The 57,671-nt window shown below is 42.2% G+C and carries 55 protein-coding genes and 1 riboswitch (2 of these 56 cut by a window edge); of the genes, 25 read left to right on the top strand and 30 right to left on the bottom strand.

The window, feature by feature from the left end:
- On the bottom strand, nt 1-25 hold the 5' portion of the coding sequence (folE, locus tag Xsto_RS07665; RefSeq protein WP_099109162.1) for a GTP cyclohydrolase I FolE. The gene continues 644 nt to the left of window position 1, outside the view; 25 of the gene's 669 nt are visible here — the first part of the coding sequence; the start codon lies at nt 23-25; the stop codon falls past the left edge of the window.
- Nucleotides 26-232: 207 nt separating this feature from the next.
- Nucleotides 233-1,372, bottom strand: coding sequence for a YbfB/YjiJ family MFS transporter (locus tag Xsto_RS07660; RefSeq protein WP_193756890.1), 1,140 nt, complete (start codon nt 1,370-1,372; stop codon nt 233-235).
- A gap of 252 nt (nt 1,373-1,624) precedes the next feature.
- Here Xsto_RS07660 and moeA point away from each other — a divergent pair, with 252 nt between their 5' ends.
- On the top strand, nt 1,625-2,866 hold the full coding sequence (gene moeA, locus Xsto_RS07655; protein ID WP_099124674.1) for a molybdopterin molybdotransferase MoeA: 1,242 nt from the start codon (nt 1,625-1,627) through the stop codon (nt 2,864-2,866).
- Between the two features lie 12 nt (nt 2,867-2,878).
- Nucleotides 2,879-3,634, top strand: coding sequence for a molybdopterin-synthase adenylyltransferase MoeB (gene moeB, locus Xsto_RS07650; protein WP_099109193.1), 756 nt, complete (start codon nt 2,879-2,881; stop codon nt 3,632-3,634).
- A 39-nt stretch (nt 3,635-3,673) separates the two neighbouring features.
- On the opposite strand, the gene Xsto_RS07645 is transcribed toward moeB, so the two are convergent.
- Nucleotides 3,674-5,269, bottom strand: coding sequence for an ABC-F family ATPase (locus Xsto_RS07645; protein WP_099124673.1), 1,596 nt, complete (start codon nt 5,267-5,269; stop codon nt 3,674-3,676).
- Between the two features lie 277 nt (nt 5,270-5,546).
- Between Xsto_RS07645 and Xsto_RS07640 the strand changes: the two genes are divergently transcribed.
- Entirely contained in the window at nt 5,547-6,551 is a 1,005-nt protein-coding gene (locus Xsto_RS07640) for a Gfo/Idh/MocA family protein (protein ID WP_099124672.1), read from the top strand.
- A gap of 46 nt (nt 6,552-6,597) precedes the next feature.
- Nucleotides 6,598-7,215, top strand: coding sequence for a short chain dehydrogenase (locus Xsto_RS07635; RefSeq protein ID WP_099124671.1), 618 nt, complete (start codon nt 6,598-6,600; stop codon nt 7,213-7,215).
- Between the two features lie 77 nt (nt 7,216-7,292).
- On the opposite strand, the gene Xsto_RS07630 is transcribed toward Xsto_RS07635, so the two are convergent.
- The 4 genes from Xsto_RS07630 to Xsto_RS07620 form a co-directional block, all read right to left on the bottom strand.
- A complete protein-coding gene (locus tag Xsto_RS07630) occupies nt 7,293-8,510 on the bottom strand; it encodes an MFS transporter (protein WP_099124670.1) in 1,218 nt (405 codons plus the stop codon).
- Between the two features lie 330 nt (nt 8,511-8,840).
- Nucleotides 8,841-9,125 carry a GNAT family N-acetyltransferase gene (locus Xsto_RS22140; RefSeq protein ID WP_241537906.1) on the bottom strand — a complete coding sequence of 95 codons (285 nt, stop codon included), beginning with the start codon at nt 9,123-9,125 and terminating at the stop codon, nt 8,841-8,843.
- A complete protein-coding gene (locus tag Xsto_RS22135; RefSeq protein WP_241537905.1) occupies nt 9,118-9,309 on the bottom strand; it encodes a hypothetical protein in 192 nt (63 codons plus the stop codon). Before Xsto_RS22135 ends, Xsto_RS22140 begins: the two co-directional genes overlap by 8 nt.
- 14 nt (nt 9,310-9,323) lie before the next feature.
- Nucleotides 9,324-9,788 carry a GNAT family N-acetyltransferase gene (locus Xsto_RS07620; RefSeq protein ID WP_099124669.1) on the bottom strand — a complete coding sequence of 155 codons (465 nt, stop codon included), beginning with the start codon at nt 9,786-9,788 and terminating at the stop codon, nt 9,324-9,326.
- A gap of 274 nt (nt 9,789-10,062) precedes the next feature.
- Between Xsto_RS07620 and rhtA the strand changes: the two genes are divergently transcribed.
- The 3 genes from rhtA to Xsto_RS07605 all read left to right on the top strand — a co-directional run bounded on the left by rhtA (nt 10,063) and on the right by Xsto_RS07605 (nt 12,179).
- On the top strand, nt 10,063-10,953 hold the full coding sequence (rhtA, locus tag Xsto_RS07615) for a threonine/homoserine exporter RhtA (RefSeq protein WP_099124668.1): 891 nt from the start codon (nt 10,063-10,065) through the stop codon (nt 10,951-10,953).
- 197 nt (nt 10,954-11,150) lie between these two features.
- Entirely contained in the window at nt 11,151-11,657 is a 507-nt protein-coding gene (gene dps, locus Xsto_RS07610) for a DNA starvation/stationary phase protection protein Dps (protein WP_099109154.1), read from the top strand.
- Between the two features lie 300 nt (nt 11,658-11,957).
- Complete coding sequence (locus Xsto_RS07605) at nt 11,958-12,179, top strand: alkylphosphonate utilization protein (protein WP_045969765.1); 222 nt, start codon at nt 11,958-11,960, stop codon at nt 12,177-12,179.
- 58 nt (nt 12,180-12,237) lie between these two features.
- On the opposite strand, the gene dinG is transcribed toward Xsto_RS07605, so the two are convergent.
- The gene (dinG, locus tag Xsto_RS07600) at nt 12,238-14,370 is read right to left on the bottom strand and encodes an ATP-dependent DNA helicase DinG (RefSeq protein ID WP_099124692.1); all 2,133 of its coding nucleotides are present in this window, start codon (nt 14,368-14,370) and stop codon (nt 12,238-12,240) included.
- Between the two features lie 264 nt (nt 14,371-14,634).
- Here dinG and Xsto_RS21380 point away from each other — a divergent pair, with 264 nt between their 5' ends.
- Both Xsto_RS21380 and sseA read left to right on the top strand, forming a co-directional pair.
- The gene (locus Xsto_RS21380) at nt 14,635-14,805 is read left to right on the top strand and encodes a hypothetical protein (RefSeq protein WP_169926606.1); all 171 of its coding nucleotides are present in this window, start codon (nt 14,635-14,637) and stop codon (nt 14,803-14,805) included.
- A gap of 79 nt (nt 14,806-14,884) precedes the next feature.
- Nucleotides 14,885-15,727 carry a 3-mercaptopyruvate sulfurtransferase gene (gene sseA, locus Xsto_RS07595; protein WP_099124667.1) on the top strand — a complete coding sequence of 281 codons (843 nt, stop codon included), beginning with the start codon at nt 14,885-14,887 and terminating at the stop codon, nt 15,725-15,727.
- 281 nt (nt 15,728-16,008) lie between these two features.
- On the opposite strand, the gene Xsto_RS07590 is transcribed toward sseA, so the two are convergent.
- From Xsto_RS07590 to rhlE, 4 genes are all read right to left on the bottom strand, one after another.
- A complete protein-coding gene (locus Xsto_RS07590; protein ID WP_099109153.1) occupies nt 16,009-16,257 on the bottom strand; it encodes a GlsB/YeaQ/YmgE family stress response membrane protein in 249 nt (82 codons plus the stop codon).
- A 648-nt stretch (nt 16,258-16,905) separates the two neighbouring features.
- Nucleotides 16,906-18,180: a bifunctional O-acetylhomoserine aminocarboxypropyltransferase/cysteine synthase gene (locus tag Xsto_RS07585; RefSeq protein WP_099109152.1), complete on the bottom strand. Its 1,275-nt coding sequence runs from the start codon at nt 18,178-18,180 to the stop codon at nt 16,906-16,908.
- A gap of 420 nt (nt 18,181-18,600) precedes the next feature.
- Nucleotides 18,601-19,572 (bottom strand): tRNA dihydrouridine(16) synthase DusC, encoded by a 972-nt coding sequence (gene dusC, locus Xsto_RS07580; protein WP_099124666.1) that lies wholly within the window; start codon nt 19,570-19,572, stop codon nt 18,601-18,603.
- A 4-nt stretch (nt 19,573-19,576) separates the two neighbouring features.
- A complete protein-coding gene (gene rhlE, locus Xsto_RS07575; RefSeq protein WP_099109150.1) occupies nt 19,577-20,911 on the bottom strand; it encodes an ATP-dependent RNA helicase RhlE in 1,335 nt (444 codons plus the stop codon).
- 271 nt (nt 20,912-21,182) lie between these two features.
- Here rhlE and Xsto_RS07570 point away from each other — a divergent pair, with 271 nt between their 5' ends.
- From Xsto_RS07570 to Xsto_RS07545, 6 genes are all read left to right on the top strand, one after another.
- Nucleotides 21,183-21,860 carry a transcriptional regulator gene (locus Xsto_RS07570; protein WP_099124665.1) on the top strand — a complete coding sequence of 226 codons (678 nt, stop codon included), beginning with the start codon at nt 21,183-21,185 and terminating at the stop codon, nt 21,858-21,860.
- Nucleotides 21,861-21,909: 49 nt separating this feature from the next.
- Nucleotides 21,910-22,899, top strand: coding sequence for a secretion protein HlyD (gene hlyD, locus Xsto_RS07565; RefSeq protein WP_099124664.1), 990 nt, complete (start codon nt 21,910-21,912; stop codon nt 22,897-22,899).
- Nucleotides 22,900-22,908: 9 nt separating this feature from the next.
- Nucleotides 22,909-24,645: an ATP-binding cassette domain-containing protein gene (locus tag Xsto_RS07560; protein WP_099124663.1), complete on the top strand. Its 1,737-nt coding sequence runs from the start codon at nt 22,909-22,911 to the stop codon at nt 24,643-24,645.
- Nucleotides 24,642-25,820, top strand: coding sequence for an ABC transporter permease (locus tag Xsto_RS07555; protein WP_099124662.1), 1,179 nt, complete (start codon nt 24,642-24,644; stop codon nt 25,818-25,820). The genes Xsto_RS07560 and Xsto_RS07555 overlap by 4 nt, the downstream gene beginning before the upstream one ends.
- Nucleotides 25,821-25,832: 12 nt before the next feature.
- Nucleotides 25,833-26,939, top strand: coding sequence for an ABC transporter permease (locus tag Xsto_RS07550; protein ID WP_099124661.1), 1,107 nt, complete (start codon nt 25,833-25,835; stop codon nt 26,937-26,939).
- Nucleotides 26,940-27,215: 276 nt separating this feature from the next.
- Entirely contained in the window at nt 27,216-28,226 is a 1,011-nt protein-coding gene (locus Xsto_RS07545; RefSeq protein WP_099124660.1) for a hypothetical protein, read from the top strand.
- Between the two features lie 331 nt (nt 28,227-28,557).
- Here the strand turns inward: Xsto_RS07545 and Xsto_RS07540 are convergent, their stop codons facing one another.
- From Xsto_RS07540 to moaA, 6 genes are all read right to left on the bottom strand, one after another.
- Entirely contained in the window at nt 28,558-29,043 is a 486-nt protein-coding gene (locus Xsto_RS07540; protein ID WP_099124659.1) for an NUDIX domain-containing protein, read from the bottom strand.
- 92 nt (nt 29,044-29,135) lie between these two features.
- Entirely contained in the window at nt 29,136-29,846 is a 711-nt protein-coding gene (locus Xsto_RS07535; protein ID WP_099109142.1) for a Bax inhibitor-1/YccA family protein, read from the bottom strand.
- 203 nt (nt 29,847-30,049) lie between these two features.
- Nucleotides 30,050-30,508: a molybdopterin synthase catalytic subunit MoaE gene (gene moaE, locus Xsto_RS07530; RefSeq protein WP_099124658.1), complete on the bottom strand. Its 459-nt coding sequence runs from the start codon at nt 30,506-30,508 to the stop codon at nt 30,050-30,052.
- Between the two features lie 2 nt (nt 30,509-30,510).
- On the bottom strand, nt 30,511-30,756 hold the full coding sequence (moaD, locus tag Xsto_RS07525; protein WP_099109140.1) for a molybdopterin synthase sulfur carrier subunit: 246 nt from the start codon (nt 30,754-30,756) through the stop codon (nt 30,511-30,513).
- Entirely contained in the window at nt 30,753-31,232 is a 480-nt protein-coding gene (gene moaC / locus Xsto_RS07520) for a cyclic pyranopterin monophosphate synthase MoaC (RefSeq protein WP_099124657.1), read from the bottom strand. The genes moaD and moaC overlap by 4 nt, the downstream gene beginning before the upstream one ends.
- 33 nt (nt 31,233-31,265) lie before the next feature.
- Entirely contained in the window at nt 31,266-32,258 is a 993-nt protein-coding gene (moaA, locus tag Xsto_RS07515; RefSeq protein WP_193756889.1) for a GTP 3',8-cyclase MoaA, read from the bottom strand.
- A riboswitch (molybdenum cofactor riboswitch) is annotated at nt 32,245-32,440 on the bottom strand. It overlaps the preceding gene by 14 nt.
- A 281-nt stretch (nt 32,441-32,721) precedes the next feature.
- Here moaA and yvcK point away from each other — a divergent pair.
- Nucleotides 32,722-33,630 (top strand): uridine diphosphate-N-acetylglucosamine-binding protein YvcK, encoded by a 909-nt coding sequence (gene yvcK / locus Xsto_RS07510; RefSeq protein ID WP_099109137.1) that lies wholly within the window; start codon nt 32,722-32,724, stop codon nt 33,628-33,630.
- Nucleotides 33,631-33,725: 95 nt separating this feature from the next.
- Here yvcK and uvrB read toward each other — a convergent pair whose 3' ends face one another.
- From uvrB to bioB, 5 genes are all read right to left on the bottom strand, one after another.
- Nucleotides 33,726-35,759, bottom strand: a complete 2,034-nt coding sequence (uvrB, locus tag Xsto_RS07505) for an excinuclease ABC subunit UvrB (protein WP_099109136.1) — start codon at nt 35,757-35,759, stop codon at nt 33,726-33,728.
- A gap of 691 nt (nt 35,760-36,450) precedes the next feature.
- On the bottom strand, nt 36,451-37,137 hold the full coding sequence (gene bioD / locus Xsto_RS07500; RefSeq protein ID WP_099124656.1) for a dethiobiotin synthase: 687 nt from the start codon (nt 37,135-37,137) through the stop codon (nt 36,451-36,453).
- Complete coding sequence (bioC, locus tag Xsto_RS07495; RefSeq protein WP_099109134.1) at nt 37,127-37,951, bottom strand: malonyl-ACP O-methyltransferase BioC; 825 nt, start codon at nt 37,949-37,951, stop codon at nt 37,127-37,129. The genes bioD and bioC overlap by 11 nt, the downstream gene beginning before the upstream one ends.
- The gene (gene bioF, locus Xsto_RS07490; RefSeq protein WP_099124655.1) at nt 37,914-39,068 is read right to left on the bottom strand and encodes an 8-amino-7-oxononanoate synthase; all 1,155 of its coding nucleotides are present in this window, start codon (nt 39,066-39,068) and stop codon (nt 37,914-37,916) included. Before bioF ends, bioC begins: the two co-directional genes overlap by 38 nt.
- Nucleotides 39,068-40,108, bottom strand: a complete 1,041-nt coding sequence (gene bioB / locus Xsto_RS07485) for a biotin synthase BioB (protein ID WP_099124654.1) — start codon at nt 40,106-40,108, stop codon at nt 39,068-39,070. The genes bioF and bioB overlap by 1 nt, the downstream gene beginning before the upstream one ends.
- Nucleotides 40,109-40,217: 109 nt before the next feature.
- Here bioB and bioA point away from each other — a divergent pair, with 109 nt between their 5' ends.
- Complete coding sequence (bioA, locus tag Xsto_RS07480) at nt 40,218-41,495, top strand: adenosylmethionine--8-amino-7-oxononanoate transaminase (RefSeq protein ID WP_099124653.1); 1,278 nt, start codon at nt 40,218-40,220, stop codon at nt 41,493-41,495.
- Nucleotides 41,496-41,684: 189 nt separating this feature from the next.
- Nucleotides 41,685-42,263, top strand: a complete 579-nt coding sequence (locus tag Xsto_RS07475; RefSeq protein ID WP_099124652.1) for a hypothetical protein — start codon at nt 41,685-41,687, stop codon at nt 42,261-42,263.
- Nucleotides 42,264-42,347: 84 nt separating this feature from the next.
- On the opposite strand, the gene pgl is transcribed toward Xsto_RS07475, so the two are convergent.
- Entirely contained in the window at nt 42,348-43,334 is a 987-nt protein-coding gene (gene pgl, locus Xsto_RS07470; protein ID WP_099124651.1) for a 6-phosphogluconolactonase, read from the bottom strand.
- 273 nt (nt 43,335-43,607) lie between these two features.
- Between pgl and Xsto_RS07465 the strand changes: the two genes are divergently transcribed.
- Nucleotides 43,608-44,423, top strand: a complete 816-nt coding sequence (locus tag Xsto_RS07465) for a pyridoxal phosphatase (protein WP_099124650.1) — start codon at nt 43,608-43,610, stop codon at nt 44,421-44,423.
- Nucleotides 44,424-44,484: 61 nt separating this feature from the next.
- On the opposite strand, the gene modC is transcribed toward Xsto_RS07465, so the two are convergent.
- From modC to modA, 3 genes are read right to left on the bottom strand one after another with little or no spacing between them, the layout of a single operon-like run.
- Nucleotides 44,485-45,549 carry a molybdenum ABC transporter ATP-binding protein ModC gene (modC, locus tag Xsto_RS07460; RefSeq protein ID WP_169926605.1) on the bottom strand — a complete coding sequence of 355 codons (1,065 nt, stop codon included), beginning with the start codon at nt 45,547-45,549 and terminating at the stop codon, nt 44,485-44,487.
- Nucleotides 45,543-46,235 carry a molybdate ABC transporter permease subunit gene (gene modB / locus Xsto_RS07455; protein WP_099109127.1) on the bottom strand — a complete coding sequence of 231 codons (693 nt, stop codon included), beginning with the start codon at nt 46,233-46,235 and terminating at the stop codon, nt 45,543-45,545. Before modB ends, modC begins: the two co-directional genes overlap by 7 nt.
- Before the next feature lie 17 nt (nt 46,236-46,252).
- Complete coding sequence (gene modA / locus Xsto_RS07450) at nt 46,253-47,035, bottom strand: molybdate ABC transporter substrate-binding protein (protein ID WP_099124648.1); 783 nt, start codon at nt 47,033-47,035, stop codon at nt 46,253-46,255.
- A gap of 368 nt (nt 47,036-47,403) precedes the next feature.
- Between modA and Xsto_RS07445 the strand changes: the two genes are divergently transcribed.
- A complete protein-coding gene (locus tag Xsto_RS07445; protein ID WP_280176241.1) occupies nt 47,404-48,627 on the top strand; it encodes an MFS transporter in 1,224 nt (407 codons plus the stop codon).
- 112 nt (nt 48,628-48,739) lie between these two features.
- On the opposite strand, the gene Xsto_RS07440 is transcribed toward Xsto_RS07445, so the two are convergent.
- Nucleotides 48,740-48,880 carry an AcrZ family multidrug efflux pump-associated protein gene (locus tag Xsto_RS07440; protein ID WP_099109125.1) on the bottom strand — a complete coding sequence of 47 codons (141 nt, stop codon included), beginning with the start codon at nt 48,878-48,880 and terminating at the stop codon, nt 48,740-48,742.
- Between the two features lie 229 nt (nt 48,881-49,109).
- Between Xsto_RS07440 and modE the strand changes: the two genes are divergently transcribed.
- From modE to gpmA, 4 genes are all read left to right on the top strand, one after another.
- The gene (modE, locus tag Xsto_RS07435) at nt 49,110-49,946 is read left to right on the top strand and encodes a molybdenum-dependent transcriptional regulator (protein WP_099124647.1); all 837 of its coding nucleotides are present in this window, start codon (nt 49,110-49,112) and stop codon (nt 49,944-49,946) included.
- A gap of 297 nt (nt 49,947-50,243) precedes the next feature.
- Complete coding sequence (gene modF, locus Xsto_RS07430; protein WP_099124646.1) at nt 50,244-51,728, top strand: molybdate ABC transporter ATP-binding protein ModF; 1,485 nt, start codon at nt 50,244-50,246, stop codon at nt 51,726-51,728.
- Between the two features lie 234 nt (nt 51,729-51,962).
- Entirely contained in the window at nt 51,963-52,793 is an 831-nt protein-coding gene (locus Xsto_RS07425; protein ID WP_099124645.1) for a CPBP family intramembrane glutamic endopeptidase, read from the top strand.
- Between the two features lie 185 nt (nt 52,794-52,978).
- Nucleotides 52,979-53,731, top strand: a complete 753-nt coding sequence (gpmA, locus tag Xsto_RS07420; RefSeq protein ID WP_099109121.1) for a 2,3-diphosphoglycerate-dependent phosphoglycerate mutase — start codon at nt 52,979-52,981, stop codon at nt 53,729-53,731.
- A 52-nt stretch (nt 53,732-53,783) separates the two neighbouring features.
- Here gpmA and aroG read toward each other — a convergent pair whose 3' ends face one another.
- Together aroG and pnuC are read right to left on the bottom strand one after the other, a co-directional pair.
- Nucleotides 53,784-54,836 (bottom strand): 3-deoxy-7-phosphoheptulonate synthase AroG, encoded by a 1,053-nt coding sequence (gene aroG, locus Xsto_RS07415; protein WP_099109120.1) that lies wholly within the window; start codon nt 54,834-54,836, stop codon nt 53,784-53,786.
- A 390-nt stretch (nt 54,837-55,226) separates the two neighbouring features.
- Nucleotides 55,227-55,973, bottom strand: coding sequence for a nicotinamide riboside transporter PnuC (gene pnuC, locus Xsto_RS07410; RefSeq protein ID WP_099124644.1), 747 nt, complete (start codon nt 55,971-55,973; stop codon nt 55,227-55,229).
- Nucleotides 55,974-56,811: 838 nt separating this feature from the next.
- Here pnuC and Xsto_RS07405 point away from each other — a divergent pair.
- Nucleotides 56,812-57,671 carry the 5' portion of a beta-galactosidase gene (locus tag Xsto_RS07405; RefSeq protein WP_099124643.1) on the top strand. 1,075 nt of this gene lie beyond the right edge of the window, so 860 of the gene's 1,935 nt are visible here — the first part of the coding sequence; it begins with the start codon at nt 56,812-56,814; its stop codon lies beyond the right edge, outside the window.

Below are 57,671 nucleotides of genomic sequence, written 5' to 3'. Positions count from 1 at the left end.
CGGCTTCTGTACTTAAGGATGACATCGAATTCTCCAAAGATAATACTTCCATTACATGATATCCATTGATGGGACATTTGCTCATATTGTTACCACGAACAACTATATCAACATTGAATATTGAATAGCTATACCTGCCAACATTCAAATTGTAGCCTGACAGGCTATATACTGACCCCCATCAGGGCAGGCGCACAATATACCTGCACAGTACCAATGCGCCAAATCAGGATTATTTATAAGAGGTTTTATTGCGATTAAATACCAGCAATCCCGCAATAACCAAGCCAATAAATGCAATATAGAGCGCCGGTTCCAATTTACCGGTCAGCCAAGTCGAAATAGCTGATAGCATCGGCCCGACCAATTGCCCCAGCGCATAACCGGTGGTTAATAGCCCGGCCATATAATGAGTATGGCTGGGAGCCAGTTCGCGCCCATACAGCAATGCCAGCTGCACCACACACATAAAACCACCTCCCACCAGAAATGCGCCGATAACAAGGCCACTGATTCCGGGTACAACTTCTGCTACCAATATACCCAGTGCCTGAAGCCAGAGTGTGATAGCCAGACGAATTTGTGCTGTTGAAATATGACGCAACAGAATTCCCATCGCAATACCGATGACAGATGCTCCTCCGAATATCGGCCAGACAAACTGTGCAAACAAGCTACCGGGAAAACGTTCTGAAGCCATTTGAGAAAGAAATGTGGCGGGTAGAATATAGCCAAATCCGGCAAGGGTGTAACTCCATACCAACCGCTTAATTTCAGGAGTTAAAGCAAGTTTTTGCATTGCAGTTTGTGGTCGATGTAATTCTCCCCGGCGTGGTAAATAGCGACTGGCATAAACACTACACAATAGCGCCAGAATGCCATAAATAACCCATGCCTGAGCCGCATTCATATCCCACGATTGAATCCCAACCGCCAGCACTCCGCTGACCAGAATACCAATCCCGGTTCCGGCAAAGACCGCGGCACTTAACCCCGGGCGATTCAGCTTTGCCAGTTCATCGTTTGACCATGCAGCAACCAATACCAATGTCCAGCCACTCGCCCAGCCAATAAAAAAGCGGGCAATGCTGTGTAATAGCGGGCCGTCGAGCAGGGCTGACAGAAGTGTAATAATGACTGCCCCCCATAAACCTGCCCACAAACGATATTCCACAAACCGTTTCGCCCGCATCGCATCGTAAGAACCGGCAAAATAGCCAAGGTAATTAAATGCCGCCACAATCCCGGCTTCCGTCAGCGTGAATTGTGATTCAGCAATCATCAGTGGAACTTGTGGCGTGAAGGTAAAGCGCCCTATTCCCATCGCAACAACTAAAGCAAGAAAGCTGCTCAATGCGATTTGAATAGCCAGATAGTTACTATTATCAGATGTTGTAATTTGGTTACTCATAGTGATTAAATTTTCATGTAATCGTTTGTTTTAATTGTCGTAATTTAGTTATAGCAAATCATGGATATGATATACATCTTTTATTAGTCAATCCGCACCGCTTTCTTTTATCCTTCAAGCAGTAATCTGGAATCTATTCGGTATAACAATTTCCCATTAAAAGGATCTTTGCCATAATGCCACCATGCTATTTGCCGCACATTGGGAGTTATCATGGATCATTGTTATACCTCAGGCTTAATTTCACTCGAACAGGCGTTAGAAAAACTACTGTCCCAGACCGCCCCTCTCTCCGAAACCGAAACAATCAGCCTGATGCACTCAGCAGGCCGCATTACTGCCACAGCTATTATTTCCCCAATTAATGTTCCACCGTTTGATAACTCAGCGATGGATGGCTATGCCATTCGCCTTGCCGATTTGAACGAAACACAGACGTTACCGCAAGCCGGGAAAGCGCTGGCTGGTGTTCCATTTCAGGGGGAATGGCCCGCAGGTACCTGCATCCGCATTATGACTGGCGCCCCCATCCCCACAGGTACAGATGCCGTTGTTATGCAAGAGCACACAGAAACAACGGAAACAGGCATCCGGTTTACACATCCAGTTCGTCAGGGGCAGAACATCCGCACTATTGGCGAAGATATTGCCCAAAATACAGCAGTCCTGCCACAAGGCATTAAATTATCTACAGCACAATTGCCTCTGCTTGCCTCGCTGGGGATTGCAAAGGTTGAAGTGTTCCGCAAATTAAAAGTTGCTGTTTTTTCTACCGGCGATGAACTACAAGCCATTGGTGAGCCACTACAAACCGGGCAAATTTATGACACAAACCGTTTTGCCGTTCGCCTGATGCTGGAAAAACTGGATTGTGAAGTTATCGACCTCGGTGTCATTCCGGATGATCCTGATGCACTGCGCCACGCTTTTATTCAGGCTAACGACCTTGCTGATCTGGTTATCAGCAGTGGTGGGGTTTCCGTTGGTGAAGCCGATTACACTAAACAGATTCTGGATGAGATGGGCCAGATTAGCTTCTGGAAATTAGCCATTAAACCCGGTAAACCTTTTGCTTTCGGCAAGCTGGAAAAAGCGTGGTTTTGTGGCCTGCCGGGCAACCCGGTATCCGCGGTTCTGACCTTCTATCAGTTAGTACAGCCTCTGATTGCACACTTGTCCGGCTTCAGTTCATGGCTGCCCCCTCTTCGGCTTAATGCCAAAGCGGTTACACCGCTGAAAAAATCGCCCGGCAGATTGGATTTCCAACGCGGGATAGCGGTATTAAATGAACAGGGTGAATTAGAAGTAAAAACAACCGGTCATCAGGGTTCCCATATTTTCAGTTCATATAGTCTCGGCAATTGTTTTATTGTACTTGAACGGGAACGCGGCTCTGTTGCAGCGGGGGAAACAGTACAGATAGAATTTTTCAACCAGCTGCTGAAAAATCAATAAATGATTAAAGAAATGATTAGTGAACTCACAGATAAAGAAATGCTTCGTTACAATCGGCAGATTGTCCTGCGGGGTTTCGATTTTGACGGTCAGGAAAAATTAAAATCATCCAACGTGCTGATAGTCGGCTTGGGGGGGCTCGGCTGTGCCGCTTCCCAATATCTGGCCGCAGCGGGGATTGGAACAATCACATTATTGGATTTTGATACCGTTTCCCTGTCTAATTTACAGCGCCAGATCCTGCATCGTGATGAGCGTATTGGTATGGCTAAGGTTCATTCCGCTGCGCTGACGCTGCGGGAGATAAACCCGCATATTACTGTCCGTCCCGTTGAAGGATTATTAGATGATCCAGCTCTAAGCGAACTGATTATCCAGCATGATATTGTGCTGGATTGTACCGACAATGTTGCCATTCGCGAACAGCTTAATCGTTTATGTTATCGGCATAAAACGGCTTTAGTTTCCGGGGCTGCCATACGGATGGAAGGACAATTGTCAGTCTTTACCTATCATGAGAAAGAACCCTGTTACCGTTGTCTGAGCCGATTATTCGGTGAAAATAGCCTGACTTGTGTCGAAGCGGGTGTAATGGCACCACTTGTGGGTACAATTGGCTCATTACAGGCTATGGAGGCAATTAAGCTGCTGACTCAATACGGGAAAGTTGCTCGAAGCAGAGTTATACTGTTTGATGCGATGACAATGCAGTTTCGCGAAATAAAACTGCCTAAAGATACGCAATGTGAAGTGTGCGGCAGTAAATAAGGATTGACCCCGTTAAACGGGGTCATCTGATAAGCAGGATTATTGCGCAATTCCCTGACTTCTCAGATACTCATCATAAGTACCTTTAAAATCAACGACCTTATCAGATTTTATTTCCAGAATACGGCTGGCTAATGAGCTGACAAAAGCACGGTCATGAGAAACAAAAATCAGCGTACCTTCATAAAGTTCCAGTGACAGGTTCAGTGATTCGATAGATTCCATGTCCAAGTGGTTGGTCGGTTCATCCATAACCAGAATATTTGGCTTTTGCATCATCAGCTTGCCAAACAACATCCGGCCTTTTTCACCACCGGATAAAACTCCGACTTTCTTCCTGATATCATCCTGATTGAACAATAAGCGCCCCAGTACACTGCGTACTGCCTGCTCATCATCACCTTCACGTCTCCACTGGCTCATCCATTCAAACACAGTCAGGTTACCATCAAAATCACTGGCATGATCCTGTGCATAATAGCCAATAGTACTATTTTCAGACCATTTAACCGTACCGCTAGATGGTTCAGTTTCGCCGATCAGTGTTTTCAGCAGTGTCGTCTTACCGATACCGTTTTCACCAATCACCGCCATTTTTTCGCCAACTTCCATCAGCAGGTTCAAATTTTTAAACAGCGGGCCATTGTCATAACCTTTCGTCAGACCTTCTAGCTCCAGTGCATTACGGAACAGTTTTTTCTCTTGATCAAAGCGAATATAAGGGTTCTGACGGCTGGAAGCCTTCACTTCTTCTAACTGAATTTTGTCAATCTGACGGGCACGTGAAGTTGCCTGTTTGGATTTAGACGCATTAGCGCTGAAGCGGCTGACAAACGACTGCAATTCTACAATCTGCGCTTTCTTCTTAGCATTATCTGCCAACAGACGTTCGCGTGCCTGAGTTGCCGCCACCATATACTCATCATAATTACCCGGGAACTGGCGCAGTTCACCGTAATCCAAATCAGCCATATGCGTACATACAGTGTTCAGAAAGTGACGGTCATGGGAAATAATAATCATGGTACTATTGCGATCATTCAGTACTTGTTCCAGCCAGCGGATAGTATCAATATCCAGGTTGTTGGTTGGCTCATCAAGTAACAGAACATCAGGATCAGAAAACAGCGCCTGAGCCAGCAGGACACGCAATTTCCAGCCCGGAGCAACTGAACTCATCAAACCATAGTGCTGCTCTACCGGAATACCCACACCAAGTAATAATTCACCGGCACGGGCTTCTGCGCTGTAGCCATCCATTTCACCATAAGCAACTTCCAAATCAGCAACACGATAGCCGTCTTCTTCGCTCATTTCTGCCATGGCATAAATACGGTCACGTTCCTGTTTCACTTCCCACAACTCTGTGTGGCCCATGATAACTGTATCCAGTACCGTATATTCTTCAAAGGCAAACTGATCCTGACGTAATTTACCCAAACGCTCATTCGGATCGAGGCTGACATTACCGGAGGTCGGAGCTAAGTCTCCTCCCAAAATTTTCATAAAGGTTGACTTACCCGCACCATTGGCACCAATCAGGCCATAGCGGTTGCCGTTACCGAATTTAACAGAAATGTTTTCAAACAGAGGCTTACTGCCAAACTGCATAGTGATGTTGTTTGTACTTAACACAACTTTTGCTCTTAAAGTGAATAAAAAGGGAATTTGGAAAAATCGATAGTTGCCTATTATGCCACAATAAGAAAAAAGTATCGCCAGAATGCTTCTACAGCGCGCGTCAAAATCCATAATCTGAGCATTTCTATATCCAGCATAGGATATCAGGCAATAAATTTTCCTAATGTAACAATATAAATTATCGTCCATAAAGACATAGAATAAGCAAAAAGGCTATTATAAAATCGAACGGATATTGGCTATTCATAGATAAATATACCGGAAAAATAAAATGCAGAAAATCAGATGGGGTATTATTGGTTGTGGTAATGTAACAGAAGTAAAAAGTGGCCCCGCTTTTTATAAACTGGAAAATTCAGAATTAATTGCTGTCATGCGCCGGAATGAAGAATTAGCAAAAGATTTTGCTCATAGGCACAATGTCCCCAAATGGTATTCTGATGCTGAATCTCTGATTAACGATCCGGAAATTGATGCCGTTTATATTGCAACACCGCCCTCTAGTCATAAGAAATATACTTTATTAGCTGCCGCAGCCGGTAAAGCTGTTTATGTAGAAAAACCGATGGCTCTGACATTTTCAGAATGTAATGAAATGATTACTGCCTGCCAACGCTATAATGTGCCATTATTTGTCGCTTATTACCGTAGAGCATTACCAAGATTTTTAAAAATAAAAGAACTCATTGATTCAGGTGCGATTGGTACTCCACGTATTGTCAGTTGCCAATTATGCCGGGAAATGGAATCTCGCTATCTTGATCCCGAAAACCTTCCCTGGTTTGTACAGCCAGAAATATCCGGTGGGGGGTTATTTGTTGATTTAGCCTGCCATACACTGGATATGCTGGACTTTCTGCTGGGAAAAATTGTTTCCGTCAAAGGGCATGCGAACTCTCAGGCAAAAGCGTATCCGGCAGAAGATTGTGTTTCAATGTCATTCGTGTTTGAAAATCAAGTACAGGGCGTCGGAATCTGGAATTTTGTTGCCAGCTCTCGTGAAGATAGGGTGGAAATAATGGGGACAAAAGGCAAAATAATTTTTTCCACATTCGGGGATTCTCCAATTTCATATTACGATGACAAAAATACATTACATCAGTTTAATTTTGAAAATCCCAAAAATATTCAAATGCCATTTATACAGACAATTATTCAGCAATTAAGAGGAAAAGATATCAGCCCTTCTACTGGCATATCTGCCTCACGTACCAGTTGGGTTATTGATGAAGTGCTGAAAGAATATAGAGCTGAGCTACACTCAAAATTTAAATAAACATTATTTATCTGGCGTATTGTCATTCAATTACGGAGTCATAAATATGAAAATATTAGTGATAGGAGCAACAGGAAATATAGGAAAACACATTATCAGCAACATTAAAAAATACCATCCTTTGTTGGCTGATAACCCTACAGAGCTTGAGATTATTCAAGCCAGCCGTAACTCACCTGAATATTCGCTTGATGTGTTTGATAATCAACAATTAGATAATTTTTTATCTAAAAATAAAATGTTTGAAGCTATTATATGTGCATTTGGTAAAACCAACTGGACGAAGCCAGAAAGCCTGCGTGATTATGAGGAAAGCATCAAAAATAAAGCATTCGGTCAGATTAATGTTGCACTCCAAGCCTTAAAATACATTAAACCCGGTGGTTCAATTACTTTAACATCAGGTATTGTCGGCAAAATAATGTCACCTAATGGTTCTCAAACTGCCGTAACCAATGGGGCTATTGAAGCTTTTGTCCGCTCAGCAGCTACTGAAATCACAGATGCCCGAATTAACGTAGTCAGCCCCAAATTATTGGATGAATCATTTACTAATTACGCCAAATTTTTCCCCGGACAGGAGACCTGTACAGGTGAACAAATAGCGAAAGGCTATATACGCAGTATTTATGGCAAAGAAACAGGTGTGGTAATTGAAATATAGGTGTGAAATATAAATTCCGGGTGATTAGCGATTATAAAAATCGCTAATCACATTTTCTTTTTAAACACTTTTCAACATTAAGCCGCATCAAGTTTTTCATTTTTACCGATTATTATTCCCAAAATCCCTTGGATTGCCAGAACAAGGAAAAGCAACCACAGAACAAGAGTCCAGGAAGAGGTAAAATCATGAATATAACCAGAAATAAGTGGCCCACAAAATGCTATCAAATAACCAATTGATTGCATCATTGAGTTTGCTTTCGTAATATTAGTCGTATGATTAAAACGCAGCAGTGGTAACAAGAATGCAACTCCGGTACAAATACCTGCCCCAATCCCCATGATCATGACAGCAACAGGAATTAAATGTTTTTGACCATAAATAAATAAAATAATCCCCAGCATGCCAATAATAGGGTTAATAACAAACATGAATTCTTGTCTTTTTATTTTATAGATATAAAAGGCAGTCAATGTCGCAAAAGGTATTGCTACTAATGAGAATAGCGCAGCATAAGATGCTGCCTCAGTCTGGCCCATTCCATAAGAACTGATAATTTCGGGGAACCAGGCAGTAATAATATAAAAGTTAAACGATAACACAGAGAAATAGACAGCCATCATCCAGCATGAAATGCTTGACCACGGGTTAATCACCTTCACAGGTTTATCGTCATAATCATTACGGGCATTTGGGTTACTAACTGAATTTTTTTGTTTTCTATCGGAAAAGAACAGAATAAGGAGCACTGAAAATATGGGAATTAGTACCCAAATCCAGGAAACTTCATTCCAGGAAAAACCCAGCATATGCTTAATCGGTAACGTCAGACCGGTCGCCATTGCCGGCCCCAGATATAAAGATGCCGTATAGGATGACGACAGAAGAGCAACCCTGTTACTACCCAGACTTTTAAAGAATGAAGGTAATGCAATATTTCCCAGTGCAATAGCAAACCCAAACATAACTGTAGAAGCCAACAACAATATCAGAGAACTATTTAACCTTAGAATGTAAGCAACAATAGCAACCACAAATGTCATTAATAAGGTTTTATACAACCCTATTCTTCTTTCAAAATAAGGTGTTAAAGGAGAAAAAAAGAAAAAACACAGCGGTGACAGCGATGTTATTAAACCAAAGGTAGAATAGTTTATGTTTAAATCGTCAATAATTTCCTGAGACATTGGCGGGATATAAGATATTGGTACTCTCAACCCCAATCCCGCAATCATGATAAAGAGCAATAATTTGAAGATAAAGCTATTATTAAAGTGTTTCCCTATATTCATTATTTCACCACAGAAGTTTGAAGGCTTATCGTATTTTTAATTAAAAAGTTTCAGGATATACGAAATAAACTTACTGCATAACTAATTTTAAATTCTGGCAGACAAACCTTCATTTAGCAAGCTTCCAGAGAATTATCTATACTCAATGGATTTCAATATGCATCGTGGCGGCAAAGGAACTCATTCTCGGGAGCATAGACAACTATGTGACCAAGAATGAATGAGTGCGGCCAACAAAGAGGCAACTTGAAAGACGAAGGGTATATAACTTCCACTACAAATTTTCATTATAAGATAACTCTCTGTTCATTTTTAAAGAGAAGTTCACAGTTAACAAATTTTATTTTCTATAATAATTTCTGCCAACATCTCCTCATACTCTTCACAATAACCTACTTCGGTAAAACCAAAACGCTGATAAAACTGGCTATGACGTTGACTTGTTTCATCATAACAGACAGATATTTTGTAGCAATCAGCATATTGCTTCATTTCATCCAGTAATAATTTCATCGCAAGACTGCCAATTCCTTTATTCTGATGAGATTTGTCAATCATCATCCGATAAAGATTATACTCATTTGGCTTTCCTTCATTAACACAACGTTCATACATACATAGCAAAACCGATAATTTCTTCACCAAGACAAATTGCTCTTGGCCTACAGTATTGATTAAACTTTGATTCTGCAATTGACTCTGAATTTGGTGCAACAAACTGCTCCTGTCCAGATTCAACTTCGAGAGACATCACTTCTCGATAATTATTTTTATCTATATCTACTAAAGAAATCTTCACATTTAACTCCATAATCACAATGTAATAGCCATTAATTTATTGATTTCTTTATAACCTTCTCTTTCATAAAATTTTGTTGCCGAAATATTTTCAGATAAAACAGTCAGCTCCAAATGAGTAAAATTATTTTCCTTCGCCCACTTTTTCATTTCCGCTAATAATTCCTGACCAATACCCTGACCTCTCACATCTGGGCTGACAAATAAATCAATAACATAACCATATTCCCTTTGAACAAGGCAATTAAATGGTGGTGTCTGCTTTTTTTGTGCGATGCAAAAACCTTTTATATTTCCACTATTATCGTCTGCTACTAATAAATTAAAGTTATCATCACTAAGAGTGGAAATAATAAATGCCCTGTCCTGTTCAACCTTTTTCAGCCTTTCAGGCTGCAACTCAGCCATTTCTCTGAATAATGTTGTATAAAGTAATAAAATAGCATCAAGATCCTGCCCAGAAGCTGCCCTGATTAACATATCATTTCTCCTGAAAATCATGGTCTATTTATATTTAAGGAATAGCATAATAATCAAAGACGATAAAACCATCAACGAATTCTACCACCCTGCTTTTATACGAGGATATCGCTTTCATAATATGTGGATTAAGAGGAATTAATAACTATACTTCATGCTTATTCTCTTACACGTCAGCCTAGCGCTCATAAGACATAATCATGTTGTATTCTGTCTATTTCACTGCGAAGATGGCACTTCTAAAATAACATGTTGTAATTGAGGTTTTCTGTAAATGTCCTTTTCTAAACATCGGGCTGCATCTTTTTCTCTGCTTCCGATATTTTTATTATTAATTTCAATGACATCAATTCAGGCTGGTGCATCATTAGCTAAAACAGTATTTCATGTCATTGGGGCGCCTGGTGTGACTGCTCTGAGACTTGCGCTGGGAACCATCATTTTATTCCTGATTTTTAAACCCTGGCGTCTGAAATTTACGCGTTCATCTCTCACTCCTCTTCTTGCTTACGGCATTTCACTCGGTGGAATGAATTATCTGTTTTACATGGCATTATCCAAAATTCCCCTTGGTATTGCCGTTGCACTTGAATTTACCGGCCCACTGGCTGTCGCTATGTTTTCCTCACGCCGTCCCGTGGATTTTCTTTGGATCGTATTGGTTATTGCCGGATTAGGTTTTCTGTTACCTATCGGTGATGACGTCAGTACTCTTGATCCTGTCGGCATTTTATATGCACTGGGAGCGGGCGTTTTCTGGGCACTTTATATTATCTTTGGCCAACGGGCTGGGGCAGGTTATGGTGCAGCTACAGTTTCTATCGGCTCATTAATTGCTGCTGTTATTTTTTTTCCGGTGGGATTAATCCAAACCGGCCCGGCACTTCTGTTTGATGCCTCATTACTGCCTATTGCTCTGGGCATCGCTATCTTATCGACCGCACTTCCCTATACATTGGAAATGATCGCCCTTACACGTTTGCCAGCCAAAACATTCGGTACGTTAATGAGTCTGGAACCAGCATTAGGTGCCTTATCCGGTATCATTTTCCTGAATGAGCATTTAACCACAACACAGTGGCTCGCCCTTCTATGCATCATTTGTGCTTCAATTGGCTCTACTACAACCATGAAACAGAAAACTAAACTAGAAAAAGTTGAATAAAAACGGAAGATTATAGGAAACCACCTATGAAAACCGAAAGGTACTGACACCTTTCGGTTTTTACTATTACCGAGATTAATTACCGATGTTTTTATTAGCTATCAATTCGATAGCATAAAACGATATGACGTCTGCTCAATGTTCAGCTACTTTTAATGTATCCCATGTCATTAGTTTAAATTAAGGGAGCATTACAAATGAGTACTGCAAAATTTGTCAGAAAAAGTTCCTCCAAACTGATTTATACCCGTAATAATATCAGCGAGGGAGTAAAACAAAGTTCAATTTATGCACTAAATCATATGGTCATCCAGTTTACTGACCTGTCTCTGATGACTAAGCAGGCACACTGGAATATCCGCGGTAGAAACTTCATCGCCATCCATAAAATGCTGGATGACTTCCGTACTACACTCGTTGATCATCTCGATACCTTTGCCGAGCGTGTCGTGCAGCTAGGTGGAGTGGCATTAGGTACACTTCAGGAAGTTCACAAAGGAACTCAGCTGGAAAGTTACCCGACGGGTATTCACGATGTACAGGATCACTTAAAAGCACTGGCTGATCGTTATGCTATTGTTGCTAATGATATCCGTCAGGCTATTGGTGATGCGGAAGACGAAGATACAGCAGATATGTTCACAGCGGCTTCCCGTGACCTCGATAAGTTTTTATGGTTTCTTGAAGCCAATATTGAGCACTAAGATAAAAACACCATCATCATACACACTGGATTTCAAGATACATCGCTGCCTCAAGGAAGTTCATCCCCAGGAGCATAGAGCTATGTAACTGGGGTGAACCAGCGCAGCCACCAAAGAGATAATTTGAAAGACAAAGTGATTTGAAAGACAAAGTGCATAGGCCGTTATTGCGGCCTTTTTTATTATAAAAAATATCTAAAATAGAAGTTATAACCTAAAAAATCAGACTAACCTTTAAAAAATTCATTTTTCTCTCTATAATGCCGTCTGCTTTAAAAATAAACATGAGGACAATATACAATGGATATCGAAGTTAAAGATTCCAACGGTGCCCTGCTGAATGATGGTGATTCAGTACAAGTTATCAAAGATCTGAAAGTTAAAGGCACCTCTAAGACGCTGAAACGTGGCACATTAATTAAAAATATTCGCCTTACCCACCGTGAAGACGAAATCGAATGTAATGCTGATAAAATCAAAGGGTTAGTACTGAAAACCTGTTTCCTGAAAAAAATCGGATAAATAACAGTTATCAGCCTAACTTTACCTTAAGGATAAATAATATTAACTTTTATATTATTTATCCTTTTTTCATTTTCAGTAATATTTCTTCCGAAGGTATATCTGGTTGTTCAATCGGAAAAACAGGCAATGCCCCCAACAAACGGGAACCATAACGCTTGGTCAGCAACCTTTTGTCATAAATTACCACATCACCATGGCACTCATGACTGCGTATAAGTCTTCCCACTTGTTGAATAAGACTAAAAGAAGCACTCGGCAAGCTCTGCACTTCAAAAGGATATCGTTTCAGGGATTTAAGCCACTCACTTTCGGTGATAATGACGGGGTTTGTGACAGGCGGAAAAGCAATTTTATGGATGTGTACCTGTGAAAGGTAATTACCTTTCAAATCCAGTCCTTCAGCAAAAGACTGCAATCCAACCAGAACACTGGGCTGCCCTTCGTCAATACGTTTGCAATGGGTTTCCACCAGCCGATATCGTGGTTGATCCCCCTGCACCAGTAACATCAGCCGTAAATCTTTTACAAATTGGAGAAAACCCTCCATCGCACGTTGGCTGCTAAACAGCACTAACATTCCCTGATGAGCACCCAACAGTATTTGCGAACGGAAATAACGCGCCATTTCCTCAAGATGTTGCATTTCATTATGGATTGTAGGCTCCAGCGTCATTCGCGGAATAATCAGACGCCCTTGGCGAACATGTTCAAAAGGGGAAGCTAAAGTAACAAAACGGTCATCATAATTTTCATGCAGTCCCGTCAGCTCCTGAATACGGGAAAAGCTGCTAAGAGAGCGCAATGTCGCGGATGTTACGACAATATGAGGGATGTTTCGCCACAATAACTGAGTTAATTGTTCACTGACCCGAATCCCCGCGCAGTGAAAGTAAAGATGTGACTGATTCTTCTCATAACGGCGTGTCAGCCACTTTGAGATAGGAGCATGGGAAGATTCTTCCTGCGAAGCCAGACGCCACAGCTTTGCCATATTTTCGAAATAACCCAGTGTCCTGCTAGTCAGCAAGATAGCGCGATGCAACCTGACAATATCCTGTTTCGCAGTTTGATCGGTAAGATCATTTAGAATCGCTTCAGATAAGCTACGTAGGCCATCTGTCAGTTTAAATAGTGTCTGACAGCACAGCAGTAAATTATCCGGTAATTTTCCCAGTTCAAATAAGTATTCTTCTGCATCCCCTCGTTCGGGCAATAATGCCTGTGTGATATCAGCCAGCTCCCTGAAACACTCGCGGATTTTTTCACAATGAGCCTGCAAACGGTTTATTTCAGCCAAAGCAGGCGGTTTTGCCGGACGGAACTGAAGCAAATATTGCTCGACATGACGAACAAAGGAATCCAACTGCCCATTCAACTGAAATAGCGTAATCTCTCCTTCCACCTCCAGTGAATCCCTTGCAACATCCGGGATATGATGGCCTTCATCCAGAACCAGCAACATATTTTTAGCTTCCGGCAGGACGGATTCACTTTCCAATGCCGCTATCACCAAAGAATGATTGGCAACGACAACATCAGCATCTTCAATCTCCCTTCGGGCCAGAAAGAATGGACAACGATGATAAAACTGACAGTTACGGGCCAGACAGTTCATCTTATCAGTACTGACCTTTGACCATAGCGAATCCGACAATGCCAGCTGATGATGATCCCGCAAACCATCCCAGCCAAAAGTAGAGTAATCATTGCGTAACCTGCGACACAGTTCTCGTTCTTCACTATTCGCAACAGCAGTCTTATCTTCCACCAGCAGCATTAAATCAATTTGCTCCCCCTCTGCGGCACAAATAGCTTCCAGATTACGCGGACAAACATAACGTGCGCGACCAAAAGCCCCGGTGAATTTCAAATCCGGGATGATTTTTCGTAATAGCGGTAGATCCTTACTGTAAATCTGATCCTGTAAAGCCACATTAGCAGTACTCACGACTAATGGCTTCTGCTCAGCCCGACTGACGGCAATCCCAGGAATAAGGTAGGATAATGTTTTTCCTACTCCGGTGGGCGCTTCTATAACCAAATGCCGCCCTTCATCATCTGCCAGTGTTTTCGCCACTTCTGCAATCATCTGACGTTGGGGAGCCCTTGGAATGAAACCATCAATGTGGGTGGATAACGCCTTATACCATTGACTGATTTGATTTTTTATTGAACTGGAAAGTGCCATATATTTTGCTGCATGAGAATTATCACCCCATTCTCCCACAGAGTTACCCTCAGATCAGCCTGATATCGCGATTATTGGGAACAGCTTTCCAGCTTTTTTACAGAAAAAACCAGAAAGTCGCTTATTGCTTGTCTGGAGTGTAGAAGCCGATATACTTCTATACCCGTTGTCTTTCAAGTTGTCTCTTTGTTATTGGCGGCGATGCAACTGGAAATCCATTGGGTATAACCTTCTACATGACTAAGAATTTTATCGGGAACAAAGATGAAAAAGATCCTGCTTGTTATTATCGTACTATTCACCCTCGGTTCTATCGGAGGCATTATTTTAGCAGGAATGAACATGTATAACCGTTCAACCGCCTCAGCAGAAGAGACACAACAAGTACAGCAAGAAACGGTACATCAGGAAAACGTACAATCCGGGCAACAGTAATAGCCGATATACCCTCAGACTTATTGCAGTACCCAATTTAGTAGTATAACGCACGGAATATCCAATGACGGAGAAGCTTATGAACAGTCAATATTTTGTTACTCCACAATGGCTAAGCGAACATCTTAATGATGAGAATATTGTTGTTATTGATGCCAGTGCTCCCATGCCAACTGAATCCATTGATTATCAGCAGAAATGGCTGGAGAAACATATACCGGGTTCCGGCTTTTTTGATCTTGATAAAATAGCCGACCTTCAGAGTCCATTACCACATATGCTCCCTGCTCCGGAAACTTTCCAAAAAGCCGTTAGCGAAATGGGAATCAGTGAAAATCACCTGATCGTCATTTACGATCAGGGAAATATGTTTTCTGCACCACGGGCATGGTGGACATTTAAAACTTTTGGCGCAAAAAACATCCGTATTCTTGAAGGGGGTTTACAAGGCTGGCAACAGGCTGGTTACCCAACTGAATCGGGAGCAGTCAGCCACCATGCGCAGGTATTCAATATCCATTTTTCTCCCGAACATGTCATTTCCCGGCAGCAGATCCTTGATATTCTCCATAATGAGGAGGAAAAAACACAAGTTGTCGATGCCAGATCGGTAGAGCGTTTTCAGGCCAGAGCACCTGAGCCACGCCCGGGTTTAAGAATGGGCCATGTTCCCGGTTCAAAAAATGTCCCGTGGACAGCGCTACTTGAAAATGGACATTACAAATCGCCGGATGAAATTAAACTTATCTTTAAACAACAAGGTGTCGATTTGGATCAACCCATTATCACTAGTTGTGGCTCCGGGATGACAGCAGCCGTTTTAATACTGGGGCTTGATATAATTGGTCATAAAAAAACAGCATTATACGATGGTTCATGGGCTGAATGGGGAGCTGATGATAATCTCCCATTAGAGAAATAATAATATACTTGAGTGGTTGAGCTGTTTCACACTGGCAAAAATAATTTAAAAGATAAAAGTTATATATACAATGGATTTCAAGATGCGTCGCGGCGGCAAGGGAGTTAATCCCCAGGAGCATAGATAAACCGTATGTTTATAAAAACGGAGACCGGAGTGAGCGAGCGCAGCTAACAAAGAGGCAACTTGAAAGACGAAGTGTATAAAGGGCATCAAATTATCATGCCCTTTTTCTATCACTCATCTTAAATCTATTATTAAGATTAATAAGTACTATTAAATTAATTAGAAACTTTGTGATATATAAACAGGACAACCAGTGCACCAATAACAGCAATGGCAAAACTTCCCAAATTAAATCCATCTACTTTTCCCATGCCAAAGAATGTACTTATATAGCCCCCGACAACTGCACCAATAATCCCTAAAATCACCGTCATAATGATACCGCTGCTATTATCACCCGGCATAATCCACTTCGCTATGATCCCGGCAATTAAACCAAAGATGATCCATGACAGAATACCCATACTCAACCCCCTGATTTTATTAAATATACCATTTTATCTCAAACCACCTATTTTTGGCTGGCTTCATTTTCCCTGACCGCATAATTATCTATGGTCTCGGGAATAAATGCCCTTGACGCCGCGATGCAGCTCGAAACTCTGGGTATATTGGGTATCAATAAGAGCTAACGCCCTGATGAGATTTTACTGAGAATGTCTTAACTACATTCCCTAATTTAAGACACTAACTAAAAAAATTGCAAATAGTAGAAAGCTGTCAGTTTATGAATAATAATAAGGAATGATAGGGTTCAGTTAAATCAAAATATGTCTTTAATTAATTTAATATCATTGTTGTTTTTGATTAATTAAACATTTCCTCAGATATTTAAAAATCGAATTAATCGAAAAATAGTCCGGACATTATAATTATATGAATTCTATATACCCGATAAAAAAACAATGTGCGGATGCCATCGGAGTAGGCAAATATAGCCACTCATCCTCGGTATGTGGTTATGAATATAGAATCGTCAGTTTTTTGCAGGATTACTGAGAGGCTCCTGCCTCTCACCAGAGGCCAGCTTTTGGCTGGACAAATTCATTCATGACGAATTTGTCATTCCTTCGCCACTACAACATAGCTTGCAATTCGTTGGTATATTTCAATTATTTTGCCATATCCAATGCTTGTGCAAGATCTGCAATAATGTCATCACTATGCTCAATGCCGATAGATAAACGGATCAAATCTCGTGATGCGCCGGCTTTTATCAACTCTTCTTCATTTAATTGACGATGAGTTGTAGACGCCGGATGACAAGCCAATGATTTAGCATCACCAATATTAACCAAACGTGTAATCAGTTGCAGAGCATCAATAAAACGTGTCGCTGCTTTTTCCTCTCCCTTAATACCGAAAGATAAAATAGCAGAAGGTTTCCCTCCCATATAGCGTACAGCCAAATCATATTCAGGGTGTGTCGGTAGCCCGGCGTATTTAACCCAGGATACCAAAGGATGTTGTTCCAGATATTGAGCAACTTTCAAGGCATTTTCAGTATGACGTTCCATACGAAGAGCGAGTGTTTCAAGGCCCTGTAGAATCAAAAAGGCATTAAAAGGGGAAAGGGACGCACCTGTACTACGCAACTGCCCAACACGACAACGGGCAATAAATGCTGCTACACCAAAATGTTCGAGATAATTTATACCATGATAGGCAGGATCTGGCGTATTCAAAACAGCAAAACGATCCTTATAGTCTGCCCAAGGAAAATTGCCCGAATCAATCACTATTCCACCAATAGAATTTCCATGACCACCAATATACTTGGTCAGGGAATGTACGATAATATCGGCACCATGTTCAAACGGACGACACAAGTAAGGTGTTGCAACGGTATTATCGGCAATAAGTGGAATACCGTGCCGATGAGCAATATCAGCGAATGCACGGATATCAATAATATTCCCGCTTGGATTACAGATCGTTTCACAAAAAACGGCTTTGGTTCTTTCATCAATCATCGATTCAAGAGCTGCAAGATCGTCATGATCAACAAAACGGACTTCAATCCCAATATTTGGGAAATTATGTGTCATTAAGTTATAAGTTCCGCCATACAATTTTGCTACAGAAACAATGTTATCTCCCAGGCCAGTAATTGTCTGAATAGCATAGGTGATTGCTGCCATGCCAGAGGCAACAGCAAGTGCACCCACTCCTCCTTCTAAAGCAGCAATACGTTTTTCCAGCACATCATTAGTCGGGTTCATAATGCGGGTGTAAATGTTGCCTTCAACTTTTAAATCAAATAAATCAGCGCCATGCTGTGAGTCATCAAAGGCATAGGACGTTGTTTGATAAATTGGGACTGCAACTGCTTTAGTTGTAGGGTCAGGAGAGTAACCGGCATGAATGGACAGTGTTTCTAATTTCATTGGCATTTCCTTCATTGAATTACAAGTAAGGTCATAATGAAATGGACATTTCTCAGGCCCGCTTCAGCATCCGATGATGAATAACATCAGCAAAACATGAAGAAATGTCTCACGGAACAAATGATCAAATTTGTGACAATCCAGCTGACAGATGTGGTCAATTCAGACAATTTGCTTATGAAATATTCAATATGTATACACAATATCTTTCAGGCTACATCGCGGCAGCAAGGGTGTTCATCCCCGAAAGCATAGATAACCGTCTGTCTGTAAAAAAGGTGACTGGGGTGAATAAGCGCAACCAGCAAAGGCGCAATCTGAAAAACGAAGTGTATAGCATCTTTCAGAATAGAGAACAATAACGATAAAAATAACATCATTATCATTGTAGAAACTGATAGGGACCTGAGAATACGTCAACTAAACCGCTGCGTTATCAACCAAATACATGTCGTTCTCTACAACTCGAGAAATCATTTCAGCTATAGCCGATGACGTTTTTAATGCCCTGACTTGCACAAATAGCTCCTCAGCTTCACGGTATTCTCTACGTAGATAACCAAGCCATTGCTTAATACGGGCGACATGATATAAACCGGTATCTCCTTGTTTTTCCAACAGGGTGTATTTCTGTAATAGCCGGAGCACACCATGCCACGACATTTTCGGTTCATTAAATTTAATCACCCGGCTTAAATTCGGCACATGCAGCGCACCACGGCCAATCATCACTGAATCACATCCGGTGACTTTGAGACACTCCTGTGCACTTTGCCAGTCCCATATTTCTCCATTCGCAATGACCGGTATGGCAAGGCGACGGCGGATCTCGCCAATCGCCTGCCAGTTTATGCGTTCTGCTTTATAGCCATCTTCCTTAGTACGTCCATGCACTACCAGTTCAGTTGCACCTGCCTGCTGAACAGCATCTGCAATTTCAAACTGCCGGGCATCGGAATCCCATCCCAGACGTACTTTGACTGTAACCGGCAATTCTGCCGGTACAGCTTGCCGCATGGCTTTGGCTCCTCGGTAGATAAGCTCGGGATCTTTCAGTAAAGTAGCCCCGCCGCCATTACCATTGACAGTTTTGGAAGGACAGCCACAATTTAAATCAACGCCCCACGAACCCAATTCCACCGCTCTGACTGCATTTTCAGCCAGCCATGACGGATCTTGCCCTAAAAGCTGTATCCTGACCGGTGTTCCCGATGGCGTCCTGCTCTGGCGATACAGTTCAGGACACAAACGGTAAAAAGACTTTACCGGCAATAAGCTATCCACGATCCGCAGGAATTCCGTAATACAGAGATCGTAATCATTGACCTCACTAAGCAATTCCCTGACCAGTGAATCCAGAACGCCTTCCATCGGAGCCAGCAAAACGCGCATTGTATTACTCTCCTGCTACCGCTTTAGCTGGTCTGCGATTGCGAGGTTTCTGTGATGAGGCACTCTTTGGCCATACATTCTTGTTGCGTGAATGGCCATGATTTTGCCGGTTAGCGCCCTGTTTATCACCGGTACGCTGAGCTCGGGGCTGATTGCTGCGCCCGTTACGGCCATTCTGGATAGGCTCTGCTTTAATCGAAGGATCGGGTTCATAGCCGGGAGTGGTGATACGCGGAATTTCCCGTTTCAGCAAGCGCTCAATATCTTTCAATAACTTATGTTCATCAACACATACCAGAGAGATTGCCTGCCCTGTTGCTTCGGCACGACCGGTACGACCGATACGATGCACATAATCTTCTGCAACATTCGGCAATTCATAGTTAACAACATGAGGTAGCTGGTCAATATCCAGCCCACGGGCCGCGATATCCGTTGCAACTAATGCCCGTATCTGACCACTTTTAAAATCAGCCAATGCACGGGTTCTAGCCCCCTGGCTCTTATTGCCATGAATCGCTGCCGCAGTAACACCATCTTTATTGAGCTGTTCTGCCAAACGGTTTGCGCCATGTTTCGTACGGGTAAATACCAGTACCTGTTGCCAGTTCTGGCTGCCAATCATATAAGAAAGCAATTCCCCTTTGCGTTTCTTATCTACAAAATGGACAGCCTGTTCAATTTGCTCAGAAGCTGAATTACGACGGGCAACTTCTACACTGACCGGATCACGCAGCAATTTGTTAGCCAGATTTTTGATCTCATCCGAGAATGTTGCTGAAAACAGCAGATTCTGACGTTTGGCTGGCAGTTTATTCAGTACCCGACGAATATCATGAATAAAGCCCATATCCAACATACGATCCGCTTCATCCAGGATCAGCATTTCCACGTGGGATAGGTCTACGGCATTTTGGTGTTCCAAATCCAGCAAACGCCCTGGTGTTGCTACTAAAATATCGACTCCACCACGCAATTTCATCATTTGCGGGTTGATACTGACCCCTCCAAATACCACAAAGGAACGTAGCCGGAGATATTTGCTATAATTGCGGACATTTTCCCCCACTTGTGCCGCCAGTTCACGGGTTGGCGTCAGGATCAAAGCCCTGACCGGGCGACGCCCTTTAGATTGAATGGGAGATTCACTCAATAACTGTAAGATAGGCAAAGTAAAACCTGCCGTTTTCCCCGTTCCAGTCTGGGCACTCGCCAGTAGATCTTTACCGGACAACACAACAGGAATTGCCTGTTGCTGAATAGGGGTAGGCTCTGCGTATCCTTGTTCTTCAATGGCACGCAAAATATCAGCCTTCAAGCCGAGTGACTCAAAATTCATAAATAAGAAATACTCCAGACTTCACCATTCCTGATATCAATTCAGGGGCAGTTTTATGGGAAGAGAAAAGACGCGATAAAACGCTTAGAAATTACATAAACTGCAATGCACCATAGGTGCGGCATTATAACAGATATGTTTTTTCAAACAGCATGCAGCATAGGTAAATTTATGTCATCTTTACATCAGGATGCTTTAGTTTTAAAGTTAATCATACGATTGATATATTTATGACCATTTTAATGGCTCTTATCACAGGATATTTTCCAACATGGCAGCGAAAACGGCTCAGACGTCACGAGGCGAACAAGCTAAGCAACAACTTCTTGAATCTGCATTAGAGATTTTTGGTAAATCAGGTCTGGAAGGCGCAACTACCCGTAATATTGCCCAACACGCAAAACAAAATATCGCCGCCATTGCTTATTATTTTGGCTCTAAAGAAGGGCTATATCTTGCTGTCGCACAACATATTGCCGACAGATTAAAAGCAGAATTTTCCCTGCTGATTGCATCTATTGACCAATTTTTTATCACAACGCCTCAACCTTATCCGCAAGAACAGATACTGGCATTTATTCATCAGGGGCTGATTAGCTATAACCATCTCATTTTCGATAAAAGCAGCCTTAATCTCAGCCGTATTATGTCGCATGAACAATTGACGCCTACAGAAGCTTATAGCGTTATTCATGAACAGGGACTTGCTCCGATTTATTCCCGCCTGAATAAACTCATTGCCCATTATATCGGCGCTGATGAAGGTCACGTTTCCACCCAAATCCACACACATGCCTTATTAGGGGAAATCCTCTCCTTCCGGTTGGCACGGGAAGCTCTATTACGTCAGACCGGCTGGGATAATATTGGTACCCGAGAATATGAGTTAATTAATCAGGTCTTAACTCAACATATTAATATATTACTTAATGGACTGAGGAAAAAATAACCACCCGCAGGACGATTCGAAAATTTAATAACGTATAAGGGATAGTAGTATGAACACTAAAAAGTTTGCTCTTGTCCTATTAGCGATCATCATTATTACTGCTGTCATTGGTATTTACTATTATCAGGAACGAAATGACAAAGAGTTAACCCTGTATGGCAATGTTGATATCAGAACAGTCAACCTTGGGTTCCGGGTCAATGGCAAGCTGGAAACCCTGCAAGTGGATGAAGGAGATACCATCACCGCAGGCCAGCTTCTTGGCCAGCTCGATAACTCTCCCTTTATTAATTCCCTGAATCAGGCCAAAGCCAACCGCGATGCCGCTAAGGCAAATCTTATAAAAGCAGAAGCAGGTTATCGCTTAGAAGAAATTGCACAAGTGCGTGCTGAAGTTGCTCAAAAAGAATCCGCATTCCGCTTTGCTGATAGTTTTCTGAAGCGACAGCAGGAATTATGGCAACGCAAAATGATTTCAGCCAACGATCTGGAAAATGCGAAAACCGGGCAACATCAGGCGTTGGCCGCTTATCAGGCAGCCAAAGATAAATTACGTCAGTTTGAGGCTGGGAATCGTAAAGAAGATATTGCTTCAGCCAAAGCCCAGTTCGCTCAGACTGAGGCGGCAGTCGCTCAGGCTGAACTCAGTTTGCAGGATACTCATCTTCTTTCCCCTTCCGACGGAATTATCCTTACCAGAGCCATTGAGCCGGGCACAATTCTGGCCGCCGGCAATACGGTCTTTACGCTATCACTAACTAATCCTGTCTGGATAAGAGCATACATTGATGAGCCGAATCTCAATCAGGCAACAGCAGGACGAAATATTCTGATTTATACCGATGGCCGAAAAAATCAGCCTTACCACGGCAAAATTGGTTTTGTTTCCCCGACCGCAGAATTTACCCCGAAAAATGTTGAAACTCCCGACTTAAGGACAGATTTAGTTTATCGCCTGCGTATTATTGTCAATGATCCGGATAAAGAGCTAAAGCAAGGAATGCCCGTTACGTTGCGTTTTACTGACTCAGACAAGTAAGGCAACAATATGACCAGTTCAGCCTATACAATAAAACTGAACGGTGTGGAGAAAACTTTTCCGGGGTTAGAAATTCCGGCGGTATCCCAATTAAATGCTGAGCTGTTCGGGGGATCTGTTACTGGGCTTGTCGGCCCGGATGGAGCGGGAAAAACCACACTGATACGAATGTTGGCCGGGTTACTGAAGCCAAATCACGGCACTATTGAAATAATGGGGCTTGATCCCATTAAAGACAGTGTCGAAGTTCGTTCTAAACTGGGCTATATGCCCCAAAAATTTGGCCTGTATGAAGACTTAACCGTACAGGAAAACCTCGATTTATATGCAGATCTGCGTAGTGTAACCGGAAAAGAGCGACAATCCACTTTCCGGAAGCTACTGACTTTTACTGATTTAACCCGCTTTACTGACCGACTGGCAGGTAAGCTCTCCGGCGGGATGAAACAGAAGCTAGGTCTGGCCTGTACATTGGTCGGCAGCCCCAAAGTGCTCTTGCTGGATGAACCCGGCGTGGGTGTAGATCCCATTGCCCGACGGGAATTATGGCAAATGGTGCATGAGCTTGCCTCTGATGGCATGCTGATTTTATGGAGCACCTCTTATTTAGATGAAGCCGAACTTTGCCCTGATATTTTATTGCTGAATCAGGGTGAATTGCTTTATCGCGGTCAGCCGCAAAAACTGACTCAGGGTATCGCAGGACGCTCTTTTCTGCTTGATATCAAACCAGACTCCCGCCGAAAAATTCTGCAACAGGCACTCACGTTGCCACAAGTCACCGATGGCGTGATTCAGGGCAGATACCTTCGTCTGATTTTAAGAGCCGGCGCTGACAGTACTGAACTAGGTCAGCAAATAGGACTGCCTGATATCAAACTTTTTGATGCGGAACCACGCTTTGAAGATGCTTTTATCGATTTACTGGGTGGCATCCCTTCCCGCCGTTCAGAGCTGGCAGAAATCATGCCGCAGATCCCGCAAAATCCGGCAGAAACCGTAATAGAAGCGCGTGATCTGACAAAAAAATTCGGCGACTTTACTGCTACAGATCATGTGAACTTTCAGGTAAAACGAGGTGAAATTTTTGGCTTGCTGGGGCCCAATGGAGCAGGAAAGTCGACGACATTCAAAATGATGTGTGGATTGATGCTTCCGACACATGGCAATGCACTGGTATTGAATATGGATTTAAAAACCGATTCAGGTCAGGCTCGTCAACACCTCGGTTATATGGCACAAAAATTTTCACTCTATGGTGATTTAACCGTAGAGCAAAACCTGAAATTCTTTTCCGGCGTTTATGGTCTGAGTGGTCGCCATCAGAAGAAAAAAATGGCAGAAATGATCAGTGCTTTCAGCCTGAAATCCATTTTGCAGCAAACAACCGACAGCCTGCCACTCGGTTTTAAACAACGGCTGGCCCTTGCCTGTGCTCTGATGCATGAACCCGATATTCTGTTTCTGGATGAACCGACATCAGGTGTTGATCCACTGACACGTCGTGAATTCTGGTTACATATCAATGGGATGGTGGATAAAGGTGTTACCGTGATGGTCACGACACATTTCATGGATGAAGCAGAGTATTGTGACCGTATCGGTTTAGTTTTTCGCGGAAAATTAATTGCAGCAGGTACACCTGACGAATTGAAGCGACGGGTATCAACGACAGAGCGCCCTAACCCTTCAATGGAAGATGTTTTTATCGACCTCGTGGTGAATTACGATAAGGAGCCGCAATGAGTCGTAATGAAGCAAATCATGCTGAACAACCCCCCAAGACTCAAAAAGCAGTCAGTTTTTCATGGCGGCGACTAAAAGCACTTTGTATTAAAGAAAGTAAGCAGATTATACGTGATCCCAGCAGTACCTTAATTGCTGTCGTGATTCCACTTATGCTGCTGTTTATTTTCGGTTATGGGATTAATCTTGATTCCAGTAAACTTCGCCTCGGTATCTTGATGGAGCAACAAAGCAAAGATGCACAGGAACTGGTTCATGCATTCACCGGGTCACCTTATATTGATGCCACGATCAGCAATAACCGCCAACTTTTGATCAATAAAATACAGGCCGGTGAAATTCGCGGCATTATTGTTATCCCGGTCAATTTTGATGCACAGCTTACCCGGGTTAGTGAGCATGCTCCAATTCAGGTGATCACTGATGGCAGTGAACCTAATACAGCCAATTTTGTACAGGGTTATGCTAAAGGGGTTTGGCAAATCTGGTTACAGCAACGAGGGCAAAATCAGGGAACCTCAACAATCCCACTCATTGATATGCAAATCCGTTACTGGTTTAATCCGGCTGCAATCAGCCAGCATTTTCTTATTCCCGGTGCGATTTCAATTATCATAACAGTCGTTGGAGCAATCCTGACTTCTCTGGTTGTCGCTCGCGAATGGGAACGGGGTACGATGGAGGCTCTTTTATCCACTCAGGTTACCCGAACTGAATTATTGCTTTCCAAATTACTGCCCTATCAGGTTCTCGGCTCTTTCGTCATGGTACTTTGCATGGTTTTTGCCGTCTTTATTATGGGTATTCCTTATCATGGTTCGCTCTGGATACTGGCTTTGATTTCCAGCCTGTATCTCGCTACTGCTTTAGGGATGGGGTTATTAATCTCGACAGTGACCCGTAACCAATTTAATGCGGCAATGATTTCCCTTAATGCTGCTTTTTTGCCAGCCATTATGCTGTCCGGCTTTGTATTTGAAATAAATAGTATGCCGTTGTTGATTCAGCTTTCTACTTATATTGTTCCTGCCCGTTATTTTGTCAGTAGCTTACAAACGCTGTTTTTGGCGGGTAATATCGGTACCGTTTTAATCACAAATTTGCTGTTTTTAATTGCCAGCGCCATCGTGTTTATTGGCCTGACTGCATGGAAAACCCGCCGACATCTGGATTAAAAAGGAAAGAACATGTTTCATCGCCTATATACACTCGTCATGAAAGAATTACAGTCTCTTCTGCGAGATCCTCAGACACGGGCAACGCTGATCCTGCCCGTTATTTTTCAGATGATACTGTTTCCGTGGGCTGCAACTCTGGAAGTTAAAAATGCCACTATCGCAATTTATGACGAAGATAAAGGACAGGCATCCATCGAACTGACCCAACGGCTGGCGAAATCTAAAGCCTTTCCTGATCTGATTATGCTGAACAGCTCTCAGGAGATTCGACCGACACTGGATAATCGTGATGCCTTGCTATTAGTCCGTTTTCCACAAAATTTCAGTGCTCATATTGCCAGCCATTCCCCTACTTCCATTCAGGTTCTGCTTGATGGACGTAACTCAAACAGCGCGCAAATTGCTGCCAACTATCTTCAACAGATTGTGATGAACTATCAGAAAGAGTTACAGGGCAATATGCCGGGGATAAATAACAGCGAACTAATTATTCGCAACTGGTATAACACCAATCTGGATTATAAATGGTTCGTGGTTCCGTCTCTGGTTGCCATGATAACAACCATTGGCGTCCTGATCGTTACCGCACTTTCCGTTGCCCGTGAGCGAGAACAGGGAACATTAGATCAATTGCTCGTTTCCCCTCTTACCACATGGCAAATTTTCATTGGTAAAGCTATTCCGGCGTTAGTGGTAGCAACAGTGCAGGCAAGTATCGTTTTGCTGATTGGAACATTGTGTTACCAAATTCCTTTTTCAGGCTCACTACTGCTATTTTACGGCTGTATCCTGATTTACGGGCTATCGCTGGTCGGGTTTGGCTTACTCATCTCCGCTATTTGTTCAACACAACAACAGGCATTTATCGGCGTGTTTGTATTTATGATGCCTGCCATCCTGCTTTCTGGATATATATCTCCCGTTGAGAACATGCCCATCTGGTTACAGGATATAACATGGATAAACCCAATCCGGCACTTTACTGACATCACTAAACAGATTTATTTGAAAGGTGCTAATTTTTCGGTGATCTGGCACAGTCTATGGCCTTTACTGGTGATTATTGTGACAACAAGTGGAATTGCTTATCGGTTATTCCGGAGCAAAATTGCGTGATGTTATTGTTCATACTATGGGTTGATACATGTAATTTTTCGCCTATACTTAGTACTGATAGGTTTCGTATTTTTCTTCGCAATATTTAACCATATAGGCTTTTATAATAATTAAGATATATCCCATATCTACATATTTTTATTTATAATAAAAAACATCACATTGAAAAATATAAATATAACTTACACTTATTACTGAAATCTGTTCCAGAAAAAATAATCATTCTGTATAAGAACAAAATACAGTATTTAAAAGAATAAATTAAAGGAGATATTTATGGGCAATATTAAAAATTTTCACTGGCATGGAGTAAACGATATTAACATAAGAATAAACCATATAAACAAAAGTAATACAGCCAGTATTTTTGCTAATAAAAGAAATATGATATCTGTAACAATAAAGATTCAGCCAACTGATATTTATGGTAAAACTATTTTAATCCCAAGCAGCTTACTGTTAAAACATATTTATCTTATTGATCATCATACTGAAGAAAAAATAACTTATAAAGCAGCAGGAAATGATCCTTTTACATGGTCATATACCGATGACCCAAATGAATTTACAGCAATACCAGGAAGTTCATCTTATATTGTTCTAAAACCAGATAAAAAATCAGATAATAGTGTGATTTTTTATGTATATTGCTCACCATCAGCTATAAATCAAGTTAAAAAAATAGCTGTTTTAGTGAAAACACCTAGATATGAATATACTACTGCTCATCAGGAAAAAAAAGATGCATTTATTCAATTAACATCACTCAATGAAATATATTACCACCTATCTGATTTAGAAAGTAATGAAGTCCTTATCACAACTCACTCTGAATGGGATGATACTTTCTTCTGGAACCAATTCAATACATATGTATCGCTTAAACAAAAAGATAAATATGGAAAACGGAATATCATAAAATTAGAAAACTTTGGTGGTATGCTCGATTCTGTTCATCAACTTTATCATCTGGATACTGGGTATTCTCGTTACTATTCCCATTTTCTCTGGTCATTAGGCGAGTATACAACGGTATCCGTAGGAAATACTAAATGGTTTGATTTAAATATTACACATCCTATAGATATAGAAATTAGACAAATAGCTAATGCTCTTTGTTTTACCGTCATTTTTATGGGATTCGATTCAATTGGTAAATCACAGGATACTTGGTACGACATGTATATAAAAATCTATGATCAATTCGGTAATAATGGCACTTTCGATATCGTACCGAGAAATGATAACCATCAAGAAAAACTTAAAGTCCATCTTGCAGATCATTGAATAATAATCATTAATTATCTGATATGCTAAATTAACTTTAAAATATAGAAATTAAAGTCTAAAAATTATCTATCAGCTGGATAGCCACCCCCTGTATTTTCCGGATAAAATGGCATAAAAAATGATGAAGGATTTCACGGAATGTTTTTTATATTCGGAAATAAATATTGTTTCGTACCTGCTCAGGCATGTACTTCCATAACTGCTTAATCGGTTGAGATTAAGGCTGTAGTGAAGTATAAGGCATATGAATAAGTCAATTAATTTTATTGTTGGTAATGCTACCGTGACTATTTTGTGATTATATGTTCATCCAACCTTTTTATCAGCCTTAATTCACATCCCCTAAATAGATAGGAAAATCAGCAGAAAAACGCTTTTCTACAATCAAGGAACGTAGGACCGCAGGAAATAAAGGCAAGTTTATAACATCCTTCAAATTGACCCATTGAGCACCTATTTGATCCCTGTCTGCATAGATATCTCGATTATGAATATCGGGGTTTTTATCAGCAAGCGAGGCAAGAAAAATCAATTCAGTTTGATGGACTTCTTTATCAAACTCAGCAAATTCATGATTACTGCCTATATATTCTCTAACAAATACCAGCCGTGACGGTTCAATCTTATATGCCGTCTCTTCAAGGCACTCTCTAATTAAGGTTTGAGTCAAGGTTTCTCCAAACAGTTGCCCTCCACCTGGCAAGGTATACCATTCATCTGAATCTGATTTATATCTAACGAGTAAGATCTGCTCTTTGTGGAAAATGATAGCTTTTGCTGAAATACGAATAGTGGCAGCACTACTTTGATTCACAAATAACACTCCGATAAAAAGGAAATTTTAGCAAAAAGGCCCTGCTAAACAGGGCCTGTCACACATCAGAACAGTGAAGGAATTTTCAGCAATTAGCGACGGTCGCCCAGAATGCGCAGCAGCATCAGGAACAGGTTAATGAAGTCCAGATACAGAGTTAATGCGCCAGTGATAGAGTATCTGCGCATATTCTCTTTATCATTAACATCCAGCTCAGCACCCATTTCTTTCAGTTTCTGAGTGTCGTAGGCTGTCAGGCCGGCAAAAACCAGCACACCAATATAGGTGATTGCCCACATCAGAGCCGGGCTTTTCAGCCAGATATTGACCAAAGAAGCCAGAACGATACCAATCAACCCCATAAACAGGAAGCTGCCCATACCACTCAGGCTACGCTTGGTGGTGTAACCATAAACGCTCAACGCACCAAACATCGCCGCCGAGATGACAAAGGTGCTGGCAATGGAGCCGCTGGTATAAACTACAAAAATGCTGGATATCGTCAGCCCGGTCAGCATGGAATAGAGCATAAATAGCCCGGTAGCTACCGCACCACTCATTTTATGTACCAAACCAGACAGCACAAACACCAATGCTAGTTGTGCAATGATCAAACCATAAAAAACGATGGAGTTACTGAAGATGGCATATAAGATTTCTGGTGTATTTGCTACATACCATGCAACAAATGCAGTTAACAACAGACCACAGGTCATCCAGCCATAGACCTGTGCCATATAAGTTTGTATACCTGAGCCAGCTTGCTGGACAATCGAACCGTTGGAACGTTGATATCGGTCCATGACGAGTACCTTTTATGACAATGTTGAAGGATTAAGACTGTTTAACAAAAAACAATCTGTTTCAAATGCTATACATTAGCATAGAACATGAACAAAACCATCTGCCAATTAATCACAATTTTAGTGATATATGATTTATCTACCCGCTTTTAGAGATAACTCGCAAAAGGCCTCATCAATATGTTTTTTATGATCTTATCTCACTACGTAAACCAGCGTTCTGCCGCTTCCTGATCGCTTTTTCTTGCTTCTACCCAGCGTTCCCCAGTGTTAAGGGATTCTTTTTTCCAGAAAGGAGCCTGCGTTTTTAAATAATCCATCAGAAATTCGGCAGCAGCAAACGCTGTACTGCGATGTGCCCCCGTTACGCCAACAAATACAATTTCATCCCCCGGATGTAGTTTTCCAATACGATGAATAATATTGATCCGCTGTAAGGGCCAACGTTGGCGGGCTTCATCAACAATTTTATGGAGCATGTTTTCTGTCATGCCCGGATAATGTTCCAGAGTCAGCGCCTGAACATTATCACCTAAATTGTGATTACGAACTTTACCCGTGAAAGTCACAATCGCGCCATCTTCATCAGACTGTGCCAGCCATTGGTATTCCTCACCGACATTAAACACCGCTTTCTGGATACTGATTCGTGTCTTTTCCATCGTTAGCCTCCGGTGACCGGCGGGAAAAATGCCACTTCATCACCATCATTCAGTGGGTGTTCCGCGTGAACAAACGCTTGGTTCACGGCTGCCAGCAATTTCCCATCCTCCAATGCCAACGCCCAACGTTCACCTTTTTCAAGTAGCGACCTGCGAAGGTGCGCCACCGTTGGATAATCATTCGGTAATTCAAGAGAATCTGTGCCTACCAGTTCCCGTACCTGTGCGAAAAACAGAACTTTTATCATTTTTTCACCTTAAAATTTCCTGATTTCCCACCACTTTTTTCCAGCAAACGAACCGGCCCGATAACCATATCTTTTTGTACTGCTTTACACATATCATAAATGGTCAAAGCTGCCACGGAAGCTGCTGTCAGCGCCTCCATTTCTACCCCTGTCTTCCCTGTCAGACGGCAGCAGGATTCAATTCTAACCCGGCTGTGTTCTGTTTGTGCTTCTAATTGAACTTCAACTTTACTAAGTAACAAAGGATGACACAGTGGAATTAGTTCCCATGTCCGTTTTGCTGCCTGAATGCCGGCAATACGCGCGGTTGCAAAAACATCCCCTTTATGATGATCACCGGAAACAATCATAGCCAGTGTTTCAGCCTGCATTTCGATAAAGGCTTCAGCTCTGGCCTCGCGTACTGTTTCTGTTTTGGCAGAAATATCCACCATATGAGCTTCGCCGGATGTATTGATATGAGTCAGTTGAGACATTCTCGCTCCTGAAAAATAAATTGAGCCGTTAAATTAACCACCAATGAAAGAAAGATTAGGGGTGATACCACTATCTCCCTGATGCAAAAAGTGAGTTTCACGCTTATGCCTCAACCCACCCTGTATGCGTAATTTCAAATCGTTGAGAGATCCGTCATCAGACAGCAAATCACGCAATGGGATTCCCTGTTCACCAAACAGGCATAAATGAAGATTACCAATGGCAGAGACACGCAGGCGATTACAACTTTGGCAGAAATTCTTCTCATACGGCATTATCAGGCCAATTTCGCCCTGATAATCCGCATGTCTGAAAACCTGAGCCGGGCCGTCACTACGTTCTCGTTGTTGCAGTTGCCAGCCCTGTTGGAGTAAGCGGCTACGTATTACATCACCGGAAAGATGATGGTGCCGGAAGTGTTCACTTCCTTCTCCCGTCTCCATTAGTTCAATAAAACGCAATTGAATCGGACGGTGTTTTATCCAGTCAAGGAACGCTGGCAGGCAGGTATCATTGATATTTTTCATTAATACCGCATTTACTTTGACTGTGCTAAAACCTGTTTCAAAGGCTGCATCAATGCCACGCATAATCTGAAAGAATTTATCCTGCCCGGTAATAGCGTGAAACTGGCGAGGATCAAGACTATCCACACTTACATTAATCGCTGTAAGCCCCGCTTCCTTCCAGCGGGTCACATCGCGCTCCATCCGGTAACCATTCGTCGTAACCGCAATTTTTTTAATCTGCGGGTTTTCATGCACTGCTGCGATTATGTCGCAAAAATCACGGCGCATAGTCGGCTCGCCACCAGTCAGACGAATTTTTTCGGTACCTAATTCTGCAAAAGCGCGGCTAACACGATGGATCTCCGGCAAAGTAAGAAATGATTTGTTGAGTTGATTGCTGCCAGGCTGGTAGCCGTTAGGCAGGCAGTATGTGCAACGAAAGTTGCATACATCAGTAACCGATAACCTCAAGTAATAAAACTTGCGGGAAAATGTATCGATAAGTTGTTCCACTATAACACCTTCCAATCATGGGGGATGCATGCATTTCTGCCTTGCACCCTGGTGACTCAGGAGCCACGGCCAAAGCATCATATCGATGTGGTATTAATTTGATAGAACAATTTACGGTAGAATCAATTAATAAAAAATTTATACAACAAAGACTTAGACGCAGAGGCTAGGGGTTAATTTCAAATTTAATCATCATATGAATCGTGACATACGTGACTAAACCTTGCCGTGGGATTCTACCCCTTAAATTAGAAAAAAGCTAACGACAATCTCGATATATATTTTATTATACAAAGAGTTACAAAAAACCATCAGCATCAGCCTATTGTTACTTATTCATTCTGTTTATATCCTGAAATACTTGATAAAAATCGCATAAAATCATGGTGATTGCTAAAAGCATCACACTTTATGGTAGATTATATAAAATTTACTCAAGCACATTTAATTCAGTAGCAGGAACCCTATGCGAAACCGAACATTAGCCGATTTGGATCGTGTGGTTGCCCTTGGCGGTGGTCACGGACTTGGGCGCGTTATGTCATCTCTCTCCTCCCTTGGTGCCCGCCTGACTGGTATTGTCACAACAACAGATAATGGAGGTTCAACAGGGAGAATAAGGCGCTCAGAAGGCGGTATCGCCTGGGGTGATACCCGGAACTGCCTTAACCAGCTGATCACGGAGCCGACTGTTGCTTCAGCTATGTTCGAATACCGGTTTGGCGGTAGTGGTGAATTAGCCGGACATAATCTGGGCAACTTAATGTTGAAGGCTTTAGATCATTTAAGCGTCCGCCCTCTTGAGGCAATTAATCTGCTCAGAAATTTGCTGAAAGTAAATGCGCATTTGATCCCTATGTCCGAACAAGCCGTTGACTTAATGGCAGTGGATGCTCAGGGCTATGAAGTGCATGGAGAAGTGAATATCGACCAGCTGGATTGTGTTCCAAAAAAGTTAATGCTTTATCCCCATGTCAGCGCCACCAAAGAAGCTCTGGAAGCGGTTGAACAGGCTGATTTGATCTTGATAGGCCCGGGCAGTTTCTTTACCAGCTTAATGCCATTATTGTTACTGGAAGATTTAACCCAGTCCCTGCGACGCAGCAATGCCAATATGATTTATATCGGTAACTTAGGGAAAGAACTCAGCCATGCGGCGGCCGATCTTTCATTGAAAGAAAAACTTGAGATGATAGAAAATACAATCGGGCGCAAAATGATCAACGCAATCATTGTTGGCCCACGTACTGATATCAGCCAGTTAGATGACCGAATTGTTACACAACAGGTCTTAGAGGCACAGGATGTTCCTTATCGCCATGATCGTGAACTATTACGACAAGCAATAGAAGATACACTGCAAAAACTGGGCTAATAATACAGTTATTGGTTGTAGCAGTTTCACTAATGGAGAGTGTTCTATTTGACTCTCCATTTTAGTTAACTATTAATCAGCTACCGATAATAATCTCAGGAATTAGCGATAAACTGTGCTCTCAATGCCTGAACCTGATCGCGCATATTAGCTGCCTGCTCAAATTCAAGATCCCGCGCATATTGATACATTTTTTCTTCCAATTCACGGATTTTGTTTTCCAATTCCTTCGCAGATAATTTATGGAAATCATCAATCCCCAAATCAGATTTGCTTCTATTTTTGGTTCTGCTTTTTCCTTTGCCATTACTAGGCTGACCAAGTTGCAGGATATCGCCAACTTTTTTATTCAACCCTTTTGGCACGATACCGTTTTCTTCGTTAAATGCCTGTTGTTTCACTCGGCGCCGTTCTGTTTCATTGATGGCTTTTTCCATAGAAGCAGTAATTTTGTCGCCATACAAAATGGCTTTACCATGTAAGTTACGCGCTGCACGTCCAATCGTCTGAATCAGTGAGCGCTCTGAACGCAGGAAACCCTCTTTATCTGCATCCAAAATGGCTACCAAAGAGACTTCCGGCATATCGAGGCCTTCACGCAACAAGTTGATCCCCACCAGCACATCAAATTCACCCAAACGCAAATCACGAATAATTTCAACACGCTCAACGGTATCAATATCAGAGTGGAGGTAGCGCACCCGCTCTCCGTGTTCTTCCAGATATTCAGTTAAATCCTCAGCCATACGCTTAGTCAGAGTGGTGACTAGTACACGTTCATTTTTAACCGCCCGGATACGGATTTCAGACAGCAAATCATCCACCTGAGTTGCTACCGGGCGGACTTCAACTTCAGGATCAATCAGACCCGTTGGGCGTACCACCTGTTCGACCACTTCATTACCGGATTTTTCCAGTTCATAATTGCCGGGGGTTGCTGATATATAGATGGTTTGTGGTGCAAGCGCCTCGAACTCTTCAAAACGCATCGGACGGTTATCCAGTGCTGATGGCAGACGGAAGCCGTATTCCACCAGCGTCTCTTTACGGGAACGGTCTCCCCGATACATAGCACCAAGCTGTGGAACGGTGACATGGGATTCATCCACCACCAGCAAGCCATCCGCAGGCAGATAGTCAAATAAAGTCGGAGGGGGTTCACCCGGCGCACGACCAGACAGATAACGGGAATAGTTTTCAATCCCGGAGCAATATCCCAGTTCATTCATCATTTCGAGATCAAATTGTGTTCTCTGAGTGATGCGCTGCTCCTCCAGTAACTTATCTGAAGCCAGAAGGACTTTTCTCCTGTCAGCTAACTCAACTTTAATCTCTTCTATCGCCTGAAGGATACGTTCACGAGGTGTTACATAGTGCGTTTTAGGATAAACCGTATAACGGGGAACGTTATACTCAACCTGCCCCGTCAGTGGATCAAACAGGGAAAGCCGTTCAACTTCATCGTCAAACAGTTCAACACGTAACGCATGTTCATCAGATTCAGCCGGAAAAATATCAATGACTTCACCACGCACACGGAATGTTCCCCGCTGGAATGCCTGATCATTGCGCGTATATTGCAGTTCAGCCAAACGCCGCAGGATAGAGCGCTGATCGATCAGCATCCCATTTGTCAGATGAAGCATCATTTTCAGGTAGCTATCAGGGTCACCCAGACCATAAATAGCGGAAACAGAAGCCACAACAACCACATCTCTTCGTTCCAACAGAGCTTTGGTCGCAGAGAGGCGCATCTGTTCAATATGTTCGTTTACAGAGGCATCTTTTTCGATAAAAGTATCAGAGCTGGGTACATAGGCTTCGGGTTGATAATAATCATAATAAGAAACGAAGTACTCTACAGCGTTTTCCGGAAAAAACTCTTTCATTTCACTATAGAGCTGAGCTGCCAGTGTTTTATTAGGAGCCAGAACCATTGTTGGCCGGTTCATGTTGGCGATGACATTGGCAATCGTAAACGTTTTACCTGAACCCGTGACTCCCAATAATGTCTGATGGGCAAGACCATCTTCCAGCCCATCCTGTAGTTTACGGATGGCTTCTGGCTGATCACCGCCAGGTTCGAAATCAGAATGCAGCCTGAATACTTTGTTCGTTTCTTTACTCATCTTCCACCCGATAACATTGCACAGCTCTATCCTTATTTATTTCCAAGCCATAACCCGAAAATACACAAGATATATACGCTAACCAAAACGTTCTTATAATACTGGATAAAAAAACAGCTTCAAGTGGGTTAACAAAATAATATTACCATCCCACTTAAAAGCTGCACCTGAAAATAAATAACATACTAAAATATCACAATAAGTGATATTAACCTTTAGTTAACATTATGTGGGCCTATTTTTATCCCCAGACAGTCTTTTTGTCTTTTTTATTTTCGTATTCGTTATTGAAATGATAAAGCAGGGAATGGCAAAGAGATAGTAAAAGGAATTGATTTTATATAACCAGTTAATTTTGAATGGAAAAAAATCAAAGGAGAGAATAACAGCAAATCTTGCGCAAGCCGCGTATTATCTTGTGTCAGACCACTTGTCTAAACCTAATGCACAAGGTTATCCACAGGAACAGTGGATAACTCAACAAATCCTATTAACGATGGGAAGTTGCGGAGTTATCCCCTATTATGGATTTTCTCAATAACAGAGTGTTTTCATGCTATTTTAGAGTCGATTTACGTTATTTTTTGTTCAAAAATAGTGCAAAAATTGCCGAAATAGAGTGGATTCTATACTAACATTTCAGCAGCCCCACTAATCCCTACTGGGATTTTAACCAACATTGTTTAAACAATTAGTTAACCAATAAATCAATGTTTATATATTTCCCTATGTCATGGCGTTCTACTTCCAGCCCACTCATATGGGGGATCACACCAAATAATTGAGCCGGCATCATTCTCTTCAATGTCGCCAGATATTCAGCCTGACGCCTGCCGGGTGGCTCAATTTCATTCGCAACCCAGCCTGCTAATTTCAGCCCGGAATCCTGAATCGCTTTTGCTGTTAACGCTGCATGGTTAATACAGCCTAATTTCACGCCTACTGTTAATATTACGGGCAGCTTTTCCTCAATCACCCAATCAGCAAAAGTGTTATTCTCAGATAGCGGTGTATACCAACCTCCGGCTCCCTCAATGAGTACCCAGTTTGCTTTTGCTGATAATTCACTCAGGCCTTGTGACATCACAGAAAACTCAATAGGCTGATTGAGTTCAGCACTGACAATGTGAGGAGATGTAGGTTCAATAAACGCTAACCGATTAACCTCCTGATAGGTAAGAGGTACGGAGCTGTTATGCAATAACGCCAGAGCATCCCCGTTACGTATACCTTCAGAAGTGAGTTCACAGCCTGATGCAACCGGTTTATAACCCGCGGTCTGATAACCTTTTTCATTAGCCGCCTGTAATAAAGCACAACTGACAACCGTTTTACCCACTTCAGTATCAGTTCCGGTAAGAAAGTATTTACTTGTCACAATAAATAACTCCAAAAACAATTTGATAGCTTAATGGGTAATCCCCATTATTTTTGGGATAAGCTTCTGAGAGCGCATTCATGCGTTTTCTTGTCATCAGCCCCTGCTGACGTCCATGATGAAGGTGTGTGGCTCCAATTCCTTTTAGAGAATTTAATAGAGGCAGCAATTGCGGATAACGCTGATTGTATTGCTGGTGCCTGATTTGGCTCCGGTACGACTGACATGCATCTGCAATAGCCTGTAAAGGCAGAAACTGGTTAATGTGTCGGTAATCATCAACTTGTTTCCATGCTGCTTCCAGCTCCCAGAGCGATCCCTGTGCTAAGGTGGAAAATAAGATAAGCCCGCCGGGACGGGTTACGCGATGGAACTCCTGCAATACCCGAGGCAGTTCATTGCACCACTGCACCGCTAAGTTACTGAAACAGACATCGACACTGTTATCAGCCAGCCCCAGGTTTTCAATATCACCTTGCAGATAATAATCAGCAACCTGCAACCCTTTGGCATGACTTAACATACCGGCAGACAGATCCAGTGCGATAACCTGTTTACCCTTCTGTTTCCAGTGTTCACTGAAAAAACCCGTTCCACAGCCAGCATCCAATACCCAATTACCGGTATCTTCTGGCTGTGCCATTTTCATCAGATATTCACCTGTTTGTTGCTGTAGTTTCGCAGTGGCATCATAGCGCGAAGCCGCTCTGCCAAAAGCGCCCGCAACTGCCTGTTTATCAACACAGGTTTTAGTAAAACTGTTTTTAACAATACAGCTAGCGGTCAAATCCACGTAAAGCCTCCAGTAATACATCAATATCCTGTTGGGTGTGATCCGCCGTCAACGTAATACGCAAGCGAGCACTATCCGGTGAAACTGTCGGAGGCAAAATGGCTTTTACCCATAGGTTTTGTTGTTTCATTGTTTCGGATAAGGCAATACAGCGTTCATTATTACCGATGATCACAGGCTGAATAGCGGTTTCAGAATCCGTCAGAGAAAAAGATAAATTTTGTGCTTCACGACGAAAATACTGGATATTATTTTGCAGACGCTGGCGCAATTCATCTCCTGCCCTAATCTGGCGCGTGGCCTCGGAAAGTGCAACTGCCTGAGCCGGTGGCATAGAAGTGCTGTAAATCAGGTGTCGGGAATATTGAACAAAGTATTCTGCGGTCTGTTCATCACACAATACCGCAGCCCCGCTCAAACCAAATGCCTTACCAAAAGTAACGATTAAGATCTCCGGCTTAACATTCTGTAACCAGCAGCTTCCCCTTCCCTCATCACCATAAATACCAATACCGTGGGCATCATCCACCATCAACCAGCTACCTGTAGATTGTGCCATCTGGGTAATCTCACTGAGTGGTGCGCAGTCCCCGTCCATGCTAAAAACACCTTCTGTCACCACCAGTGTTTTACCTGCACATGATTTGCCTAAATGCTGTTTTAGCGAAATCGGGTTATTATGCAAAAAGCGTCGAAGCTGAGCCGGTGAATGCATAGCCGCCTCCATCAGGGAGGCGTGGCTCAGGCGATCAGCAATAATGCGATCCTCTTTTTCCATCAGAGCCGCTATCACGCCCTGATTAGCCGAATAGCCAGAAATAAACAGCAAGGCACGGGAATAACCAAGCCACTCCGCCAGTTGTTGCTCTAACGCATGGTGAGCTGAGGTATATCCGGTTACATGCCCTGAACCACCACTACCGACACCATATTGTTCAGCGCCTTGTTGCCACGCAGCAATAACCTCAGGGTGCTGGCTTAATCCGAGATAATCATTACTGGAAAAGTTCAGGTATTGTTGCCCATCAGAGGTGTAGAGGTGCCGCCCATTTGAGCTTTGATGAGCCTGTCTGCGGCGCCATAAAGATGTGCCCCGGCGTTCGGCTAATCGCCGGGAAAGAGAATCTGACCAGCTCATCATATTGCCGCATTATAGAATTGTTCGTTGTCAGCATTATTAATGATGGCTTCTGTCAGGTGTTGCTGCTGCTGTTTGTCACCAAATGCTATTTTTGTCTGTTGAGGGTTAATGCCCAACCTACGGAACAATTGCAAATCTTTGTCTTCGCCCGGATTCGGGGTAGTCAGTAATTTGCAGCCATAAAAAATGGAGTTAGCGCCTGCCATAAAACACATAGCCTGTGTCTGCTCATTCATCTGCTCACGCCCCGCAGATAAACGGACATGAGATTTCGGCATCATAATACGAGCTACAGCGATAGTGCGGATAAAATCAAATGGATCGACTTCTTCATTATTTTCCAGCGGTGTTCCTTTCACTTTTACCAACATGTTAATTGGAACACTTTCCGGTGGTTTGGGCAGGTTTGCCAGTTGCACTAACAGAGCTGCACGGTCACGAATTTCTTCACCCAGTCCTACAATGCCGCCAGAGCACACTTTAATACCTGCATCCCTGACATTTTCCAGTGTATCCAGCCTGTCCTGATAACTGCGCGTAGTAATAATATTGCCGTAAAATTCCGGTGAGGTATCCAGATTATGGTTGTAGTAATCCAGACCTGCTTCTGCCAGACGCTGTGCCTGAGACGAGTTCAGCATTCCCAGTGTCATGCAGGTTTCCATGCCCAATGACTTAACTTCCTGAACCATTTTTTCCAGATAAGGCATATCCCGTTCGTGTGGGTTTTTCCATGCAGCACCCATACAAAAGCGGGTCGAACCTGCATTTTTAGCTTTACGGGCAGATTCGATAACTTTCTCCACTTCCATCAGGCGTTCTTTTTCCAGACCGGTTTTGTAACGCGAGCTCTGTGGACAATATTTACAATCTTCAGGGCAGGCTCCTGTTTTTATTGAAAGAAGTGTACTGACCTGTACCTGTTGCGGATCAAAATGTTCACGATGTACTTGCTGTGCTTGAAACAGTAATTCAAAAAAAGGCATATCAAACAGGGACTGAGCCTGCTTAATTGTCCATTGCTGACATTCACTCACAATAACTTCTCCAGCATGAAATAAAACATGAAATAAAAGTTGTCAGTTTAAATAACGCCGCTATCATGTCAACCAAAACTAGATCAAAAAGGTTTACAACTAATTTATTATGAATCCTTCAGATATTGAATTTGACCTGCGCCACATCTGGCATCCATATACATCTATGAGCAACCCGCTACCGACTTATCCGGTCGATTCTGCCAGTGGTGTTGAACTGGTATTATCAGATGGGCGTCAATTAATTGACGGTATGTCTTCATGGTGGGCGGCAATTCACGGCTACAATCATCCCGTACTTAATGAAGCCGCAAAATCACAAATTGATAAGATGTCCCATGTGATGTTTGGCGGTATTACTCATTCACCCGCGGTAGAGTTGTGTAAGCAACTGGTAGCAATGACGCCGGCATCGCTGGAATGTGTTTTCCTGGCCGATTCCGGCTCGGTTGCCGTGGAAGTTGCCATGAAAATGGCTTTGCAATATTGGCAGACAAAAGGGCAACAACAGAAAAGACGACAAAAATTCCTGACACTGCGTCATGGTTATCATGGTGATACTTTCGGCGCCATGTCCGTTTGTGATCCCGAAAACTCTATGCACAGTCTGTATCAGGGCTATCTTCCCAATCATTTGTTTGCTGATGCCCCACAATCCCGCTTTGATGGTGAATGGCAACCAGAAGATATCTCTTCTTTCCAGCAATTATTGTTACAGCATCACGATGAAATCGCCGCCGTTATTCTGGAACCCATTGTTCAGGGAGCGGGTGGAATGCGGATCTACCACCCTGAATACCTGCGTCAGGTGCGCAACCTTTGTGATGAATACCAAATTTTGCTGATCGCAGATGAAATCGCCACCGGCTTCGGGAGAACCGGCAAGCTATTTGCCTGTGAACACGCAAATATAGAACCAGATATTTTGTGTTTAGGTAAGGCTCTGACAGGCGGCTATATGACTTTATCCGCAACATTAACGACCCGCCATGTTGCCGAAACCATCAGTCAGGGTGAAGCAGGCTGTTTTATGCATGGCCCGACATTTATGGGGAATCCGCTGGCTTGTGCCGTTGCCGGAGCCAGTCTGAAATTACTCACTGAAAGCCCGTGGCAACAACGCATTCACTCAATTGAATCCGTCTTAAAAACAGAGTTATTGCCTCTGAAATCATATAATTCGGTTGAAGACGTCCGGGTATTGGGTGCTATTGGTGTGGTAGAAATGAAACAACCTGTTGATGTAGCGGTACTACAGCGCCACTTTGTCCAACAGGGAGTCTGGATCAGACCATTCGGACGTTTAATTTATTTAATGCCGCCTTATATTATTCAGCCTGAGCAGTTATTGAAACTGACAAACGCTATTGCTGATGCGGTAATTTAATTATTAACGGCAGCATTGATAATAATGCTGCCGCTGTTATTTATTATAAAAATAACAGCCTATTTATTAGTAAAAGTCAATTCCTGATAAATATTGGCAATCAATTAAATGCATTCTTTCTCATCCAAAGAAAATATTTTTGTTATATTCCACTCAGTCTTATTTACTTTAATCAGAGAGGAATACACTATGAATCAGGAAAAATTGTCCGTACCTTCTAATGAAGAAATGGAAGCTATATTTAAACAATCTCAAGATATTTATGAAAAAGAACAATTACATTATGAGGCTATAGCAAAAGAAAAGCCTGAGCTTGCTAATCTGTTTGGGGGGATTCCTGTAATAAACCCACCAATTTATCCTATTCCTGTCATTAAAACGGCAGAGTATGTTAGCGGATATTTTAATATTAACACCTATCATCAAATTGGAAGCTATCCATTCATTCAGGTATCATCTTATCCTGTTTTAATTGGCAACAATCCACATACAAGAAGAAATGCTAATTTCAACGGATATATTTATGGCAGCTATAACATGCCACAAATAAATTTTAACAATCTTTATCTCAGTGGAGTAGTTCATCACACCAATACAATCATAAACACACCACTTAATTTTCAGCTTTTTATTTACCCACAAAAAATCCACCTGCGTTTATTTAAAGGAAATGTTTATTTAGGTGATTTAATTTCTGTATATCAGCATAATATATTGGTTACATACCCTATCGTTTTCTCCGGAATCGGAACTTTTAATTTCGTCTAAAATAATTTTTAAATACAAATTTATTTTTTGTAAATTACAGAAAAATGATGAATTGCCGCGCTAAAAATCTGCGCGGCTTTTTATTTATAGTGCCAGTACCGTTACCCACATTGGGCCTTTACCAACCGGATAACGCGCCAACTGAGTAAGTTTTCCGGTGTATTTATCAATACCGGATACGGAAATATGATCTGATTTTTGTCCAGAGGCAATTAAGAAACGCCCGCTGTGATCGATAGCAAAACCACGGGGCTGGCTTTCTGTTAGATAATGCCCTGCCAATGTCAGATGATAACCATCTTCTGACACGATAAAGTGGCTGATAACACTCTCAGAGCGCTCACTGGTATAAAGATGGCGGCCATCAGGTGTGATGTGAATATCCGCAGACCAGCGAACAGCCGAGAAATCAGCAGGTAACGAATCAAGCGACTGCACAATCCGGTATTTTTCCCATTTACGCAGTACATCAACAGTTGAATCGAGCTCATTGATACAATAAATCGCTTCTTTCTCAGGATGAAAAGCCATGTGGCGTGGGCCAGCGCCGGCTTTTGTCGTAATTTCATCAGCACGACGTTCTGTCAAATATCCATGCTCATTCAGATCAAAAATACGGATATGATCTTCCTTCAGACACGGGATCAGTAACTGATGGTTTTCCCGATCAATATTGGCAGAATGTGGCGCTTTCAGTCCTTCTACAACTTGAATAGGTGCTTTAGCAATGCCTTTTTCATCAATAGGATGGACACTTAAATTATTGAAGCTATAGGAAGCCGAAAATAAAAAACGCCCTGCTCTGTCCGTTGAGATGTGTGTCGGACTTCCCGGTAATGGGGCAATGGACTGCTGCTCCAATCGTCCGTCAGCACTGATTTCATAAGTTATGATGCTGAACTGAGGGCGTATCCCAACATATAAATGCTTTCCATCAGGATGGATGACCATTGGCTGTACTTCGCCCGGCACACTGACTGTCTGGAGCAGTGAAAGTTCTCCGACAATATTCAGGGACCAGACGTGGATCTGACGACTATTCGGGCTCGCTGTATAAACTACTTGTTTCATTTTCTCTCCTTAAAGCTCCATCACTATTTTATTGATCTGCAATGATTCCTGAAAAGATATGTCTGTTAGGCTGTATACACTTCGCCTTTCAAGTTGCCTCTTTGTTGGCTACGCTCGCTCACCCCAGTCACATAGTTGTCTATGCTCCTGGGGATTTATTCTCTTGCTGCCGCGACGCACCTTGAAATCCATTGTGTATATAATTATCAGTTTAACTGCTTTTCATTAACATATAATATTTGTTGAAATCATCAACAGCTTAGAGGCTAATTCATGTCATACCGCGTTATCGCACTGGATCTGGATGGAACGCTGCTCGATCCACAAAAAAATATTCTGCCAGAATCGCTCGCGGCTCTAAATGAAGCCCGTCAAGCGGGTATTAAGGTTTTGATCGCCACCGGCCGCCATCATGTTGCCATCCATCCGTTCTATCAGGCGCTTAAGCTCGACACTCCGGCGATTTGCTGTAACGGGGCTTATTCATATGATTATCAGGCTAAAAAGGTTCTGGCCGCTAATCCTCTCTCTATTCATGAAGCCTCTCAAGTACTTTCTTATTTACAGGGCACTGAAATTGATCATCTGATGTATGTTGATGATGCTATTTTATATGAATCTCCACATACCGTTACCCGAACCCTTGCATGGTCAGATTCTCTGCCTGAGCATCAGCGCCCTACTCTCCTGCATATCAACAACTTTCAGGAAGCACTGAATAATGTCAATTTCATCTGGAAACTTGCCACTATGTCCCCCGATTTGGCGAAATTACGTGAGGTCAGTGAGCAGATCAGGGAAGAAGTCGATCTGGAGTGTGAATGGTCATGGTTTGATCAGGTCGATATCGCCAAAAAGGGCAATAGTAAAGGGCTGCGTTTACAGCAATGGGTTGAATCACAAGGGATGAGTATGAAAGATGTTATTGCTTTTGGCGATAATTTTAATGACATCAGTATGCTGGAATCCGCAGGTTTGGGGGTTGCGATGGGAAATGCCGTTGATGATGTCAAAGCGCGGGCAGATCTTGTTACCAAAGATAATGTTCAGCCCGGTATTGCAGAAGTTATCCGAAAATATGTGCTGTAATTTGTTTCACTCTGGAAGGAGCATAAGTCACCCGTGCTCCTTCCATTCCACTATATTCAGTTTATAAGTGCTGATTTAACGCAATACTTTTAATTTGCGCATACAGCCATTGCCCTTCACGCAGATTAAGTGATTCCCGTGCCCACGGAGTAATCCTTGCCCACAGATAACGGTCAGCCAGAGCAAGTTTGACATCAACCTGACCAGCATCCTCGAAAAATTCAATGACTTTTACCTGTAAGGTATTACGAATACTACTGCCTTTTGGTGGCTCTAATACTAAAGAAACATCGGAAGCATCAATGCGGATACGCAAATCAGTTCCCTCTGTGACATTAATTTCCGGTAACCAGAGAGCTTTATCAGCCACCGCCACTGCTGTCATGTGGTAACGCTGATGATGCTCCATCACTGTTACAGTTAATATACTGCTCAGGTTATCCTTTTGCAGCCACGGTCGCAGGATGCTGTTTGACCACACTTCTTCCAGTGTGCCCGACATCCTGATTTTTCCTTTATCCATAACAACTACGTTATCAGCCAGATGGATAATTTCATCCAAATTGTGACTGACATACAGGATCGGAATTTTGATATCTTCAGACAATTTTTCCAGATACGGCAATAATTCACGTTTACGGGGCAGATCCAGTGAGGCCATAGGTTCATCCATCAGCAAAAGTTCAGGCGCCGTCAATAATGCCCGCCCAATCGCAACCCGCTGTTTTTCTCCACCAGATAAGGTTATTGGGAAACGTGATAGTAGATGCTCAATACCAAGCAATTCCACAATTTTGCCAAAATGTGGCTGCATGTCTGGCGACATACCATATTGCAAATTTCCTTTGACCCGATAATGAGGGAAAAGCCGGGCATCCTGAAATACATAACCGATTCGACGTTTTTCCGGTGGCAGAAATATTTTGTGCTCTGTATCTACCAGAATGCGTTGGTTTAAGATAATGCGGCCTTTTTGTGGCCGGGTCAGACCGGCAATGGCATTGATTAACGAAGTTTTTCCTGCTCCGGAAAGCCCGAAGATGGCAGTAATGCTTTCCGCTGGCAATGTGGTATCAATCTGCATATGCAGATCACCCAGATGCTGTTCGAAATTTAATTCTAACATGCTGCCCCCAGCCGTTTTCTGCCCCAACGGGTCAGCCACTCAGACAGCAATAATGACACCAGAGCCAAAATTACCGCGATCACACACAAACGTGCGGCGGCAGTTTCTGCTCCTGGCATTTCAATTAATGTATACATGGCAAGTGGAATGGTACGAGTCTCACCGGGAATATTTGACACAAAAGTAATGGTTGCGCCAAATTCACCCAATGAACGGGCAAATGCCAGCACAGAGCCAACAATAATACCCGGCAATGAAAGTGGTAAAGTAATCGTGAAAAAGACCTTAAGTGAACTGGCTCCTAACGTGTGGGCCGCCTGTTCCAGACGAAGATCTATCGCTTCCAGTGCCAGACGGATTGCCCTGACCATGAGCGGAAAGGAAACAACCGCCGAAGCCAGAGCAGCACCTGTCCAGTTAAATGCAAAGCTAACACCGAACCAGTCATAGAGAAATTCCCCGAATATACCGCGACGCCCCATACTCATTAGCAACAGATAACCAACAACAACCGGGGGTAAGACCAGCGGTAAATGGATAACACTATCCAGCAGGGATTTCCCGAAAAACTGACAACGTGCCAGAACCCATGCCATCAAAATCCCTAATGGCAAACTGAACAGCACTGCAATCCCTGAGACTTTCAGACTCAGTAAAATTGCCTGCCATTCATATTCACTTAACATCTCCAAAAGAACAGTTCCTACAGTGAATTAAAACCGTAACGTGTGAAAATTTCTACGGCTTCAGGGGTTTTAAGATAATCATAAAAATCCTGTACTGCCTGATTTTCATGACCTTTAATAATTGCAATCGGATATTCCACCGGTTTATGACTCTCTTGCGGGAATACACCAACAACTTTCACTTTTTTGCTGGCAACAGCATCAGATCCATAAACAATTCCCAGTGGCACTTCTTCACGCTCGACCAGAGCCATACCACTACGCACATTGTTAGTTCGGGCCAACAATGGATTAACTAAATCCCATGCTCCCAGATATTGCAGGGATTCTTTAGCATAAATACCAACAGGAACATGGTCAGGATCCCCAACAGCCAGATGCCCTCCGGCCAGTAAAGAACTCCATTTTGTTTCCTGATTGATATCGATTTTATTCAGCTTACTCTTTTTAGGCGCAATCAGAACCAGTTGATTCCCCAACAAAGTATGACGAGTATCTTCAATAATGAGTTTTTTGCCCGAAATATAATCCATCCATTGTTGGTCAGCAGAAATAAACAAATCTGCGGGTGCTCCCTGTTCTATTTGTCGAGCCAGTGTTGAAGATGATGCGTAAGAAGCAACAACCTCACCTTGAGTATCTTTTTTATACTGTTCGGCAATATCGTTAAGTGCATTCGTCAATGATGCAGCAGCAAAAACAGTCACTTTTTCCGCTGCCCAAGTGTTGCTAACAAGAGCAAAAGACACTACAGCCCCGGCCAATAACTGATAAAAATTCTTTATTACGCGCTTTTTCATGTTGTATTTCACTTATGATAACCAAAACGGTGCGCTGTATATAACAAGATACAACGTTAAATGAAAATACTATTCTGAGATTAATCGGCAAGTTGTGAGCTAGTTTTAGCTTTTGTATTAAGTTGATGTAAAGATTACTCAGAAAACACAAATAATCTTCAATATTGTCAATATAGTAATGTGGAGAAAAGAAGTTATATACAGTGCTATATCTCGTTGTATTATATATTTTTCATCTTTCAAGTTGCCTCTTTGTTGGCCACAATACAACACAAAATTCATTGAATATAACTGCTGATATGTGCCGGAACAGAGTGCATTTTTAAAGCGAAAAACATTCGATATTTTACATAAATGAGGGCTAACTTTTGTTACACACCACCCCATTACAAAAAGACATCACCAAAAAACGGTTGCTGACAATAGCTGGCTTGGGCTGGATGTTTGATGCTCTGGATGTCGGTCTCTTATCCTTCTTACTGGCCGCCCTGAAACAAGATTGGGGACTAAGCTCAGAACAGTTAGGCTGGATAGGTAGTATTAATTCGATAGGCATGGCCGTCGGTGCTTTTGTCTTTGGCGTGATGGCTGATAAAACCGGACGAAAATCAGCCTTTATTGTCACACTACTGCTGTTTAGTGTAGGCAGTGGCTTAACGGCATTGGTCACCACATTAGCAGCACTATTGGTTCTGCGTTTTATTATCGGTATGGGTTTAGGCGGAGAACTTCCTGTCGCGTCAACGCTGGTGTCCGAAAGCGTAGAACCCCATGAGCGTGGGCGTCTGGTTGTGATACTGGAAAGCTTCTGGGCCTTCGGCTGGCTTGCCGCGGCATTGATTGCTTATTTTGTTATTCCAAGTTATGGGTGGCGGGTTGCCATGTTGCTGAGTGCTCTACCGGCTTTTTACGCTATCTACCTTCGTTTGCATTTACCCGATTCGCCACGCTATACACAAATGTGCGCCCAGAAACCCCTCAATTCAATTATGCATAATATACGAGAAGTATGGTCGGCCGATTATCGTCGAGCAACTGTCATGCTGTGGGTTTTGTGGTTCTGCGTAGTATTTTCCTATTATGGTATGTTTTTGTGGCTGCCAAGCGTCATGATGCTGAAGGGGTTTAGCCTGATAAAAAGTTTCCAATATGTGCTAATCATGACACTAGCTCAGCTTCCCGGTTACTTTACTGCCGCATGGATGATTGAACGCTACGGACGTAAATTCGTTCTGGCGAGCTATCTAATGGGAACTGCTGTCAGTGCCTATTTCTTCGGTACAGCTGATAGTATTACCCAGCTTCTTATCTTTGGCATTCTGCTGTCATTTTTCAATCTTGGTGCCTGGGGAGCAATCTACGCCTATACGCCAGAACAATATCCGACAGCAATTCGCGCAACCGGTGCTGGCATGGCGGCATCAATTGGGAGAATAGGCGGTATCATTGGCCCTTTGATGGTCGGTTATCTGGTAGCGATGAATTCATCGATCTCCCTGATTTTTTCCCTGTTCGGCTTTTCAATTCTGGTGGCTGTAGGCGCTGTGATTTGGCTGGGGAAAGAGACTCGCCAGACAGAACTTATGCCGTAATAAAAAATAAACCCTGTTTGAAATAACAGGGTTTTTCAACAATCTGCTCTCAGTATATGACTTCTTTAGGAAAAAAAATCGCAGAGGCGCTGGCGATCAAATTCAACCAAAATTAGCGCTCAATACTTTGTGTTTCACTTTTAGAGATAAGGTTAAACAATTCACCCAACCCATAAATCAGCCCAAGAATGGCTGCCATGACAACAGGAACCATGACCAGTTCAAACGCTATACTTTTAATCAGTTCAAACATGTATACCTCATATCATGAATGACTATCATCGAATCGAACAATAAGCTGTGCCTGATTCAGCTTCACACTCATCCGGCAATGAACGCCCGGTAATGAAACAAAAAGCTTTACTGCACAGACAACAATTACGCTATTCTAGACAATAAAAAGGTAACAGTAACCGACGAAACGTGCGATTCTTACGGTTATTCTGTAGAAACTTTCAAATAGTTACCTGAAATGAATCACTATGCAAGCCGAAATATTATTAACTCTTAAATTGCAGCATCGGGTTTTTGCCGATCCCCGGCGAATTGAATTGCTGAAGCAGATAAAAATTACGGGTTCTATCAGTCAGGGAGCCAGACAGGCCGGTATCAGTTATAAAAGTGCCTGGGATGCTATTAATGAGATGAACCATCTGGCAGATGAGCTATTGGTTGAACGAGCAACCGGTGGCAAAGGCGGTGGTGGCGCTCAACTGACTCCTTATGGCGAACGCCTGATACAGCTTTACGGCCTGCTGGAACAAATTCAGCAAAAAGCATTCGATGCTCTCAAACAGGATTCACTGCCTCTGGATAGTCTGCTGGCAGCCATTTCGCGGTTTTCTTTACAATCCAGCGCCAGAAATCAATTTTTCGGTACAGTCGTTGAGCGGGATAATGGAAATATTCAGCAAAATATTGGTATCCTGCTGGCTGATGGCAAAACATCTATCCGCGCTTCTGTAACAGAACAAAGTGCTGAACGCTTAGGCCTGATAAAAGGAAAAGAGGTGATCGCACTTATTAAAGCTCCGTGGATTACCTTACACAAAGGAGCTACCGTTTTCTGCAACACGACTTTTTCCGGAGACATTAACTCTTTCGAAAACACCCCCGTTTTTGAAAATCAGTTATCCGGCCAAGTCAGCCAGATTGAGGCAGGAGCACAGTGCAGCGAAATTATCGTGAGTCTGAATAGTGGCGAATCTCTCTGCGCCACATTATCCAATCAAGAAATAGAAAATTTAGATCTTCAACTAAATGATATTGTCACCGCTCTTTTTGGTGCTGATAAAGTGATTATTACAGCATTAAATTAGATATATACCCTATGGATTTCGAGTTGCATCGCGGCGGCAAAGGAGTAAGTCCCCTGAGCATAAATAACTATGCGGCAACTGGGGTGAACGAGTGCAGCCAACAAAGAGGCAATTTGAAAGACGACGGGTATATTCGCCCCCGTCAGGGGCATCCGAATATTCCCCCTAACAATTAATATTCCCCCATCCCGAAATATAAATCCATAACGAATAACAGACGACTACTCATTGACATTGAACAGTATTCCGCTTATTTCTGTGATCCTTTAGTTGATGTTGCTTAAATAAGGAAGAAAAATGTCTGAATTGCAAGTATCGCAAGGTAGTTTCCGTTTAAGTGACACCCGTATCCTGAAGATACCGTCACTAAAAATCATCTCTGGAGAGAACTGGGCATTTGTCGGTTCGAATGGCAGTGGGAAGTCTTCTCTGGCCTGTGTTTTATCGAATGAATTAACCCAACTGACGGGTGAAATACATTGCTCGTTCCATACTCCTGTACGCCTCTCTTTCGAGCAACTTCAGCAACTGGTTGATAAAGAATGGCAACGCAACAATACAGACCTGCTCAGTGAGGATGAGGACGATACTGGACACACTGCCGCAGAAATCATTCAGCTTCACCATAAAGATAATGAATTGTGCCTTGAGCTATCCGCATATTTCGGCATTAAAGATCTACTCTCACGCCGTTTCAAGTATCTTTCTACCGGTGAAGTGCGGAAGGTGTTGCTTTGTCAGGCATTAATGGCGGATCCAGACCTTCTTATCCTTGATGAACCTTTTGACGGATTGGATGCTTATGCCCGCACTCAGTTATCTCAGCTATTATCAACACTGGCCGAAAAAGGTATCACACTGATTTTCCTGTTAAACAGGTTTAACCAGATCCCTGATTTTGTCGAGAGAATTGGTGTACTCGCCGATTGTCAGCTGATGCTATCCGGAGAAAAAAAGCACGTTTTGGCTGAATCTCTGGTTGCACAATTAGCACACAGTGAAAAACTAAAAAATATTCGGCTGCCGGAAACAGATGAGTACCGAATTGATGAGCAACTTCTCTCAGATCAACCGCTGGTATCAATGCAGGATGTTGTTGTTCAATACAATGATAAACCGATATTACATGGCCTAAGCTGGCAGGTTAATCCCAGTGAAAACTGGCAGATTATTGGCGAGAATGGAGCAGGAAAATCCACTCTTCTCAGCCTGATTACCGGCGATCATCCTCAGGGTTACAGTAATCAGCTAGTTCTATTTGGCCGCCAGCGAGGCAGTGGAGAAACTATCTGGGATATTAAACGCCACATTGGCTATGTCAGTAATAGTATTCACCTTGAATATCGTGTCAGTACCAGCGTCCGTAATGTTATTCTCTCCGGTTTCTTCGACTCCATCGGGCTTTATCAGGCTGTTTCAGATCGTCAACGACAATTGGCAAATGAGTGGCTGGCATTATTGGGTTTATCCGATGCAACTGCAAACAGTCCGTTTCATAGTCTGTCATGGGGTCAGCAACGCCTTGTATTAATTGCCCGTGCCTTAGTGAAACATCCGGCTTTGTTAATTCTTGATGAGCCATTGCAAGGGCTTGATTCACTCAACCGGCAGTTAGTCCTGCGTTTCATTGATATCATGATTAAAAATGGCGATACGCAACTTCTGTTTGTCTCCCACCATCAGGAAGATGCGCCAGAATGCATCACTCATCGGCTGAAATTTATTCCTGATGGCGATATTTATCGTTATGAAACCGAGCTGACTTTTAGCCCTCTTTTGTGATTTTCTAATATTCTTCATTTTTCAGGCCGTCTCTGACCGGAGGCCGGCCTGAAACCCATAAAATATTAATTCCTCTCTCAACTGATACTGAAGAGGGATAAATGTGTAACGTGTTCTATAAATATTTTTTTGATAGTCCTTATTATTTTTTTGAATTTTTTGTCTATTGCTATAAAATCCCGCCCTATTTTTTAGATCGTTTACCTATTTTTTTCAAAAAGAACCGAGAATTGTATGGGCTGGACTTTACTTGCCGCTTCGCTGGCACTGTTAGATATTCGCCAAAAAATCGCATTTTTCATTGCATTCTTAGCTATCGCTGTTGGGATCAGCACTCACATACTGGCCTACCCCGCGATCATCTCATTATTAATGATAAGTGTATTGGGTGTGGCGCATGTCTATTTCAATACCAAAAGGCATTTTATCGGTAAAAGCATTACCGAAGCCATGTTGGTTATCGTTAGTATTTTGTTATTTATACATTTTATTCCCGGTTTTCATAACCTGAAATATCTGGACAAAGTACAGGTTGGGCCACTCAGTGCACCTTTTTCTATGTACTTCAATTTTGACAAGGCACTGGTTCCTTTTCTTTTATTGTGCTGTATGCCAAGCCTATTCCGCTGTAATCCAGTAGTTAAAGCTCCTGCTCACGGCTGGGCATTGTTAATCGCAGCGATACCAGCATTATTAGGGCTTGCTACATCGCTTGACGGGTTGGCAGTTGAACTCCACCTACCAAGTTGGTTTCCTGCCTTCGTTGTTGCCAATATTTTATTTGTATCACTAGCAGAAGAAGCCTTATTCCGTGGCTATATTCAACAAAAGCTCAGTCAGTGGATGAATCCCTATTTTGCGCTGATCATTACTTCTTTACTATTTGGTGCCGCCCACTTCGCAGGCGGTGGACTATTGATGGCTTTCGCAACACTGGCAGGCCTGATTTATGGTATAGCGTGGATGTGGAGTGGCCGTTTATGGGTAGCTGTCGGATTCCATTTTACCCTTAATGTATTACACCTGCTGTTTTACACATATCCGATTAAAACGATCATCAGCTAATTTCCGCTATCTTATCTATACACAATGGATTTCAAGTTGCAGCCAGTCAGGCTGCAACTCCTTCCATATATGATTTAAGACAGAAGTTCATCGACTATTGTTTGCTGTTTCAGTCTATCGCGCCATATAATGCCCGCAGCGAGCATTTCATTTTGTATTAAAAAGTAATGATAGGAGTTTAAGCTATGGCTGTAACTAAGCTGGTTCTTGTAAGACATGGTGAGAGCGAGTGGAACAAAGAGAACCGTTTTACGGGGTGGACTGATGTTGAACTGTCTGATAAAGGCCGCAATGAAGCGCAACAGGCTGGTCAATTGCTGAAACAGGAAGGTTTTGCTTTTGATTTCGCCTATACATCTGTTTTAAAACGCGCCATTCATACTTTGTGGAATATTCTGGATCAGGTCGATCAACAATGGCTACCAGTTGAAAAAAGCTGGAAACTGAATGAACGCCATTATGGTGCCCTACAAGGTCTGGATAAAGCAGAAACAGCGGCTAAGTATGGTGATGATCAGGTTAAATTATGGCGTCGTGGCTTTGCCATCACTCCTCCTGATCTGACCAAAGATGATGAACGTTATCCCGGCCATGACCCTCGCTATGCAAACCTGAAACCAGAAGAACTTCCTGTCACAGAAAGCCTGGCAACGACTATCGAGCGTGTTGTTCCTTACTGGGAAGAAGTAATTAGACCTCGCGTTGCAAACGGTGAAAAAGTTATCATCGCTGCTCACGGCAATTCGCTGCGCGCACTGGTGAAGTATCTGGATAATATGGGCGAAGACGAAATTCTTGAGTTAAATATTCCAACTGCTGTACCGCTGGTTTATGAATTCGACGAGAATATGAAGCCAATTAAACACTATTATCTGGGTAATGCGGATGAAATCGCTGCAAAAGCAGCGGCTGTCGCAAACCAGGGTAAAGCAAAATAATTGAGAAAGACATAAAAAGCCGGAAATCATTCCGGCTTTTTTTCATACAAAATCATCCTCGGCGAGTTCTGACAGCCTGAGACAACTGCTGTAATAGCAGTTCTGTATCATCCCAGCCAATACAGGCATCTGTCACACTTTTCCCATAAACCAGTGGCTCATCATCATCTAAACTTTGGTTGCCTTCAACCAGATGGCTTTCAACCATCACACCGATAATCGCATTCTCTCCGGCAGAGATCTGGCCACAAACATCAGCCCCTACATCCATCTGCCTTTTGAACTGCTTCGCACTGTTTGCATGGCTGAAATCAATCATTACCTGCGGTTTCAATCCTGCTTTTAATAAACCTTCTTTCACCGCGCTGACATGTTCAGCACTGTAGTTTGGCTCTTTTCCGCCACGCAGAATAATATGGCAATCCTGATTGCCCGTCGTATTAACGATGGCAGAATGACCCCATTTAGTTACTGACAGGAAGCAGTGTGATGAGCCGGCAGCATTGATGGCATCAATCGCTACTTTTATTGTACCGTCAGTACCGTTTTTAAAACCCACCGGGCAGGACAGCCCTGATGCCAGCTCACGGTGAACCTGAGACTCGGTTGTACGTGCTCCTATTGCTCCCCAGCTCATCAGATCGGCAAGATACTGGGGGGTAATCATATCAAGGAATTCACCTGCTGCCGGTAACCCAATATTATTAATATCGAGCAGAAGTTTACGTGCTGTGCGTAACCCATCATTGATATCAAAGCTACAATCCATTTTCGGGTCATTGATTAACCCTTTCCAACCAATTGTAGTACGCGGTTTTTCAAAATAAACCCGCATCACGATTTCCAGATCTGCTTTCAATTCGCGGCGCAATTTATTCAGGCGCTCTGCATATTCCAGTGCAGCCTTTGGGTCATGAATTGAACATGGGCCAATTATTACCAATAAACGATCGTCTGCACCAATTAAAATGTTATGAATGCCTTCACGAGCTTCACGAACGGTAGCAGCAGTATCTTTTGTTGCAGGGAATTTTTCGAGTAATGCAACTGGTGGCAATAATTCTGTTATTTTTCTTATCCTTACATCGTCATTCTGGTAATTCATCGGCCTTTCACCTAATGTGTTTACAGTTATTTAAAATAATTTTGTGATCTCAATCTAACTGTTAGATGAAGTGCTGTAAATAATCTTTATGAGTAAATAAGCAGAATTTTTATAAAAGAGAAAAAATATATATCCAATGGATTCGGAGCTACATCACACCAGTAGGAAAATCACGAATTAATCGAAAACGAATTTGCCCAATCAAATACGAGCCGAGAGGAAAGGCTATAGTCCCTTATTAATTCCAGAAATTCAGGTAACTAAATGTTTATAAAAAGATAACCTGAAAAAATAATGTCACTAACAAAAAGGACATTGGAAAAATAGCATGTATAAATGGAATATCAATAAACAGGCCATAATGACTTATGGCCTGTTCCGGGCTAGTTATTAATTTGAATTTTCAGTGGAAGTACGTTCTGTAGATGATGTTTCATGATTATTCTTAGCTACTTTTATCCATAGACGAGCACCGTTCAAAGCAATCCCTGTCAGAATAATATACTGCAACGACATCGCTAATACGCCTTGCTTGTAGTAAATGGCAACGCTGATCACATTAATAATCACCCACAACAGCCAATTTTCTACATGCTTACGGGTCATGAGAATCATAGCCACTATTGATAATACGGTCATAACAGAATCCCAGAATGGGAAAGCATCTGGCAGCAAGTCAGGCATGGTGATCCCAAAGCCCATTCCCTGTAAAGCAATCACAGAAACTTTTGCCATATAACCAAATATTTGGTCAATATTAAATGTCATTACCAGGATAAAAAGGAGGGAAACAGTAGCCACACTGAACATCTGTTTGGAGCTAAGCCAGCGGATCTTTAATTCTTTCTGTTGCTGTTCATCGACTCTGCTCCATGCATACCAACCATAAATGTTGGCAGCAAAGAAGAAAATTTGTAGCATAAGACTGGCATAAAGCTGGATCTGAAAAAATATCACCGCAAATAGGGAAACATTAATTAAACCAAATAAATAGTTAATAATTTTTTCCTGACTCGCAAGCCAGATACATAATAAACCTGCAATTGTACCAACAGCCTCGATATATGAGGGTTGATAACCAAATATCTCCACAGGGATATGGTTATTTATACTGAAAAATCTGCTGAGAAAATCCATACTTTTTATCCTTACCGTAATTAATGTTTAGTATGTCAATAACAAAGGCATTAAATCAGGTTAAAAACCAACCTTATAGCCAGTTTTTGTTTTATATACTAAACAAGATAGCGATTTTTTAAGTAAAAGTCTTTAAATATTTTAGAAATTTTAATGTCAATTACCAGACGCTGATATGGTAAACATAAAAACCAATTATTAATAATTACACTTGGAAAATAGTTAGGGAATTATAAAAAAGGAATTTATTTTAAATGTGATTTAAATAAAAACAAAGTGATACCAATATATAAAAAATCAGATTAAAACATCAGCAGAAATAGTAAAATTTCATTTATAATTTTACTTTATGATTAAATATAAAATCATATAATTGAAATTATTTTCTTGACATAATAAAGAGTGACAACTAACTTTTATTATATATTTGGGATGAATAATTTTATCCGCATTAAAAAAACCATTCACATTGGATTATAATGATATTCATACCTCATATATTGCTAAGAAAAATCAGAGTATATGAGAATTAATTCATGCTTAACACATTGAATAATTTAGCCATATCATGATTAGGTGATTCATCAGAAATACGATTACTCCATAAATTAAAACATATTACTGATATTTTTAAATATATTATTATTTTCAAATAATCATTTAAATAACATCTAGTTATGATAGTTTATATTATTTTACTTTCACAAAAATCACCTTAAAAAAATAAATCCCGTTCAGATATCACACTTATAAATATAAAAATATTACTTCTGTATTTTTCAGATTACTGTTATGACATCCATTCTTTATATTTCATACACATCAATAGGAAAGAATAATGGACAGACAAAATCCAACAGACGATACTAATCCCACATTTATTCCCGGTAATAAATATGTACTCTCTTGGGATAGTGCAGGTAATTGGATGATAAATGGTAAATCTTTCCAATTTTTCGGTGGAGAAATTCATCCTTCACGGGTTCCATCTCAATATTGGGATCACCGGATCAAAATGATCAAAGCTCTCGGGTGTAATACGATATCACTCTATCTAATGTGGAATTTTCATGAACTACCTGATGGGGCTTTTGATTTCTCATCGTCAGACAAAAATATCGCACACTTCATCGATCTATGTGCAACTAACAATATGTGGGTATTGTTACGTCCCGGACCATATTCTTGCGCAGAATGGGATTTTGGTGGATTACCACCACGTATGTTAGCCGATCCTCAGTTCCATGACTCTTCAGATAAGTTACAAATACGCGGCAATTTCCCAAATTACATGTCAGCCGTACTAAAATGGAATACAGCCCTTTATGAACGGGTCATTAAAGGACGGACGCTGACCTCAGGTGGCCCAATCATGCTGATAGCGCTAGAAAATGAATATACCTCTTGGGGTCCGGACGATCCCGCTCACCCAACTGCGCTGGCAGCACAATGGGTAAGTTTAGGCTATACAGAGAAGTTTTGTGTTTGTGAAGGCTGGGCGAACGCGTTTAAAAATAATCACATTCCACTACCGACCAATACGGCGTACGGGCTGACAGCTGAAGGAAATAGTGTTTCACATCACAATGAAGCTAAACAATACTATCAGGTCGCAAGTTTTGGTGCAGAATGCTATCCCGGTTGGATATGTCATTGGACCGAGGAAAAACAAACAATTTACATCGATACTTTTGCAGA

Origin of the sequence: Xenorhabdus stockiae, from assembly GCF_002632825.1 — a bacterium.
GTDB lineage: Bacteria > Pseudomonadota > Gammaproteobacteria > Enterobacterales > Enterobacteriaceae > Xenorhabdus > Xenorhabdus stockiae.
Note: the sequence above shows the minus strand (reverse complement) of the source record. Positions and strands in the feature narration are given on the sequence as shown.

Bases quoted from the DNA above. Each gene is read 5' to 3' on its own strand.
- dusC (WP_099124666.1), bottom strand. From the start codon at position 19,572: ATGCGCGTTTTGCTGGCTCCGATGGAAGGCGTTCTGGATTCACTGGTC.
- Xsto_RS22140 (WP_241537906.1), bottom strand. From the start codon at position 9,125: ATGTATGAACGTTGTGTTAATGAAGGAAAGCCAAATGAGTATAATCTT.
- Xsto_RS21380 (WP_169926606.1), top strand. From the start codon at position 14,635: ATGAAAAAGATCCTGCTTGTTATTATCGTACTATTCACCCTCGGTTCT.
- rhlE (WP_099109150.1), bottom strand. From the start codon at position 20,911: ATGAATTTTGAGTCACTCGGCTTGAAGGCTGATATTTTGCGTGCCATT.
- Xsto_RS07635 (WP_099124671.1), top strand. From the start codon at position 6,598: ATGAAAATATTAGTGATAGGAGCAACAGGAAATATAGGAAAACACATT.
- modA (WP_099124648.1), bottom strand. From the start codon at position 47,035: ATGAAAAAGCGCGTAATAAAGAATTTTTATCAGTTATTGGCCGGGGCT.
- pnuC (WP_099124644.1), bottom strand. From the start codon at position 55,973: ATGGATTTTCTCAGCAGATTTTTCAGTATAAATAACCATATCCCTGTG.
- sseA (WP_099124667.1), top strand. From the start codon at position 14,885: ATGAACAGTCAATATTTTGTTACTCCACAATGGCTAAGCGAACATCTT.
- bioA (WP_099124653.1), top strand. From the start codon at position 40,218: ATGAATCCTTCAGATATTGAATTTGACCTGCGCCACATCTGGCATCCA.
- gpmA (WP_099109121.1), top strand. From the start codon at position 52,979: ATGGCTGTAACTAAGCTGGTTCTTGTAAGACATGGTGAGAGCGAGTGG.
- Xsto_RS07545 (WP_099124660.1), top strand. From the start codon at position 27,216: ATGGGCAATATTAAAAATTTTCACTGGCATGGAGTAAACGATATTAAC.
- moaE (WP_099124658.1), bottom strand. From the start codon at position 30,508: ATGGAAAAGACACGAATCAGTATCCAGAAAGCGGTGTTTAATGTCGGT.
- modF (WP_099124646.1), top strand. From the start codon at position 50,244: ATGTCTGAATTGCAAGTATCGCAAGGTAGTTTCCGTTTAAGTGACACC.
- Xsto_RS07555 (WP_099124662.1), top strand. From the start codon at position 24,642: ATGAGTCGTAATGAAGCAAATCATGCTGAACAACCCCCCAAGACTCAA.
- moeA (WP_099124674.1), top strand. From the start codon at position 1,625: ATGGATCATTGTTATACCTCAGGCTTAATTTCACTCGAACAGGCGTTA.
- yvcK (WP_099109137.1), top strand. From the start codon at position 32,722: ATGCGAAACCGAACATTAGCCGATTTGGATCGTGTGGTTGCCCTTGGC.
- hlyD (WP_099124664.1), top strand. From the start codon at position 21,910: ATGAACACTAAAAAGTTTGCTCTTGTCCTATTAGCGATCATCATTATT.
- Xsto_RS07590 (WP_099109153.1), bottom strand. From the start codon at position 16,257: ATGGGTATTCTGTCATGGATCATCTTTGGTTTAATTGCCGGGATCATA.
- rhtA (WP_099124668.1), top strand. From the start codon at position 10,063: ATGTCCTTTTCTAAACATCGGGCTGCATCTTTTTCTCTGCTTCCGATA.
- aroG (WP_099109120.1), bottom strand. From the start codon at position 54,836: ATGAATTACCAGAATGACGATGTAAGGATAAGAAAAATAACAGAATTA.
- uvrB (WP_099109136.1), bottom strand. From the start codon at position 35,759: ATGAGTAAAGAAACGAACAAAGTATTCAGGCTGCATTCTGATTTCGAA.
- dps (WP_099109154.1), top strand. From the start codon at position 11,151: ATGAGTACTGCAAAATTTGTCAGAAAAAGTTCCTCCAAACTGATTTAT.
- Xsto_RS07640 (WP_099124672.1), top strand. From the start codon at position 5,547: ATGCAGAAAATCAGATGGGGTATTATTGGTTGTGGTAATGTAACAGAA.
- Xsto_RS07440 (WP_099109125.1), bottom strand. From the start codon at position 48,880: ATGTTTGAACTGATTAAAAGTATAGCGTTTGAACTGGTCATGGTTCCT.
- bioC (WP_099109134.1), bottom strand. From the start codon at position 37,951: ATGTATTACTGGAGGCTTTACGTGGATTTGACCGCTAGCTGTATTGTT.
- Xsto_RS07560 (WP_099124663.1), top strand. From the start codon at position 22,909: ATGACCAGTTCAGCCTATACAATAAAACTGAACGGTGTGGAGAAAACT.
- Xsto_RS07425 (WP_099124645.1), top strand. From the start codon at position 51,963: ATGGGCTGGACTTTACTTGCCGCTTCGCTGGCACTGTTAGATATTCGC.
- Xsto_RS07585 (WP_099109152.1), bottom strand. From the start codon at position 18,180: ATGAAATTAGAAACACTGTCCATTCATGCCGGTTACTCTCCTGACCCT.
- pgl (WP_099124651.1), bottom strand. From the start codon at position 43,334: ATGAAACAAGTAGTTTATACAGCGAGCCCGAATAGTCGTCAGATCCAC.
- dinG (WP_099124692.1), bottom strand. From the start codon at position 14,370: ATGGCACTTTCCAGTTCAATAAAAAATCAAATCAGTCAATGGTATAAG.
- modB (WP_099109127.1), bottom strand. From the start codon at position 46,235: ATGTTAAGTGAATATGAATGGCAGGCAATTTTACTGAGTCTGAAAGTC.
- Xsto_RS07570 (WP_099124665.1), top strand. From the start codon at position 21,183: ATGGCAGCGAAAACGGCTCAGACGTCACGAGGCGAACAAGCTAAGCAA.
- Xsto_RS07535 (WP_099109142.1), bottom strand. From the start codon at position 29,846: ATGGACCGATATCAACGTTCCAACGGTTCGATTGTCCAGCAAGCTGGC.
- modE (WP_099124647.1), top strand. From the start codon at position 49,110: ATGCAAGCCGAAATATTATTAACTCTTAAATTGCAGCATCGGGTTTTT.
- Xsto_RS07475 (WP_099124652.1), top strand. From the start codon at position 41,685: ATGAATCAGGAAAAATTGTCCGTACCTTCTAATGAAGAAATGGAAGCT.
- moaD (WP_099109140.1), bottom strand. From the start codon at position 30,756: ATGATAAAAGTTCTGTTTTTCGCACAGGTACGGGAACTGGTAGGCACA.
- Xsto_RS07550 (WP_099124661.1), top strand. From the start codon at position 25,833: ATGTTTCATCGCCTATATACACTCGTCATGAAAGAATTACAGTCTCTT.
- modC (WP_169926605.1), bottom strand. From the start codon at position 45,549: ATGTTAGAATTAAATTTCGAACAGCATCTGGGTGATCTGCATATGCAG.
- Xsto_RS07630 (WP_099124670.1), bottom strand. From the start codon at position 8,510: ATGAATATAGGGAAACACTTTAATAATAGCTTTATCTTCAAATTATTG.
- bioF (WP_099124655.1), bottom strand. From the start codon at position 39,068: ATGAGCTGGTCAGATTCTCTTTCCCGGCGATTAGCCGAACGCCGGGGC.
- moeB (WP_099109193.1), top strand. From the start codon at position 2,879: ATGATTAGTGAACTCACAGATAAAGAAATGCTTCGTTACAATCGGCAG.
- Xsto_RS07465 (WP_099124650.1), top strand. From the start codon at position 43,608: ATGTCATACCGCGTTATCGCACTGGATCTGGATGGAACGCTGCTCGAT.
- Xsto_RS07620 (WP_099124669.1), bottom strand. From the start codon at position 9,788: ATGTTAATCAGGGCAGCTTCTGGGCAGGATCTTGATGCTATTTTATTA.
- Xsto_RS07605 (WP_045969765.1), top strand. From the start codon at position 11,958: ATGGATATCGAAGTTAAAGATTCCAACGGTGCCCTGCTGAATGATGGT.
- moaC (WP_099124657.1), bottom strand. From the start codon at position 31,232: ATGTCTCAACTGACTCATATCAATACATCCGGCGAAGCTCATATGGTG.